The sequence below is a fragment of the Halomonas campaniensis genome (assembly GCF_002211105.1).
Lineage (GTDB): Bacteria > Pseudomonadota > Gammaproteobacteria > Pseudomonadales > Halomonadaceae > Vreelandella > Vreelandella campaniensis_A.
This window is the reverse complement of record NZ_JPUA01000010.1, coordinates 100165-157835: the sequence shown is the minus strand read 5'-3', so window position 1 is coordinate 157835 and position 57671 is coordinate 100165. Positions and strand designations below refer to the sequence as shown.

At 55.2% G+C, this 57671-nt stretch carries 52 protein-coding genes (2 of these 52 only partly in view); 35 read left to right on the top strand and 17 right to left on the bottom strand.

The annotated features are described in order from the left end of the window. From JI62_RS04200 to JI62_RS04170, 7 genes are all read left to right on the top strand, one after another. Positions 1-180, top strand: the end of a protein-coding gene (locus JI62_RS04200; protein ID WP_088698971.1) for a bifunctional allantoicase/(S)-ureidoglycine aminohydrolase. The gene continues 651 nt to the left of window position 1, outside the view; 180 of the gene's 831 nt are visible here — the last part of the coding sequence; the start codon falls outside the window, past its left edge; the stop codon is at positions 178-180. Positions 181-370: 190 nt separating this feature from the next. Continuing rightward, entirely contained in the window at positions 371-859 is a 489-nt protein-coding gene (locus JI62_RS04195; RefSeq protein ID WP_088698970.1) for an ureidoglycolate lyase, read from the top strand. A 117-nt stretch (positions 860-976) separates the two neighbouring features. Continuing rightward, entirely contained in the window at positions 977-2452 is a 1476-nt protein-coding gene (gene pyk / locus JI62_RS04190; protein WP_088698969.1) for a pyruvate kinase, read from the top strand. Then, positions 2439-3215 (top strand): molybdate ABC transporter substrate-binding protein, encoded by a 777-nt coding sequence (gene modA, locus JI62_RS04185; RefSeq protein ID WP_088698968.1) that lies wholly within the window; start codon positions 2439-2441, stop codon positions 3213-3215. Before pyk ends, modA begins: the two co-directional genes overlap by 14 nt. A gap of 65 nt (positions 3216-3280) precedes the next feature. Beyond that, positions 3281-3949 carry a molybdate ABC transporter permease subunit gene (modB, locus tag JI62_RS04180; RefSeq protein ID WP_088698967.1) on the top strand — a complete coding sequence of 223 codons (669 nt, stop codon included), beginning with the start codon at positions 3281-3283 and terminating at the stop codon, positions 3947-3949. Further along, entirely contained in the window at positions 3942-5090 is a 1149-nt protein-coding gene (locus JI62_RS04175) for an ABC transporter ATP-binding protein (protein WP_240513125.1), read from the top strand. The genes modB and JI62_RS04175 overlap by 8 nt, the downstream gene beginning before the upstream one ends. Positions 5091-5092: 2 nt before the next feature. Continuing rightward, on the top strand, positions 5093-5626 hold the full coding sequence (locus tag JI62_RS04170; protein ID WP_088698965.1) for a DUF192 domain-containing protein: 534 nt from the start codon (positions 5093-5095) through the stop codon (positions 5624-5626). Here JI62_RS04170 and JI62_RS04165 read toward each other — a convergent pair. After that, entirely contained in the window at positions 5623-6477 is an 855-nt protein-coding gene (locus JI62_RS04165) for a DMT family transporter (protein WP_088698964.1), read from the bottom strand. The genes JI62_RS04170 and JI62_RS04165 overlap by 4 nt on opposite strands. A 326-nt stretch (positions 6478-6803) precedes the next feature. On the opposite strand from JI62_RS04165, the gene JI62_RS04160 reads away from it, so the two are divergent. The 7 genes from JI62_RS04160 (at position 6804) to JI62_RS04130 (ending at position 12515) form a co-directional block, all read left to right on the top strand. After that, a complete protein-coding gene (locus tag JI62_RS04160) occupies positions 6804-7688 on the top strand; it encodes a sugar phosphate isomerase/epimerase family protein (protein WP_240513124.1) in 885 nt (294 codons plus the stop codon). A 47-nt stretch (positions 7689-7735) separates the two neighbouring features. Further along, the gene (locus JI62_RS04155; RefSeq protein ID WP_088698962.1) at positions 7736-8635 is read left to right on the top strand and encodes a hydroxypyruvate isomerase family protein; all 900 of its coding nucleotides are present in this window, start codon (positions 7736-7738) and stop codon (positions 8633-8635) included. A 36-nt stretch (positions 8636-8671) separates the two neighbouring features. Then, on the top strand, positions 8672-10360 hold the full coding sequence (locus JI62_RS04150) for a GMC oxidoreductase (RefSeq protein ID WP_088698961.1): 1689 nt from the start codon (positions 8672-8674) through the stop codon (positions 10358-10360). Next, positions 10357-11013 carry a gluconate 2-dehydrogenase subunit 3 family protein gene (locus JI62_RS04145; protein ID WP_088698960.1) on the top strand — a complete coding sequence of 219 codons (657 nt, stop codon included), beginning with the start codon at positions 10357-10359 and terminating at the stop codon, positions 11011-11013. Before JI62_RS04150 ends, JI62_RS04145 begins: the two co-directional genes overlap by 4 nt. 16 nt (positions 11014-11029) lie before the next feature. Further along, a complete protein-coding gene (locus JI62_RS04140; RefSeq protein ID WP_088698959.1) occupies positions 11030-11833 on the top strand; it encodes a 3-keto-disaccharide hydrolase in 804 nt (267 codons plus the stop codon). Positions 11834-11970: 137 nt separating this feature from the next. Continuing rightward, a complete protein-coding gene (locus JI62_RS04135; protein ID WP_088698958.1) occupies positions 11971-12243 on the top strand; it encodes a CopG family ribbon-helix-helix protein in 273 nt (90 codons plus the stop codon). Further along, on the top strand, positions 12240-12515 hold the full coding sequence (locus tag JI62_RS04130; protein WP_088698957.1) for a type II toxin-antitoxin system RelE/ParE family toxin: 276 nt from the start codon (positions 12240-12242) through the stop codon (positions 12513-12515). The genes JI62_RS04135 and JI62_RS04130 overlap by 4 nt, the downstream gene beginning before the upstream one ends. Positions 12516-12653: 138 nt before the next feature. Here the strand turns inward: JI62_RS04130 and JI62_RS04125 are convergent, their stop codons facing one another. From JI62_RS04125 to JI62_RS04115, 3 genes are read right to left on the bottom strand one after another with little or no spacing between them, the layout of a single operon-like run. Continuing rightward, positions 12654-13880 carry a nucleoside permease gene (locus tag JI62_RS04125; RefSeq protein WP_088698956.1) on the bottom strand — a complete coding sequence of 409 codons (1227 nt, stop codon included), beginning with the start codon at positions 13878-13880 and terminating at the stop codon, positions 12654-12656. A gap of 60 nt (positions 13881-13940) precedes the next feature. After that, complete coding sequence (locus JI62_RS04120; RefSeq protein WP_088698955.1) at positions 13941-15017, bottom strand: sugar phosphate isomerase/epimerase family protein; 1077 nt, start codon at positions 15015-15017, stop codon at positions 13941-13943. Positions 15018-15019: 2 nt separating this feature from the next. Continuing rightward, positions 15020-16198, bottom strand: a complete 1179-nt coding sequence (locus JI62_RS04115) for a Gfo/Idh/MocA family protein (protein WP_240513123.1) — start codon at positions 16196-16198, stop codon at positions 15020-15022. Positions 16199-16466: 268 nt separating this feature from the next. Between JI62_RS04115 and JI62_RS04110 the strand changes: the two genes are divergently transcribed. The 12 genes from JI62_RS04110 (at position 16467) to JI62_RS04055 (ending at position 31500) form a co-directional block, all read left to right on the top strand. Then, a complete protein-coding gene (locus JI62_RS04110) occupies positions 16467-17465 on the top strand; it encodes a LacI family DNA-binding transcriptional regulator (protein ID WP_088698954.1) in 999 nt (332 codons plus the stop codon). 121 nt (positions 17466-17586) lie between these two features. After that, positions 17587-18597, top strand: coding sequence for a DctP family TRAP transporter solute-binding subunit (locus tag JI62_RS04105; protein WP_088698953.1), 1011 nt, complete (start codon positions 17587-17589; stop codon positions 18595-18597). A gap of 61 nt (positions 18598-18658) precedes the next feature. Then, a complete protein-coding gene (locus tag JI62_RS04100) occupies positions 18659-19138 on the top strand; it encodes a TRAP transporter small permease (RefSeq protein WP_088698952.1) in 480 nt (159 codons plus the stop codon). After that, complete coding sequence (locus tag JI62_RS04095; RefSeq protein ID WP_088698951.1) at positions 19128-20435, top strand: TRAP transporter large permease; 1308 nt, start codon at positions 19128-19130, stop codon at positions 20433-20435. Before JI62_RS04100 ends, JI62_RS04095 begins: the two co-directional genes overlap by 11 nt. A 323-nt stretch (positions 20436-20758) precedes the next feature. Beyond that, a complete protein-coding gene (locus tag JI62_RS04090) occupies positions 20759-21739 on the top strand; it encodes a TAXI family TRAP transporter solute-binding subunit (protein ID WP_088698950.1) in 981 nt (326 codons plus the stop codon). A 156-nt stretch (positions 21740-21895) separates the two neighbouring features. After that, the gene (locus JI62_RS04085; RefSeq protein WP_088698949.1) at positions 21896-24490 is read left to right on the top strand and encodes a TRAP transporter permease; all 2595 of its coding nucleotides are present in this window, start codon (positions 21896-21898) and stop codon (positions 24488-24490) included. An 11-nt stretch (positions 24491-24501) separates the two neighbouring features. Further along, on the top strand, positions 24502-24930 hold the full coding sequence (locus JI62_RS04080) for a universal stress protein (protein ID WP_088698948.1): 429 nt from the start codon (positions 24502-24504) through the stop codon (positions 24928-24930). 328 nt (positions 24931-25258) lie between these two features. Then, positions 25259-26077 carry a DUF2189 domain-containing protein gene (locus JI62_RS04075; RefSeq protein ID WP_088698947.1) on the top strand — a complete coding sequence of 273 codons (819 nt, stop codon included), beginning with the start codon at positions 25259-25261 and terminating at the stop codon, positions 26075-26077. A 182-nt stretch (positions 26078-26259) separates the two neighbouring features. Next, positions 26260-26739 (top strand): molybdopterin-dependent oxidoreductase, encoded by a 480-nt coding sequence (locus JI62_RS04070; RefSeq protein WP_141101297.1) that lies wholly within the window; start codon positions 26260-26262, stop codon positions 26737-26739. After that, the gene (locus JI62_RS04065) at positions 26729-28990 is read left to right on the top strand and encodes a hybrid sensor histidine kinase/response regulator (RefSeq protein ID WP_088698945.1); all 2262 of its coding nucleotides are present in this window, start codon (positions 26729-26731) and stop codon (positions 28988-28990) included. The genes JI62_RS04070 and JI62_RS04065 overlap by 11 nt, the downstream gene beginning before the upstream one ends. Further along, a complete protein-coding gene (gene nosP, locus JI62_RS04060; protein ID WP_088698944.1) occupies positions 28971-30137 on the top strand; it encodes a nitric oxide-sensing protein NosP in 1167 nt (388 codons plus the stop codon). Before JI62_RS04065 ends, nosP begins: the two co-directional genes overlap by 20 nt. After that, positions 30106-31500 (top strand): hybrid sensor histidine kinase/response regulator, encoded by a 1395-nt coding sequence (locus JI62_RS04055; RefSeq protein ID WP_088698943.1) that lies wholly within the window; start codon positions 30106-30108, stop codon positions 31498-31500. The genes nosP and JI62_RS04055 overlap by 32 nt, the downstream gene beginning before the upstream one ends. A 10-nt stretch (positions 31501-31510) precedes the next feature. Here the strand turns inward: JI62_RS04055 and JI62_RS04050 are convergent, their stop codons facing one another. After that, positions 31511-32188: a response regulator gene (locus tag JI62_RS04050; protein ID WP_088698942.1), complete on the bottom strand. Its 678-nt coding sequence runs from the start codon at positions 32186-32188 to the stop codon at positions 31511-31513. A gap of 129 nt (positions 32189-32317) precedes the next feature. Between JI62_RS04050 and exaC the strand changes: the two genes are divergently transcribed. Then, positions 32318-33838: an acetaldehyde dehydrogenase ExaC gene (exaC, locus tag JI62_RS04045; protein WP_088698941.1), complete on the top strand. Its 1521-nt coding sequence runs from the start codon at positions 32318-32320 to the stop codon at positions 33836-33838. Positions 33839-33974: 136 nt separating this feature from the next. Further along, a complete protein-coding gene (gene adhP / locus JI62_RS04040; protein WP_170938469.1) occupies positions 33975-35003 on the top strand; it encodes an alcohol dehydrogenase AdhP in 1029 nt (342 codons plus the stop codon). A gap of 83 nt (positions 35004-35086) precedes the next feature. On the opposite strand, the gene dauA is transcribed toward adhP, so the two are convergent. The 3 genes from dauA to JI62_RS04025 all read right to left on the bottom strand — a co-directional run bounded on the left by dauA (position 35087) and on the right by JI62_RS04025 (position 39651). Beyond that, on the bottom strand, positions 35087-36823 hold the full coding sequence (gene dauA, locus JI62_RS04035; RefSeq protein ID WP_088698940.1) for a C4-dicarboxylic acid transporter DauA: 1737 nt from the start codon (positions 36821-36823) through the stop codon (positions 35087-35089). A gap of 151 nt (positions 36824-36974) precedes the next feature. Next, positions 36975-39023 carry a choline BCCT transporter BetT gene (betT, locus tag JI62_RS04030; protein WP_088698939.1) on the bottom strand — a complete coding sequence of 683 codons (2049 nt, stop codon included), beginning with the start codon at positions 39021-39023 and terminating at the stop codon, positions 36975-36977. A 205-nt stretch (positions 39024-39228) separates the two neighbouring features. Further along, positions 39229-39651, bottom strand: coding sequence for a hypothetical protein (locus JI62_RS04025; protein ID WP_088698938.1), 423 nt, complete (start codon positions 39649-39651; stop codon positions 39229-39231). Between the two features lie 149 nt (positions 39652-39800). On the opposite strand from JI62_RS04025, the gene JI62_RS04020 reads away from it, so the two are divergent. Further along, positions 39801-40751 carry an alpha/beta hydrolase gene (locus JI62_RS04020; RefSeq protein WP_088698937.1) on the top strand — a complete coding sequence of 317 codons (951 nt, stop codon included), beginning with the start codon at positions 39801-39803 and terminating at the stop codon, positions 40749-40751. Between the two features lie 13 nt (positions 40752-40764). Here JI62_RS04020 and JI62_RS04015 read toward each other — a convergent pair whose 3' ends face one another. Next, positions 40765-41265 (bottom strand): hypothetical protein, encoded by a 501-nt coding sequence (locus tag JI62_RS04015; RefSeq protein WP_240513122.1) that lies wholly within the window; start codon positions 41263-41265, stop codon positions 40765-40767. Between the two features lie 367 nt (positions 41266-41632). Between JI62_RS04015 and JI62_RS04010 the strand changes: the two genes are divergently transcribed. The 4 genes from JI62_RS04010 to JI62_RS03995 all read left to right on the top strand — a co-directional run bounded on the left by JI62_RS04010 (position 41633) and on the right by JI62_RS03995 (position 45729). Further along, entirely contained in the window at positions 41633-42646 is a 1014-nt protein-coding gene (locus JI62_RS04010) for a Bug family tripartite tricarboxylate transporter substrate binding protein (protein WP_088698935.1), read from the top strand. A gap of 83 nt (positions 42647-42729) precedes the next feature. Further along, positions 42730-43179, top strand: coding sequence for a tripartite tricarboxylate transporter TctB family protein (locus JI62_RS04005; RefSeq protein ID WP_088698934.1), 450 nt, complete (start codon positions 42730-42732; stop codon positions 43177-43179). Between the two features lie 9 nt (positions 43180-43188). Further along, on the top strand, positions 43189-44697 hold the full coding sequence (locus tag JI62_RS04000) for a tripartite tricarboxylate transporter permease (protein ID WP_088698933.1): 1509 nt from the start codon (positions 43189-43191) through the stop codon (positions 44695-44697). 21 nt (positions 44698-44718) lie between these two features. Further along, positions 44719-45729 (top strand): AbrB family transcriptional regulator, encoded by a 1011-nt coding sequence (locus JI62_RS03995; RefSeq protein WP_088698932.1) that lies wholly within the window; start codon positions 44719-44721, stop codon positions 45727-45729. Here JI62_RS03995 and JI62_RS03990 read toward each other — a convergent pair. The 6 genes from JI62_RS03990 to JI62_RS03965 all read right to left on the bottom strand — a co-directional run bounded on the left by JI62_RS03990 (position 45722) and on the right by JI62_RS03965 (position 54320). Further along, complete coding sequence (locus JI62_RS03990; RefSeq protein ID WP_088698931.1) at positions 45722-47101, bottom strand: sensor histidine kinase; 1380 nt, start codon at positions 47099-47101, stop codon at positions 45722-45724. The two genes, JI62_RS03995 and JI62_RS03990, sit on opposite strands and share 8 nt — an antisense overlap. Further along, positions 47094-47795, bottom strand: a complete 702-nt coding sequence (locus JI62_RS03985) for a response regulator transcription factor (RefSeq protein ID WP_088698930.1) — start codon at positions 47793-47795, stop codon at positions 47094-47096. The genes JI62_RS03990 and JI62_RS03985 overlap by 8 nt, the downstream gene beginning before the upstream one ends. A 14-nt stretch (positions 47796-47809) precedes the next feature. Then, positions 47810-48505 carry a response regulator gene (locus JI62_RS03980; protein WP_088698929.1) on the bottom strand — a complete coding sequence of 232 codons (696 nt, stop codon included), beginning with the start codon at positions 48503-48505 and terminating at the stop codon, positions 47810-47812. An 87-nt stretch (positions 48506-48592) separates the two neighbouring features. Continuing rightward, positions 48593-49999, bottom strand: coding sequence for an ATP-binding protein (locus tag JI62_RS03975; RefSeq protein ID WP_088698928.1), 1407 nt, complete (start codon positions 49997-49999; stop codon positions 48593-48595). Continuing rightward, positions 49999-53109: an efflux RND transporter permease subunit gene (locus tag JI62_RS03970; protein WP_088698927.1), complete on the bottom strand. Its 3111-nt coding sequence runs from the start codon at positions 53107-53109 to the stop codon at positions 49999-50001. The genes JI62_RS03975 and JI62_RS03970 overlap by 1 nt, the downstream gene beginning before the upstream one ends. Further along, the gene (locus tag JI62_RS03965; RefSeq protein ID WP_088698926.1) at positions 53106-54320 is read right to left on the bottom strand and encodes an efflux RND transporter periplasmic adaptor subunit; all 1215 of its coding nucleotides are present in this window, start codon (positions 54318-54320) and stop codon (positions 53106-53108) included. The genes JI62_RS03970 and JI62_RS03965 overlap by 4 nt, the downstream gene beginning before the upstream one ends. Positions 54321-54523: 203 nt before the next feature. Here JI62_RS03965 and JI62_RS03960 point away from each other — a divergent pair, with 203 nt between their 5' ends. Further along, complete coding sequence (locus JI62_RS03960) at positions 54524-55114, top strand: TetR/AcrR family transcriptional regulator (protein WP_088698925.1); 591 nt, start codon at positions 54524-54526, stop codon at positions 55112-55114. A 26-nt stretch (positions 55115-55140) separates the two neighbouring features. On the opposite strand, the gene JI62_RS03955 is transcribed toward JI62_RS03960, so the two are convergent. Continuing rightward, positions 55141-55944, bottom strand: coding sequence for a helix-turn-helix domain-containing protein (locus JI62_RS03955; protein ID WP_088698924.1), 804 nt, complete (start codon positions 55942-55944; stop codon positions 55141-55143). A gap of 170 nt (positions 55945-56114) precedes the next feature. Here JI62_RS03955 and JI62_RS03950 point away from each other — a divergent pair, with 170 nt between their 5' ends. Beyond that, positions 56115-56999 carry an alpha/beta fold hydrolase gene (locus JI62_RS03950; protein WP_088698923.1) on the top strand — a complete coding sequence of 295 codons (885 nt, stop codon included), beginning with the start codon at positions 56115-56117 and terminating at the stop codon, positions 56997-56999. Between the two features lie 28 nt (positions 57000-57027). Here the strand turns inward: JI62_RS03950 and fabF are convergent, their stop codons facing one another. Next, on the bottom strand, positions 57028-57671 hold the 3' portion of the coding sequence (gene fabF, locus JI62_RS03945) for a beta-ketoacyl-ACP synthase II (RefSeq protein WP_088698922.1). It continues 628 nt past the right edge of the window; 644 of the gene's 1272 nt are visible here — the last part of the coding sequence; its start codon lies beyond the right edge, outside the window; it ends in the stop codon at positions 57028-57030.

Sequence of the window (57671 nt, the reverse complement as noted above, 5' to 3'; positions counted from 1 at the left end):
CTCGAAGGTAAAGCGGTTTACCACCTGAATCAAAACTGGGTAGAAGTAGAAGCTGGGGATTTTATGTGGCTACGCGCCTTCTGTCCCCAGGCCTGCTACGCCGCTGGCCCAGGGCCATTTAGGTACCTGTTGTACAAAGATGTTAATCGCCATGCCTCTCTTCGCCTAAGTGCACGATAAGAAGGCGAGGGCAGGCCGAAGAGGAGGTTCTACGCCATGGCCGAGAAGTGCATCCCTGCAATCTCGGCATTTCCGCCATCCATGGCGGTCAGATGGGGTAGGTAGCGCCCAAGGATGGGTTCACAGCGCCTCCTCGTAGGCCTGCCCTCGACTGAGATATATCTCAAGGTTAGCTTTCAAGGATAACTCTATGCTAGAACTAAAAGCCGAGCCGCTAACGGCTGAAGCCTTCGCCCCTTTTGGCGATGTGATTGATGCACGCACCTCCGCTTCGTTTCCCATCAATGCCGGGCGCACTCAGCGCCACCACGATCTTGCCAAGGTGGAAACCCTGGGCGAAAACGCTCACACGCTGATTAATATCTTCGTGAGCCAGCCGATTACCCTGCCGTTGGAGCTAACGTTTTTAGAGCGCCATCCCCAGGGCAGTCAGGCGTTTATGCCGCTGCATCAGGAGCGCTTTATTGTGGTGGTAGCCCCGCCAGGGGAGCATATTAACCCTGCAGACGTGCGGGCTTTCGTCACCGATGGCCGCCAAGGCGTGAACTACCGCGCAGGCACTTGGCACGCCATTCAATCGGTGCTGGAGCGCGAAGGCGAGTTTTTGGTAGTGGATCGGGGCGGTGATGGCAATAATTGCGATGAGTTTTCTCTCGCGATCACCGTGACGTTGACTTAACCCCACCCCCTGCGTTGCACTGCTGTCATATAGAGCGCGTTAAACTGGTAAGCTAGGGTTACTAATAGAGTTACTTAATAAAAGTCACTACACGCTAAATTGCATGGTTGGAACATTATGAACGCACTGCACTTCTCCACGATCCGTCGTACCAAAATTGTCGCCACCCTTGGGCCTGCCAGCGACCGGGAAGGCGTATTGGAAGCCATGCTCAAGGCGGGTGTCGATGTGGTGCGTCTTAACTTCTCCCATGGCACAGCGGATGATCACCGCCGTCGGCTAACCGAGGTGCGTGAAATTGCCGCCCAGCTAGGCCGCAGCGTTGCGGTGTTAGGGGATCTGCAGGGGCCAAAAATTCGTATTGCACGGTTTAGAGATGGGGCTGTGGTGCTCAAAGAGGGCCAGCCGTTTATTCTTGATATGGCGCTGGATGGCGATGCAGGGGATAGCCATCAGGTGGGCTGCGACTATAAAACCTTGTCGAAAGACGTTACTGCCGGGGATCGCCTGCTGCTAGATGACGGTCGCTTAGTGCTGGATGTGGCCCGCGTTGACGGCCAACAGGTGCATACCACCGTGGTCGTGGGTGGCAAGCTCTCTAACCATAAAGGCATCAACAAACAGGGCGGCGGGCTCTCAGCTCCGGCATTGACCGAAAAAGATAAAGAAGACCTTAAGACCGCCGTTGAAATTGGCGTCGACTACCTGGCCATTTCTTTCCCACGCCATGCTGAAGATATGCTCGAAGCACGCCGCTTATTGGGCGAGGAAGGAAAAGAGATTGGCCTGGTGGCCAAAGTCGAACGTGCCGAAGCCGTAGCGGATGACGCCACCCTGGATGGCATTATCGAAGCCTCTGAAGCGGTGATGGTAGCGCGGGGCGACCTTGGCGTTGAAATTGGCGATGCCAAACTGGTCGGCGTGCAAAAGCGCATGATTAAGCGAGCACGCTCGCTGAACCGAGCGGTGATTACCGCCACGCAAATGATGGAGAGCATGATTTCAGCGCCACTACCCACCCGCGCTGAGGTGTTTGACGTGGCCAACGCGGTGCTGGATGGCAGCGACGCGGTCATGCTCTCAGCGGAAACCGCCGCGGGCGACTACCCGCTGGAAACCGTGGAAGCCATGTCACGCGTTTGCCTGGGAGCTGAGCGGGAAAAAACCGCCCAGGAGTCCGGTCACCGTATTCATGAGGGCTTTACCCGCCCTGACGAGACCATCGCGCTCTCCGCCATGTACGCGGCCAACCATATGACCGGCATTACCGCGATTGCCTGTATGACCTCATCGGGCTATACGCCATTGATCGCTTCGCGCATTCGTTCGGGCCTGCCGATTGTTGGTTTAGCACATAACCCTATCGCCCAGCGTCGTATGGCGCTCTACCGCGGCGTCGTTTCGTTGCCGTTTGATACCTCCGAAATGAGCGCCACCGAGCTAAACGATCGTGCCTTGGAGCTGCTAGTGAAGACCGGCATCTCCAAACCAGGCGACCATGTGATCCTGACTCGCGGCGACCATATGAACGCCCATGGTGGCACCAATACCATGAAGGTAATGGAGATTACTGACGAGCATGCGAAAAGCTAAAGTAATCTATGGGTGGCTGCTAACCTGTTTGCTTCTGGTAGGCGCCCCCGCACAGGCGGGGGCGCCTATCGTGGCGGCGGCCTCTGATCTGCAGTTTGCGCTGACCGAAGCCGCCGAGCAGTTTCAGCAGGAAACCGGTCACGCCCTGCGGCTAAACTTTGGCTCGTCGGGCAACTTTCGCCGTCAAATTGCCCAGGGCGCGCCCTTTGAGCTCTATCTCTCTGCTGACGAGCGCTACGTTCAAGCGCTCTATGAAGAGGGCTACACACAAGATGAGGGCGTGATTTACGCCATTGGCCGGTTAGTGTGGCTGCAGCGCGCAGAGCGAGGTGATTTACCTAACGAGGAGGCGCCGCTTGAAGCGGTGCAAGCCGCGTTAGAGGCGGGTGCTTCTGAACGCATCGCCCTGGCCAACCCCGAACATGCGCCCTATGGCGTGGCGGCGCAGCAGGCGCTTGAGCACGCCGGGCTTTGGGAGCAAACAGAGCCGCTGCGAATACTGGGCGAAAACGTCTCCCAGGCGGCACAGTTTGCGCTTTCCGACGATGCGCGCGGTGGCCTGGTGGCTTACTCCTTGGCGCTGGCTCCCACACTAGGTGAGCGAAGTGAGTACGTACTCATCCCTGAGGATTGGCATAGCCCGCTTCGCCAGCGCATGGTACTGACCAACCAGGCTGGAGAGATTGCCACGGCCTTCTATCAGTGGTTGCAAGAGGATGAGGGACAATCCATTTTGCGTAACTATGGTTTTAACGCTGAATAAGGGTTTTAACGCCGAATAATGGCTTTAGCGTCGAATGAAGATCGCTTCTTAATGGATGACATTTAATGGATTGGTCGGCGCTTTCGGTCTCGTTACGCCTTGCGGCATTTACCTGTCTCATCTTACTGCCCATTGCCATTTGGCTAGGCCGCTCTCTGGCCTATGCGCGTTTCCGCGGCAAAGGGCTATGCGAAGCGCTGATCGCACTACCGCTGGTATTACCACCTACCGTATTAGGTTTCTATCTGTTGCTGAGCTTTGGCCGCGACGCGCCAGTGGGCTCGTTTTGGGCAAACATAACCGGCAGCGGGCTGAATTTCACCTTCACGGGCATATTACTGGCTTCCCTGATCGCCAATTTGCCGTTTGCCGTGCAGCCCATTCAGCGCGCCTTTGAACATGTGCCCCACAACCTGCGTGAAGCGGCCTGGTGCAGCGGGTTGAGCCCCTGGCAGACGCTGCTGCGCATTGAGCTGCCGCTGGTGTGGCCCGGCATTATGTCAGCCGCAGCGCTCACCTTTGCCCATACGCTGGGCGAATTTGGCGTCATCTTGATGGTGGGTGGCGCTATTGATGGTGAAACCCGCACTCTCGCCATTGCCATCTATGATCGAGTCCAGGCCTTCGATGAACAGGGTGCTGCACAGATGTCGGCGCTGTTGCTGCTGGTATCGTTTATTACCTTGGGGCTCGTCTATGGGCTGGCCGGGCGCAGGCGGTGGATCCGTGGCTGATTCGCGCATCGCAGGGCTAGGCGCAGGGCTACGCGTATCGGTCAATCAAACGGGGCCGATTCCACTGGCCGCCGAGTTTGTTTGCCAACCCGGTGAACTGCTGGCGCTGGTAGGGCCATCGGGTAGCGGAAAAACCACGCTGCTGCGCACCATTGCCGGGCTTTATCGCCCCCAGAGCGGGCGGGTGGAGTGCGCTGGCGAGGTTTGGTTTGACGCCGAACGTAAGCATTCACTCTCGCCCCAGCGTAGACAGGTTGGCATAGTGTTTCAGGATTATGCGCTATTTCCGCACCTGACCGCTTCGCAAAATATTCAACTTCCTCTGCGCCACTTGCCTCAACCGCAACGCCATGAACAGGCCGAACAGTGGCTCGCCAAGGTGCGTTTAGACGGGCTGGGCAAGCGCTACCCCAATGCGCTTTCCGGTGGCCAGCGCCAGCGGGTGGCGCTGGCACGTGCCTTGGCCCGCGACCCCAAAGTGCTATTACTCGATGAGCCGTTTTCGGCGGTGGATCAAGTGACCCGCCGGCGGTTGCAGCGCGAACTGGCGCTGCTGCGTCAGCAGATAGAAATTCCCATTGTACTGGTCACCCATGACCTGGAAGAAGCTGCCGCACTTGCCGATCAAATCTGCGTGTTACATAACGGTGCCAGCCTGCAGCAAGCAGCTCCCGAGGCGCTGTTTAGACGCCCCGCGTCACCTCTGATTGCTCGCTTGTTAGACCGGCACAACCTGTTTGAAGGTGTCGTCGTTGACGTAGAGGGCCAGCCGCGGCTGCAATGGGGGGAGACGTACTTGGAAGTTGCCGAGGGGATCGTCAACCTGCCACTGGGTGAAACCGTGGCCTGGTATCTGCCGCCGTCGGATATTGTGCTCCATCGCCGCGACCGCCCTTCATACGGCGAGCGGGAGAATCCGCTGGCTGCTACGGTAGAAGAGTTAGTGGTGCTTGGGGGGATTACGTCAGTTTCACTGCGCGTCCATCATGGCGATATGTTACGTTTCGATATCGCCACTCATGCCGCACGGCGTAACCAGTTAACCCGCGGTGCTGTGGTGAACGTTTCGCTACTGGCGGCAGGCATCCATCTGATGCCAGGCCATCAAGTTCGCGCAGATGCGCATGACAAAAGGAAGTAAGCATGGATCCCACGCGTCGCACGCTGCTTAAGGCGTCTTTACTGTTACCACTGACGGCGCTATTGCCGATGTCGCTACTTAGCTCATTTGCCTGGGGGCAGACGTCGGCGAAAGCGATGCAGACGCTGGCGCTGGCTATTCACAGCGATGGGGGCCCACATCGTTTAGAGGTTGAGGTGGCGGAAACGGTTTCCCAGCGCCAACGCGGCTTAATGGGGCGCGAGAGCTTGCCTGAAGCAAGTGGCATGCTATTTCGCTTTGAGAGCGAGCAGTCCGCTAACAATGCCTTTTGGATGTATCGCACGCTAATTCCCCTGGATATTGCTTTTATCGATAGTGATGGGCGGATTGTGGCGATTAATACCATGCAGCCCTGCGAATCCTCGTCGCCGAGCGACTGCCCCTCTTATCCGGCGGGTGCGGCTTACCACTCAGCGTTAGAGGTGAATGGCGGTTACTTTGCCGAGCGCGGTATCAACGTAGGGGACTGTGTTTCCATTCCTGACGAAGCCGGTTTCTGCCAACCCGCAGACTAAACTGGGCGACGGCGAAATCGGGTCACAATCAAGGCGATACCCGCGACCACTAAGCCGCCCCCGGCTAGCTTATGCACGCCTAGGCTGTCGCCCATTAACAGCGCGCCTAGGCCAACCGCCAATACCGGTACCAGTAGCGTCATGGGTACCACGCGATTAACCGGGTGGCGGCGCAACAGCGCGTACCAAATCCCGTAAGCGACAATCGACGACATTACGGCGGTGTAAATCATCGCTCCCCAGCCCAACCAGCTCGCTTGTTTAATCGCCTGCCACTGACCGCTCTCAAATAGCCATGAACCCAGCGCTACCTGCGGCACCGCAAACAGCGCCACCCAGCCTGCCAACGCCATCGGCGCAATGGGCGGGCCGCGCTTGATCAACAGCTGCGACACCGCCCAGCCCATGGCACTGCACAACAGGATCGCCAGTGGCAGCGGAGAGGGCAGCGTTGGTCCGCCGGCCAGCACGACTACCCCAGCAAAAGAGAGTAGCAGCCCGACAATGCGTTTGGGGCCCAGCTTCTCTTTTAGAAAGATCACCGCTAATAGCGTGGCAAAGGGCGTTCCCATCTGCACTAACAGCGCCCCCGTCCCCGCTTCTGCCTGGCCCAGACCAATAAATAGAAGGGCAAAGTGCAAGCTCCCGAAGGTGACGGATAGCAGCAGCAAAAACGGCAGTTGTGCCCGCGCTACTGGGTAGAAGGGCACCAGCAATACTGCGACCAGCGTAAAGCGTAGGGTAGTCATCAATAGCGGCGGAAGCTCCGCCACACCGACCTTGATCACAATAATATTCAGCGCCCAAATGGCGATCACAAACAGGCCGAGCAGCAAATCGCGTAGGGGCACGTTGATGTCCGTTAGTAAAGGAAAACGATAGCCATTGTATCAGCTTGGGAGACGGCAGAAATAATAGTGCTATGAGTAGCTGTTAAGCATTGCAGCTGCTTGATACCAAAGTATTAGGTTTTTCTTTAATAGCCTATATGTCGTTTATAACCAATTGGTTGTGAATAGATTTCTCGGAGTATTAAGCCCTTTTTGGCATCTTTAACGTGGTAAAAAAGAGTGCTGGCTTGCACATTTTACTGAGATGATCTAAAAAAATGTAACCGATTACATTTTTGCATCGGCGCTCTCACAACCTATAACAATCCAACAACAACGAGGTGGATATGGATACCCCACGACGCTTAAAACGCATGAGTTCACAGGCGCTATTGGCTGCCAGTGCCGTGACGCTGTCGGCGCTGAGTGTACCTGGCTTTGCTCAAGCTCAAGACCGTTCAGCAGAGCTGCCCATCGCCGTGCAAATGTACACACTGCGGGATTTTGGCAGCTTGGAAGAACAGCTAGCCGCTGTAAATAGGGCGGGTATTTCGGCGATTGAAACGGTGGGCACCCAGGAAGTGACTGCCGAAGAGCTCAATGCACTGTTAGAAGAGCATGCGCTTGAAGTGATCTCAAGCCATGTGCAGTTGGACGACCTGCGCAATCGCTTAGATGAAACGGTGGCTTTTAATCAGGCGGTGGGTAACGACACTTTAACAATGCCTTATCTAGCCGAGGACGCCCGGCCTAGCGATGCCGAAGGGTGGCAGGCGCTGGGTGAAGAGCTTGGTGATATTGCCGCTGAGCTAGATGCCGAAGGGTTGCGCTTGGCGTACCACAACCATGATTTCGAGATGGAAGTGTATGACGGTAAAACCGCGTTAGAGCATCTGTTTGATGCTGCTGGATCTGACCTGTTGGCAGAACTGGATCTCGCCTGGATCGCGCGGGGTGGGTTTGACCCGGCAGAGTACGTAACGCGTTTCGATGGGCAACTGTTTGCTGTACACGCCAAAGATAATGCTCCAGAAGGCACCGCCGAAGAAGAGGGCGGTTTCGCTACACTCGGGGAAGGTGTACTGGATTGGGATGCAATCTTGCCCGCCATCGAGGCCGCTGATGTTGAGTGGTACATCATCGAACACGATATGCCGCTAGACGCTGAAGCGGTGATTACCGAGGGAAATAGTTTCCTAGAGGAAAAACTGACAGCGCTTCGAGAAGAGTAATGCACGCCTAGGCCATCTCATTTAGATGACGAACGCGAGGATACTTTATGAAGCGCTACCTTATTGATCGGCGTAGCCTGCTGCGCCACAGCGTGACTGGTTCTATTGGTCTGGCGGCGCTACCTCTGCTTGGATCTCAAGCCCTAGCTGACGATACGCCTTCCCAGCAGGCACTAAAAGGCAATATCCATCATTCAGTCGCCCGTTGGACATTCGATTTTCTGTCTCTAGAAGAGCTTTGCCAGCTTTCAACTGAGTTGGGCATTACGGCGATTGATCTGGTGGGGCCCGAAGAGTGGCCTGTGCTTCAGCGCTACGGGCTCGACTCCTCCATGTGTAATGGTGCCGAGTTGAGCCTTGAGGATGGCTGGGGCGACGCCCGCTTTCATGCCGAGCTGGTTGAGCGCTATCTCAACCATATCGATCTGGTCAGCCAAGCGGGTTACACCAATCTCATCTGCTTTAGCGGCAATGCTCGGGGCATGAGCCCTGAACAGGGTTTGCAAAATGCCGAAACGGGACTGAAGCAGATTCTTGCCGAAGCAGAGGCAAAAGGCGTGGTGCTACAGATGGAGCTGTTTAACAGCAAAATCGACCACCCCGACTACCTTTGCGATAACTCTGCCTGGGGAATTGAGCTTTGCCGTCGTCTTGATTCACCCAACTTCAAGCTGCTCTACGACATCTATCACATGCAGATTAGTGAAGGCGATGTCATTCGCACCATCCGTGAAAACCACCCGTTTTTCGGCCATTACCATACGGCCGGTGTGCCGGGGCGGCATGAAATAGATGACACCCAAGAGCTCAACTACCCCGCGATTTGTCGCGCTATTCGAGATACCGGCTTTAAGGGCTATATCGCCCAAGAATTTATCCCTGACCGGACTAGCCAACAGGCAAAAATAGAATCACTGCAGGCGGCTATTCAGCTCTGCGACGTGTGATTCGACTCTAAAAACAACACAGTAAGGAAAATGACCATGCCAGATAATCACTACGATGCCATCGTGGTTGGCTCAGGCATTAGCGGCGGTTGGGCTGCTAAAGAGCTAACCGAGAAGGGGCTAAAGGTTTTGCTGCTTGAGCGTGGGCGCAATATTGAGCACGTAAAGGATTACCACAATGCCGACAAAGAGGCGTGGGATTACCCCCACCGTAATGAGCCAACCCAGGAAATGATCGCTAAATATCCTGTGCTCAAGCGCGACTACCCCCTTAATGAAGCCACCCTGGGCATGTGGGCGGATGAACAGGCCAATCCCTACGTAGAAGAGAAGCGCTTCGACTGGTTTCGCGGCTACCACGTAGGCGGGCGCTCTCTGCTTTGGGGTCGGCAAAGCTACCGGCTCAGCCCGATGGATTTTGAGGCCAACCAGCGGGAAGGCATCGCCATTGATTGGCCGATTCGCTACGAAGATCTCGCCCCCTGGTATGACTATGTGGAGCGCTTTGCCGGTATCGCAGGCACCCATGAGGGGCTGGATATCCTTCCCGATGGTGAGTTTTTGCCTCCAATACCGCTTAACTGTGTGGAAGAGGATGCGGCCAAGCGCATTAAAGAGGCCTTTGGCGGGCAGCGCCATCTTATCCACAGCCGGGTGGCCAATATTACCCAGCCAAAGCCAGAGCAAAACCGCGTCAATTGCCAATACCGTAATAAGTGCTGGCTGGGGTGCCCTTTTGGTGCCTATTTCAGCACCCAGTCCGCTACGCTTCCCGCGGCGGTGGCCACAGGTAATCTAACGTTACGACCATTCTCGATTGTCAGCCAGGTGCTGTACGACAAAGACCGTCAGCGGGCGCGGGGCGTTGAGGTGATTGACGCTGAGACCCATGAAGTCCATGAGTACACCGCTGATGTCATCTTCCTCAATGCGTCTACGTTCAACACCACCTGGATTTTGATGAACTCCGCCACCGATGTCTGGGAAGGTGGCTTGGGCAGCAGTAGTGGCGAACTGGGTCACAACGTGATGGATCACCACTTCCGCTGCGGTGCCAGTGGCGAAGTGGAAGGCTATCTCGACAAATACTACTTCGGACGCCGTCCTGCGGGCTTTTACATTCCGCGCTTTCGCAACGTAGGCGATGAGCAGCGAAGCTATGTGCGCGGGTTCGGTTATCAAGGCGCGGCGAGCCGCGAGGGCTGGGATCGCGAAATTGCTGAGCTCAATATCGGCGCTGATTTAAAGCAAGCACTCACCCAGCCAGGCGGTTGGACGATCGGTATGACGGGCTTCGGCGAAATGCTGCCCGATCACGATAACCGTATTTCTCTGGATCATAGCGTTCGCGATAAATGGGGGCTGCCGGTGCTGTCGATCGACGTTGAGCTCAAGCAAAACGAGCGCGATATGCGTCGGGACATGGTTCAAGATGCAGTCGATCTGCTAGAGGCCGCTGGCGTGAAGAACGTCAAAGGCGACGTAGGCGATTACGCGCCAGGCATGGGGATCCATGAAATGGGCACCGCGCGGATGGGCCGTGACCCGAAAACGTCAGTACTCAATAGCCATAACCAGGTGTGGGACGCGCCCAATGTGTTTGTCACCGATGGCGCCTGCATGACGTCATCCTCTTGCGTGAACCCTTCTCTAACCTATATGGCGCTTACCGCTCGGGCGGTGGATTATGCCGTGGAAGAGCTGAAGCGGGGGAATTTGTCATGAATCGTCGCGAATTACTCAAAATGATCGCGCTGACGACCGGTACAGCCATGATCGGAGGCAAATCCCTATTTGCCTTTAGCGATGCTGGTCAGTCAGGTCACCCCTTTAGCAGCCAGGATGTAGAGCGACTGGACGAACTTGCCGAAACCATTCTACCAAGAACCGATACCCCTGGCGCCAAAGATGCTGGCGTCGGGGAGTTTATGGCCCTGTTCGTCAGCGACTGCTATACGCCCTCAGAAAGAGAAGTGTTTTATTTTGGTTTGGCGCAGCTTGAGGCGCGCAGCCGAGCGGCTTACCAACGTGATTTTATGGCGTTAAGTGGCGAGCAGCGGTTAGAGCTCATCACCGAGTTGGATCGCGAAGCGATGGCGCACGCCCGGCAGCAGGCCCGCAAACAGCCAACCCCCGCTGAAGCACTGACGATAGAAACCCAGACCGCGCAAAATCAAACGGCAGAAAACCAGTCATCACAGGAGCATGTGGAGAGCGAAGATGCGCTTCCACACTACTTCACCATGATGAAGCAGCTAACGCTGTTTGGTTTCTTTACTTCAGAAGTCGGCGCGACGGAAGTCCTACGCTACGAAGCGGTGCCAGGCCGCTATGACGGCTGCGCGCCTTATAACGGCGAGCCTGCCTGGGCAACCTAATTCAGCGGAGAACATGATGAAAAATCAACTTACGCAAAAACTTAAGCCTTACTCCTATGCTCAGACGCTTTGCCTATTGGCCTGCGGCAGTTTGTTGGCATTCGACAGCGCAGCACAGGAGGGCGCATCGAATGAGACACTGACACCCGAGGAGCAATCCGCTAAAACCGAAGTATGGGAGCCAGTGCCCGCAAGCGTTGCAGTGCCTGACGATGGTGTTCCCTCCGATGCCATCGTGCTATTCGATGGCACCGACTTAGACGCCTGGGAGGGCGAAGAGGGTGGGCCAGCCGAGTGGCACGTGGATGACGGCGCCATGACGGTAAATCGCGGTGCGGGAGGCATTCGCACACGCCAGGATTTCTGTGACGTGCAGCTCTACCTGGAGTGGCGCTCCCCTGAGGATATTGAAGGTATGGAGGGCCAAGATCGGGGCAATAGCGGCGTCTTTCTGCAGGAACGCTATGAAGTCCAAGTGCTGGACTCCTACGACAACCCGACTTATGCCAACGGCCAGGCGGCATCCATCTATAAACAGCATATTCCACTCGTCAACGCATCGCGCCCACCCGGTGAGTGGCAGAGTTACAACATCCTATACACCGCGCCACGTTTTGATGATGAAGGCGCCCTTGAATCGCCTGCCTACATCACCGTTCTGCATAACGGTGTAGTGGTGCAGCACCATGCTGAAGTGCAAGGCACCACCGAGTGGATTGGCGAACCCAACTACGACGAAGCCCACGGCTGCGCACCTATTTACCTGCAGGATCACGATGCGGACGTTAGCTTTCGGAATGTCTGGGTGAGAGAGTTATAGCAGAGCGCTTTTAAGCACCCTCAGTGAGCAAGCCCAGTCTTCTGATGCTAGATAGTATCGGGGGGCTGGGCTTTTCTGCACCGCTCTTATTGACTATGCTGTAATACATTGTAGTCATCAGGGGTGAGGGTATAGATATGGGTGTCACTACAGTTCGTCTTCAGGCGGATGTTGAACAGCATCTGGAAGCTATTGCTGGCAGGCTCCACCGGAGCAAAGGCTGGGTGATCAATCAGGCGTTATCGGAATACATCGAGAAACAACAGCTTGAGCAAGAGCGTTGGAAGCAAACGCTGGAGGCAATGGAGTCTGCCGCACAGGGTAAGGTGGTTGATAGCAGCGAGGTGCATCGTTGGCTCAATAGCTGGGGAACGGAAAATGAGCAGGATGCGCCGAGGTCGGGTAGGTGAAACTGGTTTACACGGATGAAGCCATTGAAGATTTGCAGCGCCTTAGAGAGTTCATCGCCATCCATAATCCTTCTGCAGCAGGCAGGATAGCTGCAGAGCTGGTCGGTAAAATCAACTTACTGCCAGACTTCCCCAAAATGGGAACGCCGGTTGAAATGGCACCGGATTCCGTTCGTGACATGGTCTTTGATAAGTACGTTATTCGCTATTCAGTGCATGCGAGCGTCATCATTATTTTGCGTGTATGGCACGAACTGGAAAGTGAGCGCTAGGCCCTAACGGCTTTTGCCGTAACTTTTTCCTTTGGTTCATGACTTAAGCGTTGCTGCAGAACCATGCTTTAAGCCTTCACTGTAACTAAGATAGCCAAACGCTGCCAAAGCGCCCGGCTATCTTTGAGTTCTATACCCTTACAGTTCAGGCTTAGCCGTTACGCTTTTATCGTTTTTAAAGGTGAGGAAAAACAGCACCAGCACTGCGATAGCAAAGACTGCAGGGAACATCCAGATGCCTTGCCAATCGTGCGCGCCGTTGGTGGAGAAGTGGTCGGTAATCTGGCCAGCGACCCAGAAGCCTATCAGCATGCCTACCCCGTAAGTGGCCAGCGTGATCATGCCTTGGGCAGAGCTTTTAAACTTCTCTCCTGCGCGGGCATCGGTGTAGATTTGGCCGGTGACGAAGAAGAAGTCGTAACACACGCCATGCAGTGCAATACCGATCAGGAGCATAAACACCATTTCGTCGGCGTTACCGAACGCAAATAGCGCATAGCGCAGTGCCCAGGCCAGCATGCCGATCAATAAGGTCTTCTTGATACCAAAGCGATGAATAAAGACCGGTAGCAACAGCATAAACAGCACTTCCGATACCTGGCCCAGGGTCATTTTGCCGGTTGGATTGGTTACGCCGATCTCTGCGAGAAAGGGGTTGGCGTTTTGGTAATAAAACGCCAGCGGAATACAAATCAGAATAGAGGCAATAAAGAAGATGGCGTAGTTGCGGTCTTTTAGCAGGGCCAGCGCATCTAGCCCTAGCACTTCTTTTAAGCCCACCGGGCCATCTGCTTTCGGCGGCGTCGCGGGAAGGCTAAAGCTATATAGGCCAAGCGCTAAAGACGCGATGGCACACATCAAGAAGGTGTTACGCAGCATGCCGTCGGCGATGCCTTGGGAAGAGTCCCAGGCGAATAAGTAGCTGATCCCCAGACCCGCGATAATCCAGCCAATGGTTCCCCACACGCGGATTTTAGCGAACTCCTGGCCTGGGTCGCTCATTTGGCGGAAGGAGACCGAGTTAACCAGCGCCAGTGTCGGCATGTAGATAATCATATACATCAACACCAGCGGGTAGAAAGTGCTGAAATCGCTGGCGACGTACAGGCCGTACATTAACGCAGCGCCCGCCAAGTGCAGAACACCGAGAATACGCTCGGCGTTGAAATAACGGTCAGCGATCAAGCCAATAATGAAAGGGGCAATAATCGCTCCCCAGGATTGGGTAGAGAAAGCCATGCCAATCTGGCCACCGCTGGCGTTGAGGTTATTGGCCAGAAAGGTGCCCAGGGTGACAAACCAGCCGCCCCAGATAAAGAACTGCAAAAACATCATGATGCTGAGTCGTGTGCGTATCATAGCCATGACGTGATCCTTTGTTGTGGTTGTGTGTTTGTGATTGCTGTCTTGATTTAAAACCGTCAATTAGCGGTGTGAAGGAAGGCCAAGAATTCGGCGGTTGCGCGAAACACTGGTGGTGACACCGGCAAAATCATCGAAAGCGCGTCCGGCGGGTTGAATCAGATGGGCCTCGATAAAAGGCGCGCCCTCTGCAGCGCCCTGAGAGGCGTCTTTAATGCAGCACTCCCACTCAAGCACCGCCCAGCCATCAAATCCGTACTGCGTCAGGCGGCTAAAAATCCCACTGAAATCGATCTGCCCATCGCCTAATGAACGGAAGCGCCCAGGGCGTTCTACCCAACCCTGGTAACCGCCATAAACGCCGCTGCGGCCATTGGGGTTAAATTCAGCGTCTTTAACGTGGAACATGCCGATACGCTCGTGGTAGCGGTCGATAAACTCGAGATAGTCGAGCTGCTGGAGCAGTAAGTGGCTGGGGTCATAAAGAATTTTCGCCCGTGGATGGTTGTCCACTGCCGCCTGGAAGCGCTCGAAAGATGCGCCGTCGTGAAGATCCTCGCCTGGGTGAATTTCAAAGCACAGATCAACGCCTGCCTCGTCAAAGGCATCCAGAATTGGCCGCCACCGCCGGGCCAGCTCATTAAAACCTTCTTCGACTAGCCCCTCGGGACGCTGGGGCCAGGGGTAAACGAAGGGCCATAGCAGCGCCCCGGAGAACGTCGCGTGGGCCGTTAAGCCAAGCCGATGACTGGCTTTGGCAGCCAGTTTTAGCTGCTCAATGGCCCACTCGGTACGCTCCTGGGGCTTGCCGTGTAGTTCAGCGGGGGCGAAATCATCGAATAAGTCGTCGCAAGCGGGATGCACGGCGACCAGTTGGCCCTGTAAGTGGGTAGAGAGTTCGCTGATCACAACGCCGGCTTTTTCGCAGCGGGCGTTTAACTCATCGCAGTAACTTTGGCTTTCAGCGGCCTTGCGCAAGTCGATAAAACGACTATCGACAGTGGGTAACTGAATGGCTTGATAGCCCTGTTCGGCCGCCCAGCGAGCGATACCGTCGAGGCTATCGAAAGGCGCTTCGTCGCCGATAAACTGGGCCAGGAAAATGGCGGGCCCGCGGATGCCTTGATGGGTGTTGGGCATGATTAGGCTCCTGGTAGTTGTGTCGCGGGCAGCGGTGTCCATTTCTGTTCGCTTTTGGCGCTGGTGGTGACTGCCTCGATAAACGCCATGCCACGTAGCCCGGAGGTCATACCGGGAACGCCATCAACGTCCCCGTGCTGATCCTGATGAATGGCGTGGGCGAAGTCGCGGTAAAGGTTGCCGAGTGCTTCCAGATACCCCTCAGGGTGGCCGCCGGGTAGGCGCAAGCGCTGCAGCGCGCTGGGGGAAAGGTCGGGTTGGTCGATGCCCGCACGGAGGGTGCGCATCGGTGCTTGAAGCGGGCGGTGTAGCAGGCTGTTGGGCTCCATTTGGTGCCACTCCAGCGCCCCTTGATCACCGTAAATGCGAATTTTAAGTGCGTTCTCTTCCCCGCTGCAGACCTGGCTGGCAATGAGGGTTCCGCTGGCGCCTTGATCAGTGCGCAGCAGTACATCGCCATCGTCGTCCAGTTGGCGGCCGTCGGCGTGGCTAGTAAGCAAGGCGCATAGCTCGCTAACACGATGCCCGGAGATAAACTCAGCGAGACCAAACGCATGAGTGCCAATGTCGGCCATGCAGCCGCTGATACCTGCGAGTGAAGGGTCGGTGCGCCACGCGGCCTGCTTATTACCCTGCTGTTCTAGACGCTCGCCTAGCCAGCCCTGGGGGTACTCCACATGAATTTTGCGAATGCTACCTATTTGGCCCTCGCTGACCATTTCCCGGGCTTGCCATACCATGGGGTAGCCTAAGTAGGTATGCGCCAAGCCATACAGGCAGCCGCTGGTATGCCAGCTTTCTGCTAAGCGCTGCGCTTCTTGGAGCGATACTGCCGCCGGTTTTTCGCAGAACACATGAAAGCCTGCCTGCATGGCCGCTTCCGCGATTGGCACGTGAAGGTGATTGGGGGTGGCGATCACCAATAACTGCATGCGTTGTTCGGCGGGAAGTTGCTGCTCGCCTTCGAGTAACTGCTGCCAGTCAGCGTACACACGCTCTTCGGCTAGGTGGCAAGCTTCGCCGGTCAACTGGTTATTATCCGCCGAGCGGCTAAAGGCACCACACACTAGCTCGCAAGTATCATCGAGGCGGGCGGCTAAGCGGTGAACCTGGCCGATAAACGCCCCTTGGCCGCCGCCGATCATGCCTAAGCGGATACGGGGGGGAGTGGGTCGCGGCATAGAGAGGCTCCTGTTCTAATAAACTGAGTTTGTTTATATTCGCGGTGGTTGTACTTTTGATGGAAATGTAACCGGTTACATTTGTTTTGAAACTAAGTCTTGATGCTGCGAGCGTCAATGAGACAAAGGTATATGGTGTTGAAAACGTGCCGGAAAATAGCGCGCTGAGTTTAACGTTGGGATACGTTAAGCTGAGATGAATAGCACCGCGGAAACATCTGCTTGGCTGGTAAGAAAAGTCGGCGATCACAGAGCAATAAGGGAGGCCATGACCAATATACGTAAGGTCGCCGAATTGGCGGGCGTGTCGGTGGCGACAGTATCACGGACGTTAAAGTCGCCGGATATCGTCTCGCCCACCACCCGGGAAAAAGTGCTGAGGGCCGTTGATCAAGCGGGCTACAAGCCTAATTTGATGGCCGTGCAGTTTCGCTCCCAGCGCACTTATAACCTGGTGGTTTTAGTACCCACTATCGCAAATACTTTCTTTGCGCGGGTAATCAGCGGTATTCAGGAAGCGGCCCAGGAGCGCGGCTACGGCGTTCTGCTGTGTAATACGCTGGGTAATGAAGCGATGGAAACCCAATACGCCAGCTTAGTCAGTACGCGCCAGGCGGATGGTGTGATCCAGCTGCGTGCTTTCAATCCTTTTTCCGAAAATGCCTTTCCCGCTGGGTCTCCATTGCCAATGATCAATGCCTGCGAGGTGCTGGATGATGCGCCGTGCCCCACCGTTAAACTGGATAACCGCGCGGCGGCGCGTGAGGTCACTGAGCACTTGATCGCCCTGGGGCATCGGCGAATAGGCATGATAAAGGGCCCACGGCGCAGCCCCTTGACCCGTGACCGCCAACAAGGCTACCAGGATGCGTTGAGCGCGGCGGGCATTCCGTTAGATGAGAGACTGCTTTGTCCTGGTGATTTCACGCCCCTTTCTGGCTATCAGGCGGCTGAAACGCTTATCGCTTTAGCGGAGCGTCCCTCAGCCATTTTTTGTGAAAGCGATGAAATGGCCATAGGTGCCATGAGCCGTATCAAGGAAGCGGGACTACGCGTTCCGGAGGACATTTCGGTGGCGGGTTTCGACGATATCGCGTTTGCTTCCTATAGCGACCCGCCGCTAACCACGATTGCCCAACCGGCCGAAACCTTCGGACGCGAAGCCGTTGCGATGTTGATCGAGGTGCTGGAAGGGCGGCAAGTTAATAATCTGATGTTGCCTTACTCTCTGGTATCCAGAAAAAGCACAGCGGCATGCCGACCTTAGGCGTCTTTCTTTCGCGCGCTAAGTGCATACAATAAGTGGGGCTTTATCAAAAAGCCTCACAGCTGCTATCCACGCACACTACCCAACGCACACCATAAAAATAGCTAAAAAAGGATCTACCATGACGCTGACACGCTCAATAGCTCACTTCACCGCTGGCTTGGCCGGTGCGGCACTGCTTTCCGCCTCCCTTTCTGCACAAGCACGCGAACTTTCGGTTTCCACCGTTCTGTCTGACGCTTTCCCCTGGGGGCAGGCGGCGGAGAAGTGGGCAGAACTGGTGGAAGAACGCAGTGGCGGTGAATTAACGCTGCGGGTGTATCCAAATTCACAACTGGTTTCCGGCGATCAAACCCGTGAATTCTCTGCCATGCGTTCTGGGTTAATCGACGCGGCGGTGGGCTCGACCATTAACTGGTCGCCCCAGGTGCCGGAACTTAACTTGTTCTCTTTACCCTTCTTCATTCCCGATGAAGCCGCCGTCGATGCGGTTACCGGTGGGGAAGCAGGGGAGTTGGTGTTTGAAGCAATCGAGTCCCGTGGCGTTATTCCGCTGGCCTGGGGGGAAAACGGTTTCCGCCAGGTTTCCAATTCTCGTGGGCCCATTAGCCAGCCAGACGACTTGGACGGCCTGAAAATCCGCGTTGTTGGCTCGCCGCTGTTCCAGGATACTTTCTCGGCATTGGGCGCCGACCCAACCCAAATGAGCTGGACCGACGCGCAGCCCGCGCTGACCACCGGCGCAGTAGATGGCCAGGAAAATCCGCTTTCGGTGTTTGACGTCGCGCGCATTGATCAGGTCGGTCAGGAGCATTTGACGCTGTGGAACTATATGAATGACCCGCTGATTTTTGCGGTCAATCAGCAGGTCTGGCAAACATTGAGCGAAGAGCAGCAAACTCTGCTGCGTGAAACCGCGGTAGAAGCGGGTGAGTGGGAAATCGCCATGACCCGCGAAGAAGAGGGCGAGCGTCTTGCGGCAATTCAAGAGCGCGGTGTCACAGTGACCGAGCTTTCCGATGAGCAGTACCAGGCGTTTGTCGATGCCACTCAGTCCGTTTACGAAAAATGGGCGCCGCGGATTGGCGAAGAAGTGGTAGAGGCTGCACAAGCCGCTATCGACGCGCGCTAATTACCTTTGATGTTCAAACTCCCGGTCTTTAAGGCTGGGAGTTTTTTGCTATGAGGCTGCCATGAAAGGCTTTCCTGATGCGCGCCCTGAGCGTTGGCTGGGCGCGCTGGCATTAATCATTATCTCATTGATTAGTCTGGGTAATGTGATTACTCGCTACTTAACCGGCGGCTCTTTTTCATTTACCGAAGAGTTTTCTGTATTTTTGCTGGTCGTACTGACCTTTGCAGGCGCCTCAGTGGCGCTGCGGCGTAACCGCCATATTCGCATTGGCTTTCTGGAACGGGCGCTGCCCCCCAAATACCGTTCCGCATTGATCCTTTTTCAAGCGCTTTGCGGTCTCACTGTGCTGGGCTTGATTACCTGGTATGGCGGCAAGCTGGCGTGGCAAGAGTATCAGTGGGAGTCGCTGTCACCAGGGCTTGGCTTGCCTCAGTGGTGGTATTTAGTCTGGCTGCCCGTGCTCTCTGCGGCCATGGTGTGGCGCTTATGCCAGCAAACCGCCGACCGTTTAACGGGGAGGCTCACCGATGAGCCCTGATGTGTGGATGATACTGGCGTTTGCGGGTTTGCTGATAGCGGGGGTGCCGGTGGCGTTTTCGCTGGCGCTCTCCGGGGCCGTTGGCATCGTGCTGGGTTTGTCGCCGGACATGCTCGCGACGATGGGCACCAACACCTATAACAGCATCGCCAAGTACCCGCTCATTGCGATTCCGCTGTTTATCTTAACAGGGCTTATTTTTGAACGCTCTGGTGTGGCGCTGCGCTTGGTGCGCTTTGCCCAGGCATTGATTGGCCCGCGCCATGGCGGCTTGGCCTTGGTAGCGGTGCTGGTGTGTATGATCATGGGCGGTATGAGCGGCTCAGGCCCTGCCGATGCGGCAGCGGTGGCGATGGTGATGCTGCCGAGTATGACCAAAGCGGGCTATCCCAAGCCGTTTTCCGCCACGCTGATTGCCGCCTCTGCCTCAACGGCGATTCTTATCCCGCCTTCAGTAGCGCTTATTCTCTACTCAATCGTGGTGCCGGGCGTCGATTTGCGCGCACTGTTCGCGGCAGGTCTATTCCCCGGTATTCTGGCCGGACTGGCGCTATTGGTGCCTGCTATGCTCGTTTCCAAACGCTACGGTTGGGAGGGCGGCACGCCGGTAGAGGGCGCCGAACGGCTAAGCATACGTACTACGTTTAAGCAGGCGATACCGGCGCTGTTTGCACCGGTATTGATTTTGGGTGGTTTGCGTTCAGGCTTGTTTACCCCTACCGAAGCAGCGGTGGTAGCCGTGGCTTATGGCGCGATTGTCGGGCTGTTTTTGACCCGCGAGCTGTCGCTGCGCGATTTATGGGAACTGCTGGGGGAGGCAGCGATTATTTCAGGCGTGGTGATGCTGATTATCGCCCTGGCGGGTATCTTTGCCTGGGCGGGCACCATGCTGGGTACGTTCCGCCATTTAGCGGAGTGGATTATCAGCTTGACCGATAACGGCGTGCTGTTGCTGATCCTGGTGATGCTCGCGGTGCTGGTGGCTGGGATGCTGCTGGATGCGATCTCCATCTATCTGATCATGATGCCGATTTTGATCCCCGTCATGCAGCACTTTGAGTGGAACCCTGTGTGGTTTGGCATTCTATTGGCAATGAACATTGCTATTGGCCAATTTACCCCGCCGGTGGCGGTGAATTTGATGGTGACCACCGAAGTGGCCAAAATTCGTTTAGAGCAGACCATTGGATGGGCGCTGCTGTTTGTCGTTGCCATGGGCTGTGCGTTAGCGCTGGTGGCGATTTTTCCCGCTATTGCGCTGTGGCTGCCGCGCGTTTTGGGCTATAACGTTGACTAATTTGGTTTACCCTTTTGCCTACCTTATGCAAAGGCGGTATAGCAGTTAACGCTCCCTAAACGATTAAGAGCGCTACACTGTGTATTAGACGACATCGAAATTCATTATTTAGCGTATTACATTTCGCTAATTAGGTTTTTTTCGCTAAAGTAGTGTTAGCAGGCAGCCATGTCTCGCCTGTAACCGTTTGTCTTGAAAATAGAATGTCTTAAAAACGTTTTGGGTCAAGGGCACCTGAGGGAACGGTTCATCAGGTGAGACCAAAGCGCGCGATGCTCGTAACATCAAATACGCTCATAACATCAATACAAAGAGGTGTGTTCATGAAACGCCATGTATTTTCCACTACTGCCTTCTCCGGTGCGCTACTTGCCGCCGCTGCCTTCGCCTCACCGGCAATGGCACAGGATGACGAGCAATTCATCACCATCGGCACCGGTGGCCAAACCGGCGTTTACTACGTCGTGGGTCAGTCGATCTGCCGTTTGGTAAATCGTCTCGAAGACAGCGATATTAAGTGTAATGCTCCTTCTACCGGCGGCTCTGTTGCCAATATCAATGGCATTAAGTCCGGTGAGCTGGACATGGGTGTTGCTCAATCCGATGTTCAGTATCAAGCTTACAATGGTACTGGCAATTTTGAAGGCGAGCCCTACGAAGAGCTGCGTGCGGTATTCCGTGTCCACGGTGAGCCGTTGACGCTGCTTGCGCGGGCTGACTCTGGCATCGAGACGCTTGATGATTTGGAAGGCAAGCGCGTCAACATTGGTAACCCGGGTTCTGGCCAGCGCAACACCATGGAAGTGGTGATGGACGCCAAGGGCTGGACTGAAGATACATTCTCCCTGGCATCTCAGCTTGATGCTGCCGAGCAGGCGGCGGCACTGGCCGATAATAACGTCGATGCCATGGTTTATGTGGTGGGTCACCCTAATGGCTCCATCCAGGAAGCGACCACCACCGTTGATGCTCGCTTGATACCGCTGAACGACGAAGACATTCAAGGTATCGTCGATGAATACCCCTACTACTCCGCATCGGTCATTCCGGGTGGTCTGTATCGCGGCAATGACGAAGATGTCGAAACCTTCGGCGTGGCAGCGACCTTTGTCACCACCGCTGAGGCTGACGAAGAAGTGATCTATCAGACCGTTAAGGCGGTTTTTGACAACTTCGATCGTTTCAAGCGTTTACATCCTGCCTTCGAGAATCTTGTGCCGGAAGAGATGGTGACTCAAGGTCTTTCCGCACCGTTGCACGATGGGGCAGCGCGTTATTACCGTGAACAAGGCTGGATTGAGTAATCCAAGGTCTAAGGTATTAATGCCTTAGTAAGAAATGCGCGGTTACCCAAGGGTGCCGCGCATTTTGGTTTAGAATGTTGATAGGGCGTTTAGAATGTTGATAGGGCATTTCGATATGGCAATGATGCGTCAATCGACTCGGAGCGGGGCAGGCAGATGACAGACGATAAGAACAGGCCTTCGGGAGACGGAGTAGACTTGGAGGATATGGTCGCCTCCAGCGACACTGGAGCCCGCAAGCCAGCCGGCATGCCTGGAAAGCTTTTGGTAAGCATTGCGGCAGTGTGGTCTCTTTTTCAATTGTGGATAGCATCGCCAATACCCTTCGTTCTTGGGTTTGGCGTATTTAGTGCCACTGAAGCCCGTTCTATTCACTTGGCCTTTGCGCTTTTTCTGGCGTATATGGCCTACCCAGCACTTAAGCGCTCTCCGCGCGACCGTGTTCCGATTCAGGATTGGGTGCTTGCAGCAGCGGCAGCGTTTTGTGGCGCTTACATGTTTATGTTTTACGAGCAGTTATCCCAGCGCCCCGGCGCGCCGATACTACAGGACGTTATTATTGGTATAGCCGGGATACTGCTGCTGCTGGAGGCGACGCGTCGAGCGCTTGGCCCACCGTTAATGATTGTGGCCTCGGTTTTTCTTCTCTATAGCCTGGCTGGCCCTTGGATGCCGGGTATTCTTTCCCATGGTGGAGTGAGCCTTTTTGGCTTGATTAACCACCAGTGGTTGACGACTCAGGGGGTCTTCGGTATCGCCCTGGGGGTATCAACCAGCTTCGTGTTCCTGTTTGTGTTGTTCGGTGCCCTGCTCGATAAGGCTGGCGCTGGCAACTACTTTATCAAGGTGGCTTTCTCGTTACTGGGTCACTATCGCGGCGGGCCGGCAAAAGCTGCTGTGGTGGCCTCGGCCATGACCGGTCTGATTTCCGGCTCCTCGATTGCCAATGTGGTAACCACCGGTACTTTTACGGTGCCGATGATGAAACGCGTTGGGTTTTCCGCGGAAAAGGCGGGTGCTGTCGAAGTGGCATCATCGGTCAATGGTCAGATTATGCCTCCGGTTATGGGGGCGGCCGCTTTCTTGATGGTCGAGTATGTGGGTATCTCTTATGTTGAGGTGATTAAGCATGCCTTCCTGCCCGCGCTGATCTCCTATATTGCGTTGGTCTACATCGTTCACCTTGAGGCCCTTAAGGCCAATATGCAGGGGCTGCAAAGCAGTAACCCACCTAAGCCGCTGGTCAATAAAGTGATCGGCTTTCTCGGTGGTTTGCTACTGATGATGGTCACCGCCCTGGCCGTTTATTACGGCCTTGGCTGGCTCAAGCCGGTACTGGGGGATGCAACCCCTTGGGTTGTAGCTGTTGGACTTACGGTCATTTATATTGCCCTGCTCAAGTTGGCAGCTGGTTACCCCGAGCTCGAACTTGATGACCCTAATGAGCCGATCTATTCCCTGCCGCAAACTAAGCCGACGGTGCTGGTAGGTTTGCAATATATCCTGCCGGTCATTGTGCTGGTCTGGTGTCTAATGGTGGAGCGTTTGTCGCCGGGGCTGTCAGCTTTTTGGGCCACCATATTTATGATTTTCATTATTCTGACCCAGCGACCCATCACGTCAATCTTTCGCGGACGCAGCGATATGAGGGCTGATCTTCAGGAGGGCGTGATGGATCTTTGGAATGGCCTGGTCACCGGCGCCCGCAACATGATCGGCATCGGTATTGCCACAGCCACCGCCGGTATCATCGTCGGTGCCGTCTCCCAGACCGGGGTAGGGCTAGTGCTGGCCGAGGTGGTGGAAACACTGGCCATGGGCAACCTGATGCTCATCTTACTGCTTACCGCAGTGCTTAGCTTGATCCTCGGCATGGGGCTGCCTACGACAGCAAACTACATCGTCGTATCGGCACTATTGGCACCGGTCATCGTCAACCTGGGCGCTGAAAATGGCTTACTGGTACCATTGATTGCGGTGCATCTATTCGTGTTCTACTTCGGCATCATGGCCGATGTTACCCCGCCGGTGGGGCTGGCCTCCTTTGCGGCGGCGGCAGTCTCCGGTGGTGATCCCATTCGAACCGGTTTCCAGGCGTTCTATTACAGCCTTCGTACCGCGGCGCTGCCGTTTCTGTTTATCTTTAATACCGATCTGCTACTTATCGATGTGACCTTCCTTCAGGGGGGGCTGATCTTTGTGGTGTCGACCATCGCCATGCTGATTTTCGCCGCCGCGACCCAGGGCTTTATGATTACGCGCAACCGCTGGTATGAGTCTATCGTGCTGCTACTGATTGCGTTCACGCTGTTCCGGCCCGGTTTCTGGATGGATATGATTCATGACCCCTATGAATCCATCCCGCCCGCACAATTCGTCGAAGCGCTAGGTGATGTGGACGAAGACTCTACTTTGCGTTTGCAAATTGCGGGTCTTGATGATTATGGCGATCCCATGACCACTTACATGACGCTACCGGTACCTGAAGGCGAAACAGGGCAGGAGCGTCTCGATAACCTGGGCATGGAGCTCTTTATTGAGGATGGCAAGGCCACCGTTGATATGGTGACCTACGGTAGCCAAGCGGCAGAGCTCGGTTTCGATTTCGATCAAGAAATTATTGAGGTTCTGGCCCCCGTCGACCGTTGGACTAAGGAGCTAATGTGGATCCCTGCCTTCTTGGTCTTTGGGCTGATTGTATTGATGCAGCGTCGGCGTCGTGATAACACGCAAGCTGCTGCCACTGCATGAAGGAGAGTGCCATGTACAGCAAGATTATGTTACCGGTGGATCTTAACGAGGAGTCTTCCTGGTCAAAGGCGCTGCCCACAGCCCTGACGCTATGTCGCACTTTCGGCGCCTCGCTTCATGTACTCACGGTGCTGCCGGACTATCGTATGCCCATGGTGGGCTCCTACTTTCCCAAGGACTTCACTAAAAAAGCACATGTGGCGATCAGCGATGCGCTTCATGAGTTCATTAAGACGAATGTGCCTGACGATATTCAGGTGCAAAGTGTCATTGTGGATGGCTCCCCATGGGAGGCCATCATCAAGGCTGGTAAGAAATTGGACGTCGACCTAATCGTCATGGCCTCCCACAATAAGCGGAAGTTTGTCGATTATGTTCTCGGCCCCAACGCCGAGCACGTGGTGCACCATGCCAAGATGTCGGTAATGATTGTGCGCTAAATAGTCAAAGCGTCACGTAAGAAAAACTAAAAACTCCGGGCAGCAGCTGCTCGGAGTTTTTTATGGCTATTTATAGCGCTTTTTGACTACATCTGTTTTTGCTAACGCAGCAATTTAATTGGCGCTTTTCAGCTATTTCGTGGATTTTTTGTACGCGTATCTCAAAGTGCCATCCTTCAAGGGCATTGGTCAGCTACATTAAGAGAGTATTAATGAAGAACGTTAAGCCATTAATTTGGCATTAATCCATCGGCGAAGATCGAACGTTGATGCGATAGAGGTAAATCCTGAATCCAGGATCTATATCAGGAACAACAGGAGTGATGCCATGAATGCGGCTACAACAAAAACAAACCACCATTCGAACCATCCCAGTGTGAAAATCAGTATCAATAAGGTCGGTTTGGATCGACCCAGGGCGTGGTTGGCTGCAGGCGTTGAGGATTTTCGCCATGCTACGGTAGTGAGCCTTTCTTATGGCATGTTTTGGGTGGGCTTGAGTATTGCTATTACCCTCGGTGCTTTCACACTGGGCTATTGGTACTGGCTACTGCCTATGATTGCAGGGTTTATGTTTATTGGCCCGCTGGTGGCGGTGGGCTCTTATGGTATTAGCCGGGCGCTGGAGCGAGGACAAGTGCCTAACCTGGGGGACGCGTTCGGCAGTTGGAAACCCCATGCAGGCCAGTTGGCGATGATGGGGGTCATGATGATGATCTTCTTCCTCGCTTGGATTCGTTTGGCCACCCTTCTGTTTGCGCTGTTTTTTGGTTTTGAAGTGCCCAGCCCTGCTTCGCTCTATACCGCATTGCTGACTACCTCAGAAGGTTTGGGGATGCTGGCAGTCGGTACGGTAGCAGGCGGCATTCTTGCCTTTGGCGCCTTTGCTATCAGCGTTGTAGCGATTCCTACGCTGATGGATCAAGACTTAACCTTCATGGAAGGCATCGAAGCGAGCGTACGTTGCGTTGCACGTAACTTCCGCGTGATGCTGCTATGGGCGGTGATTCTTACCCTGTGTGTTCTGGTTGGCGTCATGACATTTTATATTGGCTTGGCGCTCATCCTGCCGGTGTTGGGCCACGCCAGTTGGCACGCCTACGAAGAGTTAGTGCGCTTTGAACCCTTCGAGGAAATCAAATCGTAACTCAATTGTGAGCACCCAGTAACACTTCAGTGACCAAAAAAATAGTATTTGCCCTGACCTGATCAAGGAGATGGCGTAATCTTTACGCTATCTTCTTCTGCTGCTCCTGGGTATGTAACCTGAGCGTGATCTTGTGCGAGGTGTTTACTGTGAAAGCGTTGTTATTGGGGTGGGTCGTACTGATGTTCAGTACTCCCCTAGCGGGGCTTGCTCAATCAACTGATGGGTTAGAGGTGCCTAACGGGCCCGTTATCTTGACTATTAGCGGTAAGATCGATCATACCAATGAAGGAAGGGAGGCGCAGTTTGACCGTGCCATGTTGTCGGCTTTACCACAGCACGAGTTCGAGACAAGTACGCCCTGGACAGAAGGCATTAGCCACTATAGTGGTCCTTTAATGCGTGACCTACTGGCAATGGTAAGCTCCGACGTTGATGCCGTTCATGTCTCCGCGCTGAACGGCTACGAAGCCGAAATACCGGTAAGTGATTTTAATGAATACGATGTCATCTTAGCCATGACAAAAGACGGTGAGGCGATTCCGGTTCGGGAATATGGCCCTTTGTGGGTGCTATACCCTTTTGATCAAGATGAAGCGCTGTTAAGCGAAAAAATTCGCTTTAGAGCGGTATGGCAGGTTATGCATATTAATGTTCACTAGCGCTTCTAATGCGCGGGCCTCAAGCCTACTGCGTTATCCTCGTCGTTTTAAGCTCGTTGCCATTGTGGCGGTATTACTATTCGCTGCAGCATTGGTCGTCGCTACTCTGGCCGCCTGGCGGCAGGAAAATCTCACTCAAAGCTTGCGGGAAGACACCGCTTGGGTTGTCTATAAGTTGGATCGCGATGCGGTACAGCTGCTCAACCATTTGTTGGCAGTGACCCGGGAGCCCCTATCTGCTAAGGCACGCGAGGAGCTAAATCTTCGCTTTGAGTTGCTCTATAGTCGCATGACGCTGCTAAACGACGGTGAAGTCCGCAACCTCATGCAGCAAATTGATACCGCCCGCGAGCTGTTAGGCCAAATCCAGCAGCAGCTTGATTTGCTGGATAGTATGTTTACCCCCCGTACTGAAGGCGGGTCTGATGAGGAACTTGATCGACTGCCGGTGGCATCGCTGGAAGAAGAACTGCAGGCGTTAACGCGTCTCACTGAAAGACTGGTTATTGCTATTAATGGCTACTTAGCTGAATCGGCAACGGAAGAGCGCGCCCAGCTCAGTCTGCTTTACAAGCTTCTCATGAGCCTGATTATTGGTATGAGCTTAGCGGCCTTCCTGGTGATTGCCTTTTTAGTGCGTGAAATGCGTGAGAGTGCGGCGATAAGGCGGATTCAGGAGCAGCTTGGTCGTCAACTCGAAGTCACCGCCAAACAGGCTCAAGCAGCGAACCAAGCCAAATCAGACTTTTTGGCAATGGTCAGCCATGAAATTCGTACCCCGCTGAACGGCGTTATTGGTATGAGTGAGCTGTTACGCGAATCAGCAAGCCCTGCTCAGGTTGAGGATTACGCCCATACAATCCACGACAGCGCCAATCAATTGCTGGCAATGATCAATGAAATCCTCGATTTCTCAAAAATCGAAGCAGGGCACCTCACCCTCGAAACATCGCCCACGGAGCTAAAACCGCTGATTGATAGCGTGGTGGTGCTGTTTGCCCCGCGAGCCAAAATGAAAGGGTTAGCGCTTAAGGTTAATGTTGATTCGCTGGTGCCAGCATGGGTGCAGGTCGATGCGGGGCGATTGCGGCAAATTTTGCTTAATCTTATCGCTAATGCCATCAAATTCACCGACCACGGTGAAGTCAGCGTACGGGTCTCTTCAACGGTGGAGCAATTACTGTTTGAGGTCAGTGATACGGGCTGTGGTCTAAGTGAACAGCAACAGCAGCGTCTCTTTGAGCCTTTCCAGCAGGCGGATGAGTCAGTGGCTCGACGGTTTGGTGGTACCGGGCTAGGGCTGGCAATTTGCAAGCGGCTAAGCGAGGCCATGCAAGGTCGACTAGGGGTAAAAAGCCAGTTAGGCCAGGGGAGTACCTTCTGGTGCGAGCTACCCTTAATCGCCGCTGACCCCATAACAACATCGCTGCCCCCAGCGCCCAAGCGTGACTTTACCGGCACAAAACTGCTTCTGGTAGAGGATAACGCCGTTAACCGCAAAGTCGCGATGGGCTTATTGGCGCGCTTGGGCTGCGATATAGTTTGGGCCGAGAGTGGTCATGATGCCCTGGCCATGGCTCAGTCTCAGCAGGTGCATCTGATCTTTATGGATATTCAGTTGCCCGATATGGATGGCTTGAGGGTCACGCAACGGCTGCGTGAACAGGGCGGGTGGTTAGCCAGTGTGCCGATCGTCGCCATGACCGCTGGAGGCGCTGAAGATGATCGACAACGCTGCTTGGCAGCAGGTATGAATGATTACATCACCAAGCCTCTATCGCTCTCTGCACTAAGCAACGTATTGGCGTTGCAGCTTTTTGCGACCCCGGACGCACCTTTAAGGGCGCTAGCGGCGTCTCCGACGCTAGCCGGAGAACCATCACTGCTTAATAGCGACACCCTGAGCATGTTGAAAATGACGCTAGGTGAAGCGAGCATGATTCAGCTAATCATGCTTTACCACCAGCAAGTAAGCGATTACTCCGCGCAATTGGCTTCTTGTTTGGCTGCAACTCCCTTGACGTCAGAACAGGAGCAGCAGATCGTACGGCTTGCACACCAACTGCGCGGTGAGTCGTTGAGTATGGGGGCCGACCAGCTTGCCGGGCGGGCAAAGCAGCTTGAGCTACTAGCCAAAACGCAACGCACCACATCCAGGCAGCTTGATGAAGCATTCAGCGCGTTAAGGCTTGCAGCAGCACATACGCATTCCGCATTGGAGAGGTGGTGCCGTGATCACTTATCCAGTTGAACAGGGCATTAGCACAGCCGCCAGCCAGCAGACAGATGCAAGTCGGGCAGCGTCGGAACTCGCTGACGCACTACAGCACGAACACCTGGGATTCGTACTGTTCTTCTGCAGTGCGGAGTATGATTTAGCGGCACTAGCCGGCGCGCTGGAAAGTCGCTTCCCCGTTACGCCGCTAAGTGGCTGTACCACCGCTGGGGAAATAACGCCTGCAGGCTATGACCGCGGCTCTATCGTAGCTATCGGGTTCGATCGTCGCCTGTTTGCCATTGAAACGGCGCTGATTGACGACCTCGAACATTTTGAGTTGGCCGATGCTCAGCCGTTGGTCGACACGCTATTGGAACGTTGTCGCCAACAAGCCATCGCGCCGATCAATGAGCATAGTTTTGCGCTGACGTTATTGGATGGTTTGTCCAGTCGTGAAGAGCAAGTGCTCGCCACCCTGGATGCCGCGCTAGGGCGCATCCCTAGTTTTGGCGGCTCGGCGGGTGACGACAACCACCTTAGCCATACCCATGTATATACCGCTGGATGCTTTTATACACGGGCGGCGGTGGTCGTCATGATCAATACCCGGTTGCCCTTTGAAGTGTTCTCAACCCATCACTTGATCCCATTGGCTCACAAGCTCGTGGTGACCGAGGCCGACCGTGAGCAGCGGCGGGTGGTAGAGCTCAATGGTCTGCCCGCCGCCCAGGTTTACGCAGCGTTGGTAGGTGTTGCCCCAGAGCAGCTCAGTGCCGCAGTGTTTGCTCGCCACCCATTAGCCGTCCGCATTGGCGGACAGCACTATGTGCGCTCTATTCAGGGTGTTAATAGCGACAGTAGTTTGAGTTTTTACTGTGCAGTGGAAAACGGCATTGTACTGACTGCCATGCAGCCAACACCGCTCCTTGATGACCTCAAGGTGATGCTGAATGGAGTGAGCGCCAGGTTGGGGGCACCGAGCATGATTATTGGCTGCGACTGCTTTCTACGTCGCATGGAGCTAGAGGCATTGGGGCATGTGGATCAGGCGTCGCAGCTGCTGCGCCAGGCAGGCGTAGTGGGGTTTAATACCTACGGTGAACAGCATCATGGTATGCATGTGAATCAAACATTTACGGGGGTGGCGTTTGGATCTCTTCCAGCTAACGACCACGCCTGAAGCAACCGGTAGGGCTGCTGCAACTGATGTCGCGGCGCTGCGGGAAGAGAACCGCCGCCTGCGTAAAGTGTGCCAAGCACTGATGGAGCGGGTGGAAACCGGAGGCGATGTTGATCCCGCGCCCTATGCCGCCTTTGAACGTTCGGTATTACTTGCCGAGCAGGTACGTGAGCGCACCGATGCGCTGCACCGCACCTTAGATGAGCTAAGCCAGGTCAATACGCGCTTACTGGCCGCGAAAGCCGAAGCCGAAGCCGCCAACCTATCCAAAACGAAATTCCTGGCGGCGGTTAGCCATGACCTGCTGCAGCCGCTCAATGCCGCTCGTCTGTTTGCCAGCGCGTTAGAAACGCACTCACTGCCTGAAACCTCGCAAATGCTCGTCAGCCATATTGGCCGCTCGCTAAAGGATGTCGAAGGGCTGATAGGCACGCTGGTGGATATTTCACGCCTGGATGCGGGGGTGCTCCATGCTGATAAAGCCCCCTTCGCAGTGAGCACGCTATTAGATGCGTTGGCGGAGGAGTATCGCCAAATAGCCGGGGTGAGAGGGCTGGCCCTGCACTACGTGCCCTCCAGCGCGGTGGTCGAATCCGATCTGGCGCTGCTGGCGCGAGTGATCCGCAACTTCTTAAGCAATGCGGTGCGCTATACCGAGCAGGGCCGAGTGTTGCTGGGCTGTCGGCGGCGCAAAGAAGGGTTGGAAATTACCGTGGGCGACACCGGCCCCGGGATCCCCGAGCAGCAGCGGGAGGCGATTTTTCTGGAGTTTCGCCGCGCTAACCAGCCTAACGGCGCACACAGCCGTGGCTTGGGATTGGGGCTCGCCATTGTTGACCGTATCAGTGCCATGCTGGGACAGCCGATTTCGCTCGCCTCGCGTCCCGGCGTGGGCGCGCTATTTTCGATCACCGTGCCCTATGCCCCGGCAACGCTTCCCGCCGTGGATAACACTCATAACACGGTGCTGCCTGACGGTGCTGAGGATCCATTGAGTGGCCGTGTTATTTGGGTAATCGATGATGATTTGGCCATTATAGACGGCATGCAGGCGCTACTGGGTAGCTGGGGGTGCCGAGTGAGAGCCGCTGCAACGGTGAGTGCGCTGGAGGCTGCCAGCGACGGAGAGCAGCCGGCGGTACTGCTGGTGGATTACCATTTGGGGGATCACCGGGAAACAGGGATTGAATTGGCCGCGCGGCTACAGCGGCGCTATCCCGGCCTGGCAGCGGTGGTGATTACGGCCAATCACGAGGCGGAGATTAAGCGTGCCACCCGTGAAGCAGGAATGCACTGCCTACTCAAACCGTTAAAGCCCCTGCGGCTACGTATGCTGCTCGGGAACCTGCTTAGTAAAGCCTAACTTGAGCACCCTACCGGGCGCGATTGGCCCGGTAAAAACTGAGATCCTCCTCCCCAGCGATAACGATCGCATGAACCCGGCTGGTGGCATTCAGTTTACGTAGAATCGCCGAGACATGGGTCTTCACGGTGGTTTCGGCAATCAATAGCTCTCGGGCAATATGCTTGTTCGACATGCCTGTCGTCATGCACGCCAATACCTCTAACTGCTTATCGGTTAAGCGCGCCAAGCGTTCGCTGGTTGATGAACTGCTGTTGGTGGGTTGAGGCGCAGCCGTGCGCGGTGCTGGGCGACGCATAACATCGGGCGGCAGGTAGAGCTGGCCTTCAAGAATCTGCGTTAACGCAGCCAGCAGCGCTTCCCGGGGGGTGGATTTGGGGATATAGCCCACCGCTCCCAAGGTAATGGCATCGAGTACCAACTGACGCTCCTGATGGGCAGAGACAATCGCCACCGGCAGCGAGGGAAATGCCTCGCGAAGCCGTGTTAACCCTTCTAGCCCTTCTGCATCCGGCAGGCTTAAATCCAGCAGCAGTAAATCTAACTCGGTGTTCGCTTCAATCAACGCTATCGCAGCAGCGAGGCTCTCTGCCTCCATTAGCTGGCTACCTGCCAAGCCCCCGCTAATCACGGTTTGTAGCGCATCGCGGAACAGCGGATGGTCATCCGCCACCAACAGGGAATACATAGCGTCTCCTACCAAGGGATGAGGGCTAATCCTGCCATCGGGCTATATCGCCATTTGCTTTAGTGAACAACACTGTCAAAGCAGCTTAAAAAAGCACCTTAAATAATCATAATACTCAGGAGCTACACAATGATCTACGCCAACCCTGGTGATACCGGTTCAGTGGTGTCATTTGAAAAACGTTACGGTAACTATATCGGCGGCGAATTTGTCGCTCCGGTGAAAGGCCAGTATTTCGATAACATTAGCCCCGTCAACGGTCACGTTTTCTGTGAAATCCCCCGCTCCACGGCAGAAGATATCGATAAGGCACTGGATGCTGCCCATAAAGCGGCACCTGCCTGGGGCAAAACGTCAGCGCAAGAGCGCAGCAATATTCTGCTGAAAATCGCCGACCGCATTGAACAGAACCTGGAAATGCTTGCCGTTGCCGAAACCTGGGACAACGGCAAAGCCGTGCGTGAAACGCTGAACGCCGATCTGCCGCTGGCGGTTGACCACTTCCGCTACTTTGCCGGCTGCATACGCTCACAGGAAGGCACGGCGGCGGATATCGATGCCAACACGGTTTCTTATCACTTCCACGAGCCGCTGGGCGTAGTGGGCCAGATTATCCCCTGGAACTTCCCGATTCTAATGGCGGTTTGGAAGCTGGCGCCTGCACTGGCGGCGGGTAACTGCGTGGTACTCAAGCCTGCGGAGCAAACCCCAGCATCGATATTAAAAGTCGTCGAATTGATTGGCGACCTGCTACCTCCGGGTGTCCTTAATATCGTCAATGGCTTTGGCGCTGAAGCAGGCCAGGCGCTGGCCAGCAGCAAACGCATTGCCAAAATCGCCTTTACCGGCTCTACCCCCGTTGGCTCGCATATTCTGAAATGCGCGGCGGAAAATATTATCCCCTCCACCGTAGAGCTAGGGGGTAAATCCCCCAATATCTACTTCGCCGATATCATGAACGCTGAGCCGACCTTTATTGATAAAGCAGTCGAAGGCTTGGTACTGGCGTTCTTTAACCAGGGCGAAGTGTGCACTTGCCCATCACGTGCGCTGATCCAAGAGAGCATGTACGAGGAGTTCATGGCCAAGGTCATCGAGCGCACCAAAACCATCAAACGCGGCAATCCACTCGATACCGACGTGCAGGTGGGGGCCCAGGCTTCTCAAGAGCAGTTCGATAAAATCATGTCCTATATGGATATCGCCCGCGACGAAGGGGCGGAATTCCTCACTGGCGGTAATAAAGAGACCATGGATGACAGCATCAACAGCGGTTACTACATTCAGCCTACGCTGCTGAAGGGTAACAACCAGATGCGCGTTTTCCAGGAGGAGATCTTTGGCCCGGTGGTGGCGGTGACCACCTTCAAAGATGAAGAGGAAGCGCTGGCGATTGCCAATGACACCGAGTTTGGCTTGGGCGCAGGCGTGTGGAGCCGTGATATCAATGTCGCCTTCCGCATGGGTCGTGGCATTCAGGCTGGTCGTGTGTGGACTAACTGCTACCATCAGTACCCCGCCCACGCGGCCTTCGGTGGTTACAAAAAATCCGGTGTTGGCCGTGAAACCCATAAAGTTGCCCTTGAGCACTATCAGCAAACCAAAAACCTGCTGGTCAGCTACGATATCAACCCGCTGGGCTTCTTCTAACCTGCCCCGTTTTCCTATGTATAGCTAGCCACACCGCCCGGCGCTAGTCGGGCGGTATGTCAGTTCCCCTGACGCTGACTCTACCGATAAGAGCCGTTGTTCAATGGCCGTATCGTAAACTATTAGGAGTTGCATCATGGATAGCACAATGCGCGCGGCGGTCGTTCGTGAGTTTGGCCAGCCGTTGGTTATCGAAGAAGTTGACGTACCTCGCCCCAAGCAGGGCGAGGTGTTGATGAAAGTGGCAGCCTCTGGCGTTTGCCATACCGATTTACACGCTGCTCACGGCGATTGGCCGGTAAAACCCTCACCGCCGTTTATTCCCGGGCATGAAGGCGTTGGGCATATTGTGGCGGTGGGTGAAGGTGTCTCCCACGTCAAAGAGGGCGATCGTATCGGTGTGCCCTGGCTCTATTCAGCCTGCGGCTACTGCGAACACTGCTTAGGTGGCTGGGAAACCCTGTGCGAGTCTCAGCAGAATACCGGCTACAGCGTTAACGGTGGGTTTGCGGACTACACCTTAGCGGATGCAGGCTATGTCGGGCGATTGCCGGATGCCGTTGATTTTATTGAAATAGCCCCAGTGCTGTGTGCAGGGGTAACGGTTTATAAAGGCTTGAAGATGACCGATACCCGCCCTGGCCAGTGGGTGGTGATCTCGGGCATTGGTGGCCTGGGCCATATGGCGGTGCAGTACGCCAAAGCCATGGGGCTGAACGTAGCGGCTGTGGATATCGATGACGGTAAGCTAGCCCTGGCCGAGCGCTTAGGCGCCACGGTAACCGTCAATGCCATGAAGACCGACCCAGCGGCCTACCTGAAGAAAACCATTGGTGGCGCTCACGGTGCCTTGGTGACAGCGGTGTCGCCGAAGGCGTTTGATCAAGCGCAGAATATGTTACGCCGCGGCGGCACATTAGTGCTCAATGGCTTACCCCCCGGCGACTTCCCACTGCCGATCTTCAGCACGGTGCTCAACGGTATTACCATTCGTGGCTCCATCGTTGGTACCCGCAGCGACCTGCAGGAAGCGCTGGATTTTGCCGCCGAAGGCAAGGTGAAAGCCACGGTCGCAACCGATACGCTGGACAATATCAACGACGTTTTCCAGCGCATGATCGACGGCAAGATCGAAGGTCGCATCGTGTTGGATATGGCTAGCTAGATAATGCCTGGCTAGTGTTCCATCAGGGGAAGGCGACTTCCCCTTTTTTAATTTTACCCATGAACTTCACGCCAACCCACTTCCTATCTGCTACCACCTAACCAACGGCGTGCCATACGCTCGGCGTGGGCTAGGTTACTGACGACCGCTAATGTACCTACTTCGCGTTTAATGCCGGCACGCTTTATCTTCAGCGCCATGCGTGGCGGCAGCCCAACAAATATAACGCCAACGCCTTGCTCGCCAAGCTCCCGGCGCAGTGACTCCAGCGCCACCATGGCGGTGGTGTCCAGGCTGGGCACATCACGCATATCCAGAACGACCACCCGAACACCGTGATCTATCACCCGCAGCGTGGCAATGGCCTTTTCTGCCGCACCGAAAAACAGCGGGCCGGTGATTTTATAAAGTGTTACTTCTGGCGGGAAGTGTTCGCCGGTGTCGGGTGCAGCCAAGCGCCGGGTATGAGTGAGCTGTGCCATACGACGGATAAACAGTGCGGCAGCCAGGCCAACACCCACGGCCACGGCAATCACCATGTCGAAAATCACCGTTAGGGCAAAGCAGATCACCAGCACTGAGACATCGCTGGCGGGAGCGCTTTTTAGCGTATGCACAAAGTGACGCGCCTCGCTCATGTTCCAGGCGATGATAAACAGCAGGGCGGCGAGTGCAGCCATGGGGACAAACCCCAGCACCCCCGCCAGGGCCACCACCGCAAGTAGCACCACGACAGAGTGCACCACGGCAGCGACAGGTGAAAAGGCACCGCTTTTGATATTGGTCGCGGTGCGAGCAAGGGCTGCTGTTGCGGTAATGCCGCCAAAGAAGGGCACTACCAGGTTGCCCAGCCCCTGGCCAATTAGCTCGGCGTTAGGATCATGGCGAGTGCGGGTTAAACCATCTGCCACCACGGCGCATAGCAGCGACTCAATGGCCGCCAGCAGTGCAATGGCCAGCGCCGGGCCAAGCAGTGCTTGTATCAGCGCAAAGTTGATCTCAAGCGGGTTTCCATCAGCGCCGGGAAAATGCCAAGGGGCGGTAAAGCCAGGCGCGAAAGGGGGAATGCCGCTGCCGCTCTCACCTTCGAACTCCCAGCTAAAGCGTGAGGCGATGGTATCGACTTCAACGCCACTCATCAGCAGTAGTGCTGCAGCCAGTGTGCCCACCGCCAAACCCACCAGCGGGGCAGGAATTGGCGTATTCAAGCGGGGCCAGATCAGCAGCGCGGCCAAGGTCACAACCCCCACGCTGATTTCCGCCGGTGAAAGGCTGGGCAGTGCTCGGCCAATCAGCACTAGGTTATTCAGAGTGCTATCACCTAGCTCCACGCCAGCTAGGCCCAGAAAGTCAGGTAACTGCAGCAGTGCAATGACAACGCCGATACCTGCGGTAAAGCCAAGTATTACCGGGTAGGGGATGTACTGAATAAGACTGCCCAACCGCGAGAGCCCCAGCGCCACCAAAATAGCGCCAGCCATCAGTGTGGCAATCAGCAGCCCACCCAGACCGTGGCTGGCCACAATGGGAAACAGAATGACCACAAAGGCGGCGGTGGGGCCGGAGATGTTGAACCGTGAACCGCCGGTTAAGGCAATCACCGCGCCCGCCACGATAGCAGTGTACAGCCCGTGTTGGGGCGGTACGCCAGTGGCGATTGCCAGCGCCATGGAAAGCGGTACCGCCACCACGCCAATCGTCAGCCCCGCCATCACATCGCGCTTTAATCTGGCCAGCGTATACCCTTCACGCCAAGCGCTGACCAGCGCGCTGCCAGGCAGCGGGAAAACGTAACCCGAAGATCGATGGGCGCGGGACATGAGACCAGTCTCCTAAGAACAGGGAAAACAAGCCATTACGCTACGCCTGCGGTGAAATTTGCACAACAAGGCGTTAGTCGTGGAGTCGTTCGCGCACAAAAATCCCGGCACGCAGGCCGGGATTGATCTGTGGGATTAAACGCTTGCGCCGTTATATCTGCGAATCTTCCGGCGGCTCTCCGATGGTGCCGGGCATTGCCTGCACGTGGCCCATCTGCTCGCCGGCCAGGGTGAGGAAGTGAAGGTGGCGTTCATACTCGGCCACCAAATCACCAATTACTTGACCACGGGTGTAGCCGTTAAGGTCTTTATCCTGACCACCTTCGGCTAAGTACACATCCAGACGCACATAAAAATCATCATCCGCTGGGATAAAGCTCGGTGTGCGCATGCGGTGCGGGCAGACCTGGTAGACAAAACTGGTCGCTTCGCCGAAGTCGACCTGGAGCATCAGGTTCGGTAGCGATTCACCCTCAACGTGCTCTTCGGTCACATTGGTGGTTTGACCTCTGCTTTCGAGCTCTTGAGCAAACTGGGTCATCGCCGGGCGAATAGAGTGCTCAAGGGTGGCCGCTGCACCCGCACGCGTGGAGGTGTCCAGGGCGCGATCCAGGCGCTCTCGCCAGTCACCACCGGGGGCGCCACCAGCAATCATGCGGCGTGCATCGGCTTTTTTGCCTTCCAGTTTCAGCGCTTTATACATACCCACCATCACGGCGAAAATAACTAATGAGAAGGGCAGGGCGGTGATGACGACGGCGCTCTGAAGCGCGTTCAAGCCACCGGCCATTAGCAGGGCGATAGTGATCAAGCCGATCGTTGCAGACCAGAAAATACGCAGTTTAACCGGCGCATCATGGTTCACGTCGCTCAAAATAGAGGTGAAGTTGGCCAGAACCAGCGCGCCTGAGTCCGCTGAGGTAATGAAGAACACGATGCCTAGCACGGTGACCACTGCTGCGGTTAGGCCAACGTAAGGGTAGTACTCAAGCAGCGTATAGAGTGTGGTTTGCGGGGTGTTAAGGGCCTGCTCACCCAGCTCGGCCACGCCTTGGTTGGCGACCAACTCAATGCCGCTATTACCAAATACCGACATCCACACCATCATAAAGGCCAGCGGAATAAACAAGGCGCCGGCGACAAACTCACGAATGGTACGGCCACGAGAAATGCGCGCCAGGAACAGGCCGACGAACGGTGTCCAGGCAATCCACCAGCCCCAGAAGAAGATCGTCCACCACATCTTCCACTCTTGGGCGCCCTCATCGGCAAAGGCGTAGGTATCAAAGCTTGCACCGACAAAACCCGATAGATAGTCACCGGCGTTGTTAACCACTTTATCCAGTAGCACCAGGGTGTCGCCGGAAAAGAGCACAAACAGCATCAGCGCCAGTGCCAATAGCATGTTGAACTCGGAAAGTCGGCGAATGCCTTTCTCAACGCCAGTCACTACAGAAATCGTTGCCAACACAACAACCAGGACGATCAAGATCACCTGCACGGTGAGCGTTTCCGGCACGCCGAACATATAGGTGAGGCCGTAGTTAAGTTGCATCACCCCAATACCCAGGCTGGTAGCAATGCCGAACACGGTGGAGATGACGGCGGTAATGTCTACCGCGTTACCGATAGGGCCGTGAATGCGCTTGCCCAGGATGGGATAGAGCGCGCTACGGATTGCCAGCGGCAAGCGGTGACGGTAGCTGAAGTAGGCCAACGCCATACCCATCAACACGTACAGCCCCCAACCAGAGAGCCCCCAGTGCAGATAGGTTTGAACGACGGCATTCCGCATCGCTTCCTGGCTTTCCGGGGTCAAGTCCGGCGGTGCCAAATAGTGGGCCACTGGCTCGGCAACGCTGAAGAACAGCAGGTCGATACCGATACCCGCGGCAAACAGCATGGCCGACCAGGAGAGCAGCGAGAACTCGGGTCGTGAGTGATCGGGCCCCAGGCGAATACTGCCAAAGCGTGACATGCCAATCGCAATGACAAAGACCAGATACGCCACAATGGCGAGCATGTAGTACCAACCAAAGGTTTTGCTGACCCAGGCAAGCCCGGCATCAAAAAAAGCGCCGGCTTGCTCGGTGAACAGCATGGTGAGTACTAAAAAGATAACGATACCCGCCACACTGCCGTGGAAAACCACGGGATTGAGGCGGTCGCGGGAGGGGAGGATGGGGTTGTCTTTCGCCATGCAGGCGGACTCCTGTTGTTGAAAGATGAATTTTTATTTTGAATGAACGTTCAAATAAAATACGCGATTAACTCTCCCCCTTCAAGTTAACCTCCCCTATATGAGTTGAATTAGCGTGGAGTTAGTAGCGCGCTGATGAAAGTGCAGACACAAAAACGCCCGGAAAAACCGGGCGTTGGATCTTGGTTTAAGGCTTGTCCTGCGTTTATTCGCTATCGGCGCTATCGTCACTATTACCATCGTGATGACCACGTTTACCGTGCTTGTCACGATACTCTTCATGGGCTTCCTGCATGGCGTTGCGCAGCGCTTCCTGCTCTTCTTCGGTGAGAATTTCAGCTACCCGCTCGTGGTGTTCTTCGCGCAGTGCCTGCATGGCTTCACGATGTTCGGCGTGTGCTTCGTTAAGCTCGGCCTGTTTCTCGGCTGAAATATCAGCGCGCTCGTACACCTCTTGGCGACGCTCCTCCATGCGCTCTTCCATACGTTCCCGATCAGGGCCTTGCCCATCATGGTCGCCGTGGCTATGCGCTTGAGCGTTAAACGCTAATGGAGCAATGGCGATAGCCAGCAGGGCGGGGGCAAACAGTTGGCGAATTGACATTTTCCTAGCACTTGTAACGTTCATAAGTTCTCTCCTGGTGAGTTGACAATGACAGTATCGCTAGGCGGGGTGCAAACCGTTTGCAGATAGTGTGCAACAATCATGATCTTATTGGCTTGTTGCAGGTCGTAGTGGGTAGGTGAGGGGTCACCTATTTATCCAGGAGAAGCATAATGTCGCGTACCAAGCTAATTCGCGAGTGGCAACAGCATGGAGCACTTACCACCCTACGCCGTGTTACCGGCCTGGGGGCAATTGCCTTATTGCTGAGTGGCTGTAGCGCTGCTCAACACGTTAGCCAAGGGGAGCCCGCTATTGAGCGTAGTGGGCTGCGTGAACCTCTGCCCTTCACCCGGTTGACCCCAAGAACCTATACCCCCGACGAGTGGCCCCAGGCACTAACAGCTGATGTTTACCTGCCCGATGAGCCCGGCGATGCATTGCGTCCTGCTGCCCTGGTGGTTCATGGCGGCGGCTGGCGCAACCGCACACCGGAAGATATGCAGGGCATCGCTGAACAGCTAGCGGGTCAGGGCTACGTAGCGGTGAATATTGAGTACCGTTTTGCGCCTGAATATCGCTTCCCTAGCCAATTACATGACTTGCAGCAGGCGATGGCCTGGATTCACGCCAATGCGGACGAGTGGCAAGTGGATACAAACCGCATTGTAGGCGTTGGATTCTCATCTGGCGCGCATCTAGTCAGTTTATTGGCGGTGGCGGGAGTAGAAGGGCCGCTGGCCGAACCCTACGGCGGCGAGCAGAGCCGTTTGGCTGCAGTATTGGCTGGGGGACTACCCAGTGATTTACTCAAATTTGATGATGGGCGCTTAGTCGTCGACTTTATCGGCGGTACCCGCGCGGAAGAAAACGAAGCGTATCGCCTAGCCTCTCCCGCACGGCAACTTACGCCTGACTCACCGCCGTTCTTCCTGTTCCACGGTCAGTGGGATCAACTGGTACCGGTGGATCAAGCCACGGACTTTTATCAAGCTCTGAAGGAGAACAACATCGAGAGCGAGCTTTACCTGCAGCGCTGGCGTGGCCACATAACTAGTTTCCTGCTGCGTGGCGGCGCCATAGATGCGGGCATCGCGTTTCTTAATCGGCAGGTAAAGCCCTAACCCTTTTTCGTTATCAAGACATGGCCAATGACATCATTCCGACAACAGCGTCATCATCAACATCCAGCTGAGAGACGAGTTTGCTTAGTTGGCTCATAGCCTCTTGAAGCGAATTATTGAGGCTACTGATTTCCTGTTGCAGGGCGTCGAGTTTTGCTTGGCGTTGTTCATCGTTTAGGGACTGGTCGCGCATAACCTCTTCCAGTTCCTGCTGTTTCTCCTTTAATTCTTCTCTATATTCAACAATTCGCTTTAGTAGTTCTTTAATCTCCTGCGGGAGATTGCTTTCATCGATTTTGGTGTTCTTCGCTTCCTGTGTGTTACCAGCCTTTTCTGAAGCTGAGGCGATGCCTCTAGCCACGGGAGAAAGATCCAAGTGAATGCTGGTGTTGGAATCCGTCGTTGCGGCGTTAGAAGTGATCGGTGTAGTTGTTACCTTATCGACGTTTAACGGCTCACTACGTAAAGGATGTGCGTCTAAAGGGGCACTCCCGGTAGGTAAAGAGAGGGTCATGGCAATCTCTCGTTAGAGTTAAGGGCTATTTTAAGCAGGCGCAACAGCGACTACGCAGGCCTGCTTAGGGAAATAGGTTCTAAAGCAGGCTAATAGAGTTATCGACAGTCTGAGACCATACTTTAGCATACGCTAAGAAACACTCTGGTGACCTGGAAGTCAGTGAAATAGGGATAGCCATCATTGCTGCATTACCATTGATGCAGGCATCGCGTTTCTTAATCGGCAGGTAGTCAGCAGGGGTTAGACTTTAGTTGCGTTCTTACTTTATGCAAGGTTGGTGACAGTTTCGGGGAGTAGCGTCTTAAGCACGCAGGTTAAGATCTGTGTCGAAAACCAAGCAAACTTATAAAAAGAGAGCCACGCTATGCTTAACACTTCCAGTGCGTCCTTATCGTTTAATATCAAATCGATATTGGTAGGGGCAACGGCCGCCATTGCCTCTCTATCAATGGCGCTTCCTGCTGTAGCTGACGACTTTCCTTCTCGACCGCTCAACATGGTGGTAGGTTTTGGCACCGGCGGAAGTGCGGATCGTATGGCCCGCATGATGTCAGGGCCTATTTCCGAAGAGCTAGGTGTGCCGGTACAAGTAACTAATCGCCCCGGTGCGGGCACTCAGGTTGCTTCTAATTACGTTCTTAACGTGCCTGATGATGGTTATACCGTCTATGCCTCGACGTTTGCTCCTTACTTAACCAACTCGATCCTGACTGGTGATGCAGAGTTTAGTGTCGACGACTTTTCTTATATCAACTTCCAGTGGTTTGATTTGGATCTAATCGCTGCCAATAAAGACAGCGGTTATGAAGACCTGCCAAGCCTGCTTGAAGCGATCCGCGAAGAAGAGGGTCAAGTACGCGGCGCGGTGGTTCAAGGTTCTGCTGGTCACTTAATGGTGCGCTTGCTGCTTGATGAGGCAGGCATTCCCCAAGATAACCTCAACTTGGTGACCTATAACAGCGGCGGTGAAGCCCGTTCAGCGGTAGCGGGTGGGCAGGTGGATTTCGTCTCTATTAGTGCCCAGGGCAGTGAGGGAATCCGTGAGTTCTTAACCCCGTTGGCGATCGTCAATGATGAGCGCATTGAACAGTGGGATGCACTCCCGATCAATGAAGCGCTGGCGCCGATGAATCTTGAGGTGCCCGTTCTTCAGGGCTCAATGCGCGGCTTTGCAGTGACCAGTGAAATGGAGCGTCAGCATCCTGAGCGTTTCGAGAAGATCTCCTCGGCTATTCAAAGTGCGCTTGCCCGCAAAGATGTTCAAGAGCAGCTTGAGCGCAACGAAATGGGCGGTGTTTGGGTAGGCCCAGAGCGCTCCAACGAGCTGATGCGCGAAAACTATCAGGTGTTTGAAAAGTACGCTCACCTACTTAACTAATTTTCACGACCAGATTTTCCGAACTAATCCTTCCATCATAGCTGGCCCTTCACATTAATGAGGGGCCAGTATGGGGTTTTACCATGTCTGAATGTAAACGTGACTATGGGGACTTTATCGTTCTCATGGGTTTGGCTGGCTTTACACTATGGTATTTATTAGACGCCATTAGTGTATCCGCCACACCGCAAAACCTGCTACTTATATTGCCACTTGCCGTTATCGTGTTAGCGATTATTGCACTTGAATTGATCCTGCGTATTAAACACGGCTCGCTGTTTCGCTCCTCTGAAGAAGAACCGCTGCATAAAACATTACCTGTTGTGGGTCTCTTCGCCGTCTATGTGCTGTCGCTTGAAGCGATAGGCTTTGATATTGCCACCGTAGCGTTTCTGGCGCTTTTCCTGATCCTTAAAGGGGAGCGCAATTGGCTGCTGGTAGGTGGCTATAGCATCGCTTTTGGGCTGAGTGTCGCGTTCTTTTTCTCACAGATGCTGCCGTACCCGATGACACTGCTGCTGCTTCCAAGCTGAGGAGATACCATGATTGATTTTGGCGCAGTAGGGCAGAGTTTGGATCTGCTTTTTTCTAATTTTGGCCCTTGGTTGGTGGTAGTGCCGGGTATCGTACTGGGGCTTATTTTTGGCGCAACGCCAGGCCTGCAGATATCAATGGCGATGGCCATTTTCCTGCCGATGACCATGTACATGGACTTTATTCAAGCCATGCTGTTTCTTACCGCTATTTTTACGGGTGGCTCATTTGGTGCTGGTATCCCTGCCATTCTGATGAATATACCGGGTACCTCTTCGGCCATCGCTACCGCGTTTGATGGTTACCCAATGGCGCGGAAGGGGCAGCATAACCAGGCGTTAGGTGTCGCGTTAGCCTCCTCGGTGATTGGCGCGCTGATGGGCTACGTGGTGCTGTTCTTTATGATACAGCCGCTTTCTTACATGGTGCTGAGATTGGGGCCAGCAGAGATGTTTGTAGTGATTCTCTGGGGCATGACGCTGATTGCGAGTTTAAAAGGTGAACAGGTTCTCAAAGGGTTAGTGGCCGGGTTTGTCGGGCTTTTAGTCGGCACGATTGGGTTTAGCGAAATCGGCTTGGCACGCGGTACGATGGGGCAGACTTACCTGTTGGACGGTGTCCCCGTCATTCCTGCCATGATGGGTATGTTTGCCGCTTCAGAGCTATTTAAGCTAGCTAATAAAGGCTTCATCGTTGAATCTGCCGATGCCCGCAAGGTCAAGGTGAGTGAGATCTTCGAAGGTTGCAGAATGGCGATGCGCTACCCTGTTGTGATGATTCGGGGTGGTTTGATCGGGGTGTTGGTCGGGGCGGTTCCTGGTGTGGGCTCCTCCGTGTCTAACCTGCTCTCTTACATAGAAACCAAGCGCCGTGATCGGGATCCCGATTCATTTGGGAAGGGCAACCCGAAAGGGGTCGTGGCCTCTGAGGCGGCTAACAGCAGCTCCGAAGGGGGCTCGATGGCAACACTGCTGGCGCTAGGGATTCCCGGCGGTGGCGCTACAGCGGTAATGTTAGCGGCGTTTGCTATGCATAATATCACTGGCGGCCCGCAGTTTATTCGCCAACAAACCGATGTGGTTTACGCGATTATCTTCGCTAACTTTGCCCAGGTGTTTCTACTGGTGATCATCGGTTTACTGTTTATTCCTCTCTTGGCCAATATCGTCAAAGTGCCCATGCGCTACTTGATTCCTTCTGTGTTGGTGCTGGCGATAATGGGATCCTTCGGGCTAACCGGCAATATGACGGGCCCTGCTACGGTACTGGTGTTTGCGGTGATCGGTTGGATATTTCGCCATTACGGCTACTCCGTACCCGCCGCTGTTATCGGCATGCTATTAGGATCGTTGGCTGAAAAATCGCTACTTCACTCCTACCAAATCAGTGGTGGCGACATCACGTACGTTTTTGAGCGCCCAGTAACGCTGGCTATTTTTGCATTACTGCTTATCTCACTATTTAGCCAGCCATTAATGAAGCGCCTTAAAGCGCGCCAAGAGGCTGCTCAACTATGATTCCTCAATTCAGAAGTTGAAATGTTGAAAAGAACTGTCATTACCGTTGGTTTGGGTTTTGTGGGTGGCTGGTTTGCCACCCTTTTTTCATTGCCCCTGGCTTGGATGCTTGGGTCTCTGTTTATGGTGATGGGCTTATCACTGATGGGGGTAAAAACAGGTGTCGATAAGCGCCTGCATCGCACCGCGATCGCACTGCTAGGGCTATTTATCGGGAGTCGAATCCAAGCAGATGAACTCGTAGGATTGGTGTTGTGGTACCCCAGTGTGCTGGCAATGCTGGTTTATATGGGGCTAATGCTAATCGGCGGATTCTGGATTTTTAACCGAGCGAGTATAGGGCGGATGAATGCTATTTTTTGCTCGTACCCAGGGAGTATGAATTCAGCGCTGGTACTGGCTGAACGTGCAAATGGAGATTTACGCTGGATCGCCATCTCTCACTCGCTACGCTTAGTCACCGTGGTCTCGGGGGCGGCTTTCGTGGCGAGTTTCTTTGTTGATGATGTAGCGCTTGCCAGTTCATCATCAGCGCTAGCCTTAGTCGATATTTTGCCTCTGTTATTGGCACCATTGTGTTGGTGGTTAGCGCGCTTGTTAAGAATCCCCCTGCCTGAGTTTTTAGGGCCCATGGCCGCAGGGGCCATTATTGCTAATCTTGGATTTGATTACTCCCTGCCGACCGGGGTAGTGCTTACTGCATTTCTGGTGCTGGGGGCTTCTGTAGGCTCGCGCTTTTCAGGAACTCAGTGGTCGCAGGTGGTCAGCATGGGGCGCTATGGGATTACTTTTGCCCTATTTGCGTTGGTGGTAGCGGCGCTAATGGCGTGGTTGGTTTCAAGTTTTACCCAACTAGCCTTCGTTGCCGTCCTGCTTGCGTTGATTCCTGGTGGGGTAGGAGAAATGGCGGTGATCGCCATGGTGATGGGTATCGACCCTGTCTATGTTGTTTCTCACCATATACTGCGTCTACTGCTATTGATCTTTATGACCCCGCTAATGCTGCGAATAGTTAATCAGCCGCTTAAATAGCGGGGAAAGTCACCGTAACCTCAAAGCCGCCCTGGGGTCGATTCGTTAACGCCAGTCGGGCAGAGTGCGTCGTTGCAATTTGTTCCACAATGGCCAGCCCTAATCCGCTACCAGGCGTATGTTTGTTGTGGCGGAAAAAGCGCTCCGTCAATTTGCAAAGCTGCGCTTCCTCCACGCCGGTACCCTCATCGCTAACCGCTAAGGTTACTTGGCGCGCGTCAGCCGTTAGTGCAACGGTTATAACGCCTCTATAGGCCATGCTGCCACCTGCATGCAAGCTGGCATTTTCGATCAGATTGGTCACTAACCAGCGCAGCATAATGGGGTCGCCCAAAATGTTGGGTATTGCTTTCTGTTGATCAAAGGCGAGTTCTTGGTTTTGTTTATAAATATTAGGGGCAGTCTGAGCACAGGCATCATGGCAAATGGCGATTAAATCGACACTTTCGAGGTGAGATGTATCGACTAATTCGCTGCGTGTTTTGGCGTATTTAAGCAGTTGCTTAACGGTATGGCTGGCATGCTCAGCGATGCGTTGAATCTCCCGCAGGCTAGTATGGGCGGGAGATTGGGATGCGTCTTTAAGCGACATTTCCGTTAAAGCGCGAATTTCTGAGACAGGTGTTCTAAGCTGATGCGAGACATCGGCATTGAGCTGCTGAGTGCTTTCAATACTGCGCCGCATACGCTGCATTAAATGATTAATACTCTGGATTAGCGGCAGGATCTCTTTTGGGGCTGCATCATCCAATGCATGCAAGTCATTCGGTGAACGTTGTCGCAAGGCTTGGCTAACCGCGTTAAGAGGTGCTAACCCAAGGTGAATGGCGAAAAGTGCAATTGAAATGGCTAGTAATCCTGTAACGACCATTAACCCTGTGAGCGTAATCATGAAGTCGTTGGTAAGGGTGTGGCGAGCTTCCTTTGATTCGGCGACGACGACTTCAATGTCTACCGGTTCGCCTCCTCGCCGAAACGGAAGAGTAAGCGCAACGGCTCTTAAAGCATTGCCCGCATAATCTACATCATAAAAAACTGGCTCATGCGACGTTTGGGGTGGATCTGTCAAACCACTAAAGCCTGCGATTATGTCTCCGTCATTTTCTTTAATGCGATAGAAAATTTTTCCTTCACCTCTGCTGCCAAGTGTACTGATGCTGAAATAGTGCATATTGATGCGCAGTTCACCATCCGCTGTGTAAATTCGACGCTCCAGCCGCTGGGCTGCATTAAGTAGCAGGTCATCAAAGGTGGCATTAATTTGCCGAGATAACAGCAGATGACTAGAGATCAATGCCAAGATCGCGAGGGCGATGAAAGGCAGTCCAATCCATAAAAGCAGCCGACTGCGGATCGATTGGCGCTTATTCATAGCCAGAGACTTTCACGTCTTTAGGTTCGCAGTCTTTAGCTTCCAGGTAATAGCCCAGACCGCGTACCGTTTTTAAGCCGAAATCGTAGCCAATTTTTTTACGAATCCGGGAGATGTAAGTTTCCACCGCGGCGTAGCTGACCGACTCATCTGAGGTAGACAGTCGGTCGATAATTTGATCCTTATTAACGAGGCGATTTTGGTTTATCAGCAGGTACTCCATGACTTCTAACTCGCGGCGATGTAACAGCACGGGTTTGCCGTCAAGCCGAAGCTCCATGGCATCGGGTAAAAACTCTAAGCGCCCACACTGCAGTGTTTCTCCGCCAAAGTGCTTGGCACGCCGCACTAACGCCCGGGCACGTGCAGTCACTTCTTCCAACGAAAAGGGCTTGCATAGATAGTCGTCTGCGCCCACTTCAAGACCATGTATGCGCTGATCCAGGCTGTCGCGTGCCGAAATAATCAAGACAGGGATCGTATCTTGCTGGTGGCGTAATGTGCGTAGTAGGGAGATGCCATCCAGTTCAGGCAGGCCAAGATCCAACACCAGCAGGTCGTATCCGCCCTGTTCGAGCATATGCAGTGCTTTTCTGCCATCGTCGGCGACATCAATGCTAAAGGCAGCCTCGCTAAGTGTGGCTGCAATAGAGTTGGCTAAATTAATGTTATCTTCTACTACCAGCGCCTTCATAAGCAGTCCTGTTGTTACCCCTCCGGCTGATACTTATAGCCGACGCCATATACGGAACGGATGATTTCCAGTTCAGGCAGCGCTTCGTGGATCTTCTTGCGCAGCTTTTTGATGTGGCTGTCCACGGTGCGCTCCGAGACGATGCGGTTGTCGCGATACATATGATCCATTAGCTGTTCGCGGCTGAAAATTCGTCCCGGCGCCTGCATCATCACCCGCAGCAGTTGAAACTCCACCGCCGTTAGGCCTAAATCCTGCCCATGGGCGAGCGCCTGCCAGCCATCTTCGTTTAATACTACCGGTGCGTTTTGCACCACGGCTGGGGCATCGGCCGCCGCTTGGCTACGGCGTAGTACCGCTTTCACCCGGGCGACGACTTCCCGAGGGCTGAACGGCTTGCAGATATAATCATCGGCGCCCAGCTCCAACCCCAGCAATCGATCCACCTCTTCCACTTTGGCGGTGACCATAATGATCGCAATGGTAGGCCACTTTTGACGTATTTCCCGGCTGAGGGTGAGGCCATCTTTACCCGGCAGCATGATATCGAGTAGCACTAACGCAGGGGAGTGCTGCGCCAGCCAGGGCATCACCTCATCGCCGTGGCCCAGGGTCGTCACCTCAAAACCGTGGGTGGTTAAGTAGTCTGCCATTAGGCGGGCAATCTTCGGTTCATCCTCAACAATCAGTAAAGAGGCAGCATCAGACATAGGGGTAGACTCGCTTAACAGTGAACGTAAAAGCAGGACTTAACGGTTCGTGTAATATCAGTTTTGGTGGTACTAATCCCGGAAATATTAATCAGCAGCCAACAGCGGAAAACGTAGCGTCCAGCGTAGCCCACCCAGCGTGGAGCTAGAGGGGGTTAGCGTTGCGCCGTGGGCATTAACCAGGGCGCTGGCAATCGAGAGCCCCAAGCCGCTGCCGCCGCTGGCACGGCTGCGCGAGCCTTCCACACGATAGAGCCGCTCGGTCAGGCGGGCTAATTCACCTTCCGGCACGCCCGGCGTAGTGTCTTCCCAGGTGACCACCGCCATCCCCTGGCTCTTGGTGAGCGTGACTCGCAGCTCACCCGGCGGTTGGGTGTAGGCGCAGCTGTTATCCAACAGGTTGTTCCACAGCTGGCGCAGGCGTTGGGCATCGCCACGAATCATAATGCCAGGCTCGATCTGTTCGGTCAGCGTTAAACCGCTTTCGACTAACCAGCGGTCGGCGTCGGTCAGGCGGCTGGCAAGGCAGTCGCTAAGATCCATCGGCGCCAGTTGAATATCCAGCGCGCCTGCGTCGCTTTGCGATAGCAAGCGTAAATCTGCCACTAAGCGCTCTAGCTGCCCCACCTCTTGGGCGAGGGAGCTAAGGTTCTCTTGGTTCAGCGGGCGAATACCATCCTGCATGGCTTCGATCTCACCGCGCAGCACCGCTAGCGGCGTGCGCAGCTCGTGGGCGGTATCAGAAACCCAGCGGGCGCGAGCATCGCGGCTGGCTTCCAGCGTTGCCGCCAATACGTTGAAGTCGCGCGCCAAACGCGATAACTCATCACGACCGCGTTCAGGCAATCGAGTGTGATAGTCGCCCTCGGTAAGCCGCAGCGTGGCGCCCGCCAGTGCCCGGGTGCGTCGTCCCAGCCACCAGGAGAGCCCGCCTGCCAGCAGCAGCGAGGCAATGCCGAGTGATACCACGATAAGCACTAGGTTGCGCTGCTGTCGCTCAAGAAAGCGACTCTCCATGCGCTCCATCATCTCTCGGGGCGGCCGAAAACCCAACGAGCCGATATGGGTATCGCCGCTACGCAGGGTGAGCCAATGCCAACTCCCCGAGCCTTCACGCCCACTCCTGGGCGGCACCACAAAGCGGTCATCCGCTGCGCGCAGGGTGAAGTCCCGTGCTTCGCCGAGTGGTGAGGGGCGGTCACGGTGCTCCTGACCCAATTCAAAGCGGACAATATACGGCCAGCGTTCCGGTGACTGCTCCAGCCACTCCCAGCTCTGCTGGGTTTCCCAGCGAGTGACGAGGCCATCGGCCAGCAGTGTGGCACGGCGCTCCTGGGCCTGGTTGAGGTAGTCCAGAAAACCGCGGTCAATACTGTACGAGACCGCCAGAAACATGCTGGCTGAAATCGCCACATTAACGCTGAGGATAATGACGAACAGTTTTAGCCCCAGTCTAGAGGGGCGCCATTGACGTATGGCTGTGGGCAAGGCCATCAGTTGGCTCCCTCTTTTGTATCCAGTACGGGCTGGCGCGGCGAGCTGAGGCGTTCGCGAATATTCTCCATACCTAGATAGAGGCAGGGTACCAGGATCAGCAGTATCACGGTGGCGAAAAGCATACCGAAGCCGAGCGAGATCGCCATGGGGATCATAAAGCGCGCCTGCCGCGAGGTTTCCAAAATCATCGGTGCCAGGCCTAAGAAGGTCGTCAGCGTGGTCATCATAATCGGCCGTAGGCGGCGGGTGGCTGCTGCCACAATGGCTTCCCGGGCACCCATGCCTTCACGGCGTTTGCGGTTGGCGTAGTCGATCAGCACCAGGGCATCGTTAATCACCACGCCTGAAAGCGCCAGCATCCCCAGCAAGCTAATGATGGATAGCCCGAAGCCCATGATCATATGCCCAGCGACGGCACCCACAATGCCAAAGGGGATCGCGGCCAGCACCAGAAGCGGCTGTAGGTAGCTTCTAAACGGGATGGCCAGCAACGCATAGAGCGCGGCAATCATTAACCACATGGAGGTTTTGAGCGTGGCTAAGTTGTCGGCGGTATCCTGCTGACGGCCCCCCATGCTGACTTCCAGCCCAGGCCAAGTCGCTTCCAGATTGGGGAACACCTCTTCCTGTAGCGTGGCAAGCACTTGATTGATGGCCACATCGCTTTCCGAGTCAGCGGTGACGGTAATAATCCGCCGCCCGTTAATGCGTTCAAGGCTGCTAGAGGCTTGGCTGATGGTAATGTCGGCCACCCTGGAAAGCGGCACACTCAGCCCATCAGGCGTGCGCACCGGCATGCGGTAGAGCTCGTTCAAACTGTCGCGGTTGTCGTTGGGTAAACGTACCTCAACGCTGATTTCGCTGCGCCCCACGTACTGTTCAAGCGCCGTGGCGCCCTGGAGTGGCCCGCGCAGGGCTTGGGCCAGATTATTACCCGTAAGCCCCAAGGCGCGGCCTTCGGCAGAAAGACGCATCTCTAACTGTGGTTTGCCGTCCCCAAGGCCGCTGTCGATATCCGTGAGCCCATAGCCACCCAGTGTTTCCGCTAGGCGTTCGGCGGCGGCTTCGAGCACCTGGGTGTCCGGGTGGGAGAGGCGCAGGCTAAGTGCCGCGCCACTACCAGGGCCGCCGACATCGGCTTCAAAACGCACCGACTGGGCACCGAGCAGATCGCCGGTGAGATCACGCCACTCCCGGGCGATACGCGAGGGTGGCCACGCTTCCAGGCTCTCGCTGGCAATATCTAACCGGACTTCCAGGCTTTCTCCGTCCAGACGGCTGCGTGAACTGCTAAAACTGAGGGTCTCTTCGCGCTCGCTAAGGGCATCGGCGGCGTCGAGCAGCTGTTGGCTTAGCTCGCGGCTAATGCTGATATTGCTGCCAATGGGTAGGGTGACCGTGGCCTGCACCTGATCCGATTCGACCCGTGGCATTAGCGAGAAACCCAACCGCCCGCTCATCGCCCAGGAGAGTGCGATTAGCAGAATGGCGATGCCCAGCGAAATACTCAGCAGGCGTTGGTTCAGGGCGCGCTGCAAGAACGGCTCAAACTGGCGGTAGGTAAAGTGGTGTAAACCTCCCTGAAGCCGCTGGCGCAGCGCTTCCAGGGGGCGCTGCCACGCCGGAGTTTGGCGGGGCTTCCGGCTATGCGCTAGATGAGCGGGCAGAATCACTAGGGCTTCCAGCCAGGAGATCAAGAATACCGTCACCACCACGACCGGCACGGTGGCAAAAATTAGCCCCAAAAAGCCGGGTAAAAATAGCAGTGGCAGGAAAGCGACGATATTGGAGAGAATCGCGAAGGTGAGTGGGGTGGCAATTTCGCTGGCGCCTTTTACCGCCGCATCGCGCAGCGAATAACCCTCTTCCCGGTAGCTGTAGATATTCTCACCCACGATAATGGCGTCATCTACCACGATCCCCAGAGCGATAATAAAGGCGAACATCGACATCATATTGAGCGAGACGCCGATCCAGGGCAGAAACAGCATCGCGCCGAGAAACGCCGTGGGGATACCCAGAGTGACCCAGAAGGCCAACCGCGCTTCCAAAAATAGCGCCATGAGTACCAATACCAGTGCTAGCCCCATCCAGGCGTTTTTTAACAGTAGGCTAAGACGGTCTTCGTAAACTTCTGAGCTGTCGCGGGAAATATCCAGACTAACGCCTTCCGGCATGCCTGCGCGCAGGCGCTCAAGCTCACCGTTGACCGCTTCTGAAATACTGGTCGGGGTTTGATCACCAATCTGGTAAACATCCACGGAGAGGCCGGGTTGGCCGTTATAAAACTCTTCCCGGTCGGTTTCGGCAAAGCCATCGCTGACCCTGGCGATCTCGCCCAGGGTAATCGGCGCCCCCTGAGTGCTGGTCAGAATCGGCAGCTCGGCAAAGGCCTCGGCGCTGTTACGCCGCCCCTGATAGCGAATCAGCCACTCGCCTTCGGCAGTAGTAAGCTGGCCGCTAGCAAGATCTAGCGCTTCTTCGGCAATGCGGGTGGCCAGTTCCTGGTGATCGAGGCCATAACGCTCGATGGCCTCTTCGTCCAAGTGGACTTGAATCTCCCGCTCGCGGTTGCCGGATAGCTCCGCACGAGAGATGCCGGAAGTGGCTTGCAGCTCACCGCGCACATCTTCCGCCGCGTTGTGCAGCGCCTCCAAACCGACTTGGCCGTATACCTGTAGGCTCAACACGCTGCGGGAGCGACCCGCGAGGGTGAAGCGCGGTGGGTCGGCAGCGCTGGGTAGGGTAGTGATGGCGTTTACCGCCTGCTGGATATCCTGATAGGCGCGCATCACATCCACGCCATCAATCAGCGTAGCGTTGACGCTGGCGCTGCCTTCGCTGGCCGTGGCGGTCAGCTCGTCGATGCCCTCTACATCGGCAATCGCGGCTTCCACCGGTAGCAGCAGGCTCTGTTCCACATCCTCCGGCGTGGCGCCAGGGTAGCTGATAGTGACTTGCACCACTTCGATGTCGAATTCGGGGAAGACCTCTTTTTTAATCGCCAGCGATGCCATCAGGCCGCCGACGATAAACAGCACCATCAGTAAGTTAGGCGCTACCCCGTGATCCACCATCCAAGCTAATGGGCCGCGTGGCACCTTCATGATTCGTCTCCCGGTTCATTGCCTGCTTGAGCCGGGGTATCGCTGGGGCGGCGGATACGTACTAATTGGCCCTCTCTTGGCTGGGCCAAGCCGGCAGTAACAACCTGCTGGCCAGTTTCCAAGCCGTCACGGATTAAAGCATCATCTTCGCCGCGGTAAGCCAGAGTGACCGGCGTTCGGCGCAGGCGATTCTCTTCATCTACCCGCCACGTCACGTCACCTGGGCGCAGAGCCGCAGACGGCAAAGAAATAAGCTGCTCCTGAACAGCCGGTTGAAAAGAGGCGCGTAGGACATCGCCCAGGCGCAGGGCAGGGCCGTCGGTCTCTAGGGCGAGCGGGTCGTTAACGGCGATCAAGAGTTGAGCCTGTAGGCCATTCTCTTCCAGGCTAGGCAGCATTGAGACCAGGGTTCCTTCGCGTGTTGCGCCTTCGGGCCAGCCACGGCTGGTTAAGGTAACGTTGGTACCTGCTTCCAACCACTCTGTCCACTCTCCGGGGAGCGAGGCGCGCACCCAAAATTGTTCAACGCCAACCAAGTGCAGCACCTCGGTACCTTGGCTGAGTAAACTGCCAGCACCGACCAAGCGTTCTTGCACCATGGCCCGCCAGGGAGCGGTGAGGGTAGCGCGCTCAACATTCAGCGCCGCTTGGTCGCGGGCCACGCGTGCTTGGGTGACTTGGGCCTGGGCTTGACGCAGTTGGGGCTCTCTCAACACTAGCGCCCGTCGCTCTGCCGAGAGCTGGCGGCCAAAGGATTCGTACTCGCTGCGCGCCCGCTGCTGCTCTGCCTGCTCTAGCGCTAGCTGGGCCTGGGCGTTGGCGAGCTGCGCCTCGGCATCTTCAAGGGCTAGCTGTAAGTCAGCTTGGTCAATATAGGCAACCGGCGCTTGCTGCTCGACTACCTGACCGGGGACAACACCATCGGCAAAACGCTCCAACTGGCCCGCCACACGGCTGGCCAGCATTGTTTCCTGCTCTGCTTCAACGCGCCCAAAGGCGTACAGACTCGGTGCCTGTGAACTCGCTTTCACCGTGACGACGTCTACCATACTAGGCAAAGGCGCTGGCGGTGGGGTACGCTCTATACGCGGCGGTTGGGTAATAATCCACCAAGCAAGGGTCAAAGTGGCAATAAGAACCAATAAAGCAACTACGGCACCCAAGCGAATGCGGCCATGTTGATTCGTAGCGTAATAGCGAGAAAGAGTCATTACCGCGCGTCATCCATTGGGGGCGAAAATTCCAGAAAAATAAGCGTATGATGCTAGCATCGCGCATTGTTAAGCAGCCATTAGTCAAGCAATGTGCAAATAACATGCAACTGCCACACACCAAGCTTTATTACAAATTGGCTTTTATTCACTTGGCTTTCTCTCACTTGAAAGCAATAGACTGACTGGTCTACTTTAAGCATATGAAAAATACCGCAACGCGTGACAAATTAATCGATAGCGGCGCTCAGCTGATTAGTCAGCAAGGCTACAACGCAACGGGCATTAATGCCGTTTTAAAAACCTGCGGTGTACCTAAAGGCTCTTTCTATCACTACTTCTCCAGCAAAGAAGATTTCGGGCTGGCGGTGATCGAGCGTTTTGCCTCCAGCTATGATAAAACGTTGGTGGCGTTGCTAGAAGATAATGACACGCCTCCGCTTGAGCGTCTAAAACGCTACTTCGCGGCTGGCCGTGATCATATGCATGAGTGCAACCATGCGACTGGTTGTTTGATCGGCAACCTTGGCCAAGAACTTTCGGGTCAGAGTGATACCTTCCGTGATGCGCTAAATCTAGTATTTCAGCGCTGGGAGCAGCGTTTCGTACGCTGCCTGCAAGATGCCCAGGCGCGGGGAGATATTGCCCCCCATACAGCGCCAGAAGCGCTCGCCAGTTTTATTCTTACCGGCTGGGAAGGCGCCATTCTGCGCGCCAAGACGTTGAAATCCGTTGAGCCCATGGAGCAGTTTGAAAAAATTCTGTTCCAGCAAGTGCTGGTGCCTTCCTCTTAACGCTTACCTACTTAAACATCCGTGCTCTAGTGACGAGCTCGGAAGTGATGCTCATCAGCGGCCACATCGTTTCGAGTGGCGGCTATTAGAGCGTCATCAAGTGAAGGGTCGTCCAGTGTTATTAAACCGCACTGTGCCAGCGCTTCGCGCAGGCTGACCTGTTCATCCAGGCGTTGATACACCACCCGCACACAGCAGGGCATGCGTTCACTGTTATCCGCCACGCCTATTTTTAAGCCGGTCAAACGCGTCACTTGGCTCTGAAAACTCGGAAACAGAATCGTCTGAGTGATTTCATGGCCGTTAAGGGTTTCGTGGTCGACCAAAAACAGCCGATCCGCAAGCTTAACCGCGGTGCCCACATAGCGATTGTGGCACGGGCGGGCGCCGGGGGCGGTCTGCATCCGCTCGGTGCGCTGATAAACGACGCCACCTTCTCGCTCTTCCAGGCAAACCAAGGTACGCATTAACTGCCCTGGCCTGGACATCGAGTGATAAAGCTCAAAGTAGCGACCTATATAGCGCTCCATCCCTTCGCTGCCGCGCTGAACCAGTGCGTTTGGCCAAGATAGAGTTGCTGCGTTGGCTTCTCTATTTAGCTTGCCCGTTTGCACCAGGGCACGAAAATCGTGGTGAGGGAGGGCAATATCCTCAACGGTAACGCCGAAAAAGTGGCAAATGCGCTGTAGTGCCGCGTGGCTGGGACGATAGCGCCCACTCAGGTAGCGGTTAAACTGTGCACGGTTAATCGTTAAACGCCGACAGACTTCAGCAATAGACGGGTAGTAGCTGCAGAGTAGGCGCAGGTTGGCCACAAAATCGTCATGCATGGAGTGACTCGATTCTCTTGGTGTCGTGGCTGCCTAATGTGATGGTTCACGCCTCAGAGTGCAACGCTTTCCCGTTTGCAGGGCAACCCATGCCGTCACGGCTATATAATCGTCAGCTACATTACTAACACGCACAGTAAAAGGCTTCTGCAACAAACCAGGAGTAAGCCATGTTTCATGGGTTTGAAAAATTGTCGCGCCACGTTAATGGCGTCGAGATCGCTTTTCGACAGGGCGGCAGTGGCCCTGTACTGCTACTGCTTCATGGCCACCCTCAGACCCACGTGATTTGGCACAAAGTGGCAGAGACGCTTGCCCAGCACTTCACGGTCATTGCGGCGGATCTGCGCGGTTATGGCGACAGCAGTAAACCCGACGACGACCCCGAGCACCTTCATTACTCCAAGCGCGCTATGGCGCAGGATATGGCTGAGCTAATGAGCGCGCTGGGTTTCGAGCGTTTTAAAGTGCTGGCCCATGATCGCGGCGCGCGGGTCGCCCACCGTTTAGGTGTTGACCACGCTGAACGCGTAGAGCGCATGGTGCTGTTGGATATTGCCCCGACGCTTGCCATGTACCGGGGCACCACCGAGGCCTTTGCGCGTAGCTACTGGCACTGGTTTTTCCTGATTCGCCCTCAGCCACTGCCGGAAATGTTGATTCAGAGTGACCCCGCTCAATACCTGAAAAGCGTAATGGGCGCCCGCAGTGCGGGCATGGCGCCTTTCTCATCTGAAGCGCTAGCGGAATACGAGCGCTGCCTATCACTCCCTGGTACCGCCACCGGTATTTGCGGCGACTATCGCGCCAGTGCGACGATTGATTTGGAACATGATCAGGCAGATATCGACGCGGGTGTGAAACTCACCTGCCCGCTAAAAGTGATGTGGGGCGCTGAAGGTGCCATTGAAGCCTGCTTTGATGCCTTGGCTGAATGGCGCAAGGTAGCCACCCAAGTCGACGGCAAAGCGCTCCCTTGCGGCCACTATATTGCCGAGGAGATCCCCGAACTATTGCTTGAGGAAGCGCTGCCGTTTCTCGGCAAGGTAGAGTGATGGTAGAACGGTTTATCGGCTTGCGTTTTTAACGCTCCATACGGCTAACGATAAGCGCCGCGTTAACGCCACCAAAACCGAACCCATTGCACAAGACATGCTGGGTGGAGTGCTGCTGACCAGTCGTTGTGACGAAGGTTAAATCCTGCATATCATCATCGCAGTGCTCAAGGTTGATGGTGGGCGGAAGCTGCTGCGTATTGACGGCCAATACAGAAAAAATACTCTCTATGCCCCCCGCTGCGCCTAGTAGATGGCCTGTGGCGGCTTTGGTTGCCGAAATAGGGATGGCGGGCAGGCGCTCACCGAAGACATTACGCAATGAGGCAATTTCAGCCCGGTCGCCAACGGGCGTCGAAGTGGCATGGGCATTGATATGATCAATAGCACCAATGGTAAGGTTCGCCATACCCAGCGCTGCTTGAATCGCTGCTGCGGCGCCAGCCCCATCCTTTGGGCCTGCTGTTAGGTGGTAGGCATCTGCGCTGGTGCCGTAGCCGCTAATCACCGCTAACGGCGTTGCTCCCCGCTCAAGGGCATGGGCAAGGGTTTCGATCACCATCACGCCCGCGCCTTCGCCCATCACAAAACCGTTACGGGCTTTATCAAAGGGCCGGGACGCACGTTCAGGGGCGTCTGCTTCTGTGGAAACGGCCTTTAAGGCGTTAAAGC

What these genes read in the sequence shown, in the direction of transcription:
- JI62_RS04125 (WP_088698956.1), bottom strand. Translation starts at nt 13,880, where the DNA reads ATGGCTATGATACGCACACGACTCAGCATCATGATGTTTTTGCAGTTC.
- JI62_RS04140 (WP_088698959.1), top strand. Translation starts at nt 11,030, where the DNA reads ATGAAAAATCAACTTACGCAAAAACTTAAGCCTTACTCCTATGCTCAG.
- JI62_RS04195 (WP_088698970.1), top strand. Translation starts at nt 371, where the DNA reads ATGCTAGAACTAAAAGCCGAGCCGCTAACGGCTGAAGCCTTCGCCCCT.
- dauA (WP_088698940.1), bottom strand. Translation starts at nt 36,823, where the DNA reads ATGTCCCGCGCCCATCGATCTTCGGGTTACGTTTTCCCGCTGCCTGGC.
- JI62_RS03955 (WP_088698924.1), bottom strand. Translation starts at nt 55,944, where the DNA reads ATGCATGACGATTTTGTGGCCAACCTGCGCCTACTCTGCAGCTACTAC.
- JI62_RS04000 (WP_088698933.1), top strand. Translation starts at nt 43,189, where the DNA reads ATGATTGATTTTGGCGCAGTAGGGCAGAGTTTGGATCTGCTTTTTTCT.
- JI62_RS04120 (WP_088698955.1), bottom strand. Translation starts at nt 15,017, where the DNA reads ATGCCCAACACCCATCAAGGCATCCGCGGGCCCGCCATTTTCCTGGCC.
- JI62_RS04105 (WP_088698953.1), top strand. Translation starts at nt 17,587, where the DNA reads ATGACGCTGACACGCTCAATAGCTCACTTCACCGCTGGCTTGGCCGGT.
- JI62_RS04135 (WP_088698958.1), top strand. Translation starts at nt 11,971, where the DNA reads ATGGGTGTCACTACAGTTCGTCTTCAGGCGGATGTTGAACAGCATCTG.
- modB (WP_088698967.1), top strand. Translation starts at nt 3,281, where the DNA reads ATGGATTGGTCGGCGCTTTCGGTCTCGTTACGCCTTGCGGCATTTACC.
- JI62_RS04110 (WP_088698954.1), top strand. Translation starts at nt 16,467, where the DNA reads ATGACCAATATACGTAAGGTCGCCGAATTGGCGGGCGTGTCGGTGGCG.
- JI62_RS03970 (WP_088698927.1), bottom strand. Translation starts at nt 53,109, where the DNA reads ATGAAGGTGCCACGCGGCCCATTAGCTTGGATGGTGGATCACGGGGTA.
- betT (WP_088698939.1), bottom strand. Translation starts at nt 39,023, where the DNA reads ATGGCGAAAGACAACCCCATCCTCCCCTCCCGCGACCGCCTCAATCCC.
- JI62_RS03965 (WP_088698926.1), bottom strand. Translation starts at nt 54,320, where the DNA reads ATGACTCTTTCTCGCTATTACGCTACGAATCAACATGGCCGCATTCGC.
- JI62_RS03990 (WP_088698931.1), bottom strand. Translation starts at nt 47,101, where the DNA reads ATGAATAAGCGCCAATCGATCCGCAGTCGGCTGCTTTTATGGATTGGA.
- JI62_RS04065 (WP_088698945.1), top strand. Translation starts at nt 26,729, where the DNA reads ATGTTCACTAGCGCTTCTAATGCGCGGGCCTCAAGCCTACTGCGTTAT.
- JI62_RS03975 (WP_088698928.1), bottom strand. Translation starts at nt 49,999, where the DNA reads ATGGCCTTGCCCACAGCCATACGTCAATGGCGCCCCTCTAGACTGGGG.
- JI62_RS03985 (WP_088698930.1), bottom strand. Translation starts at nt 47,795, where the DNA reads ATGAAGGCGCTGGTAGTAGAAGATAACATTAATTTAGCCAACTCTATT.
- JI62_RS04080 (WP_088698948.1), top strand. Translation starts at nt 24,502, where the DNA reads ATGTACAGCAAGATTATGTTACCGGTGGATCTTAACGAGGAGTCTTCC.
- exaC (WP_088698941.1), top strand. Translation starts at nt 32,318, where the DNA reads ATGATCTACGCCAACCCTGGTGATACCGGTTCAGTGGTGTCATTTGAA.
- JI62_RS03950 (WP_088698923.1), top strand. Translation starts at nt 56,115, where the DNA reads ATGTTTCATGGGTTTGAAAAATTGTCGCGCCACGTTAATGGCGTCGAG.
- JI62_RS04025 (WP_088698938.1), bottom strand. Translation starts at nt 39,651, where the DNA reads ATGAACGTTACAAGTGCTAGGAAAATGTCAATTCGCCAACTGTTTGCC.
- JI62_RS04075 (WP_088698947.1), top strand. Translation starts at nt 25,259, where the DNA reads ATGAATGCGGCTACAACAAAAACAAACCACCATTCGAACCATCCCAGT.
- pyk (WP_088698969.1), top strand. Translation starts at nt 977, where the DNA reads ATGAACGCACTGCACTTCTCCACGATCCGTCGTACCAAAATTGTCGCC.
- modA (WP_088698968.1), top strand. Translation starts at nt 2,439, where the DNA reads ATGCGAAAAGCTAAAGTAATCTATGGGTGGCTGCTAACCTGTTTGCTT.
- JI62_RS04155 (WP_088698962.1), top strand. Translation starts at nt 7,736, where the DNA reads ATGAAGCGCTACCTTATTGATCGGCGTAGCCTGCTGCGCCACAGCGTG.
- JI62_RS04100 (WP_088698952.1), top strand. Translation starts at nt 18,659, where the DNA reads ATGAAAGGCTTTCCTGATGCGCGCCCTGAGCGTTGGCTGGGCGCGCTG.
- JI62_RS03995 (WP_088698932.1), top strand. Translation starts at nt 44,719, where the DNA reads ATGTTGAAAAGAACTGTCATTACCGTTGGTTTGGGTTTTGTGGGTGGC.
- JI62_RS04090 (WP_088698950.1), top strand. Translation starts at nt 20,759, where the DNA reads ATGAAACGCCATGTATTTTCCACTACTGCCTTCTCCGGTGCGCTACTT.
- adhP (WP_170938469.1), top strand. Translation starts at nt 33,975, where the DNA reads ATGGATAGCACAATGCGCGCGGCGGTCGTTCGTGAGTTTGGCCAGCCG.
- JI62_RS04020 (WP_088698937.1), top strand. Translation starts at nt 39,801, where the DNA reads ATGTCGCGTACCAAGCTAATTCGCGAGTGGCAACAGCATGGAGCACTT.
- JI62_RS03960 (WP_088698925.1), top strand. Translation starts at nt 54,524, where the DNA reads ATGAAAAATACCGCAACGCGTGACAAATTAATCGATAGCGGCGCTCAG.
- JI62_RS04010 (WP_088698935.1), top strand. Translation starts at nt 41,633, where the DNA reads ATGCTTAACACTTCCAGTGCGTCCTTATCGTTTAATATCAAATCGATA.
- JI62_RS04015 (WP_240513122.1), bottom strand. Translation starts at nt 41,265, where the DNA reads ATGACCCTCTCTTTACCTACCGGGAGTGCCCCTTTAGACGCACATCCT.
- JI62_RS04150 (WP_088698961.1), top strand. Translation starts at nt 8,672, where the DNA reads ATGCCAGATAATCACTACGATGCCATCGTGGTTGGCTCAGGCATTAGC.
- JI62_RS04145 (WP_088698960.1), top strand. Translation starts at nt 10,357, where the DNA reads ATGAATCGTCGCGAATTACTCAAAATGATCGCGCTGACGACCGGTACA.
- JI62_RS04050 (WP_088698942.1), bottom strand. Translation starts at nt 32,188, where the DNA reads ATGTATTCCCTGTTGGTGGCGGATGACCATCCGCTGTTCCGCGATGCG.
- JI62_RS03980 (WP_088698929.1), bottom strand. Translation starts at nt 48,505, where the DNA reads ATGTCTGATGCTGCCTCTTTACTGATTGTTGAGGATGAACCGAAGATT.
- JI62_RS04070 (WP_141101297.1), top strand. Translation starts at nt 26,260, where the DNA reads ATGTTCAGTACTCCCCTAGCGGGGCTTGCTCAATCAACTGATGGGTTA.
- JI62_RS04160 (WP_240513124.1), top strand. Translation starts at nt 6,804, where the DNA reads ATGGATACCCCACGACGCTTAAAACGCATGAGTTCACAGGCGCTATTG.
- JI62_RS04095 (WP_088698951.1), top strand. Translation starts at nt 19,128, where the DNA reads ATGAGCCCTGATGTGTGGATGATACTGGCGTTTGCGGGTTTGCTGATA.
- JI62_RS04005 (WP_088698934.1), top strand. Translation starts at nt 42,730, where the DNA reads ATGTCTGAATGTAAACGTGACTATGGGGACTTTATCGTTCTCATGGGT.
- JI62_RS04115 (WP_240513123.1), bottom strand. Translation starts at nt 16,198, where the DNA reads ATGCCGCGACCCACTCCCCCCCGTATCCGCTTAGGCATGATCGGCGGC.
- JI62_RS04085 (WP_088698949.1), top strand. Translation starts at nt 21,896, where the DNA reads ATGACAGACGATAAGAACAGGCCTTCGGGAGACGGAGTAGACTTGGAG.
- JI62_RS04170 (WP_088698965.1), top strand. Translation starts at nt 5,093, where the DNA reads ATGGATCCCACGCGTCGCACGCTGCTTAAGGCGTCTTTACTGTTACCA.